Source organism: Protofrankia sp. BMG5.30, from assembly GCF_001983005.1.
GTDB classification, from domain to species: domain Bacteria; phylum Actinomycetota; class Actinomycetes; order Frankiales; family Frankiaceae; genus Protofrankia; species Protofrankia coriariae.
Genome location: NZ_MOME01000013.1, coordinates 1 through 57,671, shown reverse-complemented (window position 1 = coordinate 57,671; position 57,671 = coordinate 1). Strand labels below are relative to the sequence as shown.

Below are 57,671 nucleotides of genomic sequence, written 5' to 3'. Positions count from 1 at the left end.
GGACGCGTTGCTGGCGGCCGTCGATGACCGGCTGCACCAGCCCTATCGGCTGCCGTCCATGCCCGAGACCAGCGATCTGCTCGCCCGGCTGCGGGCGGCGGGGCTGGCGGCCGTCCTGTCGGGTTCCGGACCGACGGTGCTGGCACTGGCCGTCGACCAGGACCAGGCCGCCCTCGCGCGGACCTGCACCGGCAGCGATTTCAGCGTGTTCGACCTGCCCGTCGACCGAGACGGGGCGCGGGTCGAGCTCGTCGTCGGCTGACGGCGCCGCCGCTGCCTCCACCGCAGCCGGTGCCTGGCCGGCGGGCGGCGTCACGACCGGTGCCGCCGCGGCGGGGGGAATCCTCCACAGCTCCCCGGGCGGTAGGCGCGGGCGTGTCCGTTCCGCGCCCGGTGCGCCTGTCCGGCATGTCCCGTAAGTCCGGTGGACGCTCCTCGCGAGTACGACACGCTGGCTGAAATGACCCCGGCCCGGGTGGGAAACGGATGACTCCGAAGCAATACGTCGGCAAGGATGTTGCCCAGGTGACTGCGTCTGGATAGTCTGATGACTGCACCCGCTGCCGCCGCGGCGCGTGCTCGCCCGCCGGTGCCACCGGCTCCTCGTAGCCGGAACCTGGTACCGGACTTGGTGCCTCAGCCTCGTCATCGAAGCCTCGGCCAGCACCGGTCAAGTCCTCAGCGGGACAGACGAGTTCGCACGCGGTACTCAGCCGTTGGCGCCGTCATGGGCGCTCTAGCCTGCCCACCGGCGCTGAATATCGTTTCCATGTGGGATGCCCAGGCGAAGAAGGTCAACAAGTATCACCCGGCTCCCGTAAGCCGGTCCCTTCAGGGAAGGAACATCTTGAGCGACACCACCGACGTGCTGCCTGACAGCGCACGTGAGTCTGCGGGGTCACAGACACCGACGTCGTCCGTGGACACCGGCTCCACGCGACGCCGGCGCTCAGGCACCGGCCTTTCGGCCATGCTGCTACCGGAGTTGCAGGCCATGGCGACTTCGTTGGGTATCCAGGGCGTGGGACGTCTGCGAAAGGGGCAGCTCATCGCGGCGATCCAGAACGTGCAGGCTCCCAACAGCGCGGCCGGCGGCGAGGCCTCGGCCGTGACGTCGTCCGCCGCGGCTGTTCCCGCCGCGCAGCCGGAGCCGGCCGTGTCGGCGCTCGACACCGCGCCGGCCACCGGCGTCACCGGCGCGCCAGCAGCGGCCGCGAGCGCGACCGCGCCGACCGAGGCACCCACGCGTGGCCGCAGCCGCCGGGCCGCCTCCCGCGGGTCGGGCAGCCCGTCCGTCGCCCCGGCCGAGCAGGCGACCCTGACCGACGCCCTGGCCGGCCCAGGACAGGGCCAGCCCGCTGCCGTGACCGCCTCCGATGCGACGAGCGGCGCCGACAGCCCGCGGACCGCCGGCACGCTGGAAGCCGTCGTGGCACCGGCTACGGCCACGCCCGCCGCCGTGACGGACAGCGTGCCCACCAAATCACTACCCAGCGTGAAGGATGCGCCTGTGACCGCCGTGCCGGCGGAGACAGTGGTGGCTGAACCGGCCAGCCTTCCCCGCCCGTCGGAGAACGGCAACGGCCGGGCCCGCGAGGACAGACGTGACCGTCAGCAGCCCGATGGCGACCGTTCGTCAACTGAACGTCCCGCGTCCAGTGAGCGTCAGGGGCGCCAGCAGGGCGACCGCCCGGCGAACGACCGCCAGGGGCGTGGTTCTTCCGACCGCAGCCAGTCCGATCGCGGCCAGTCCGATCGCAGCCAGTCCGACCGTGGTTCTTCCGATCGCGGCCAGTCCGATCGGGGGCAGTCCGACCGCGGCCAGTCCGACCGGGGGCAGTCCGACCGTGGTTCTTCCGACCGTGGCCAGACCGAGCGGGCTCAGCCCGACCGGGGCGAGGCAGGCCGCGACGACGACTTCAGCGGGGGGAACCGGCGTAACCGGGGCCGCTTCCGGGAGCGTGGCCGTAACCGTGGCCGCCAGGGCGGCGGCTTCACCGAGTCGGAGCCGGTGGTCCGCGAGGACGACGTGCTCGTGCCGGTCGCCGGCATCCTCGACGTCCTCGACAACTACGCGTTCGTGCGTACCAGCGGTTACCTGACCGGCCCGACCGACGTCTACGTGAGCCTGGCCCAGGTCCGCCGGCACGGTCTGCGCCGCGGTGACGCGATCACCGGGGTGGTCCGGGCACCGCAGGAGGGCGAGCAGCGGCGGGACAAGTACAACGCGCTGGTCCGGCTGGACACGGTCAACGGCCTGGAGCCGGAGGAGGCGCGCAGYCGCCCCGAGTTCACCAAGCTCACCCCGCTCTACCCGCAGGAACGGCTGCGCCTGGAGACCGAGCCGCAGCTGCTGACGACCCGGGTCATCGACCTGGTGATGCCGCTCGGCAAGGGCCAGCGCGCGTTGATCGTCAGCCCRCCCAAGGCAGGCAAGACGATGGTGCTCCAGGCCATCGCRAACGCGATCACCACGAACAACCCGGAATGCCACCTGATGGTCGTTCTCGTCGACGAACGTCCCGAAGAGGTGACCGACATGCAGCGGTCGGTCAAGGGCKAGGTGATCGCCTCGACGTTCGACCGGCCGCCGTCCGACCACACCAGCGTTGCCGAACTGTCCATCGAGCGGGCCAAGAGGCTGGTGGAGCTGGGTGAGGACGTCGTCGTCCTGCTCGACTCGATCACCCGTCTCGGTCGGGCGTACAACCTGGCCGCGCCGGCGTCCGGCCGGATCCTGTCGGGTGGTGTGGACTCCACCGCGCTCTACCCGCCGAAGCGGTTCCTCGGCGCCGCCAGGAACATCGAGAACGGCGGCTCGTTGACCATCATCGCCACGGCGCTGGTGGAGACGGGCTCGACGATGGACACAGTGATCTTCGAGGAGTTCAAGGGCACCGGCAACGCCGAGCTCAAGCTCGACCGTAAGATCGCTGACAAGCGGGTCTTCCCCGCGATCGACGTCAACCCCTCCGGAACCCGTCGGGAGGAGATCCTCCTCGCGCCCGACGAGCTGGTGATCATGCACAAGCTGCGTCGGGTCCTGCACACCCTGGAGTCCCAGCAGGCGTTGGATCTTCTGCTGGACAGGTTGAAGCAGACGCGGACGAACTACGAGTTCCTGATGCAGATCGCGAAGACCACCCCGGGCCAGGACTGAGCTCAGAACGGGGGCCGAGCCKGGACCGATCGCCCAGGGTCCCCGCGACACCCCCGCGGGATGCCCGCCCCGAGGGCGCGCCCGGCTCTGGCAGACTGGAGCGTCGACACCCGGCACCGGTTCACGCCCTCGTTCAGGGGACAGGGCGACCCGGCGGCCATTTCGGGAAGAAGGATCATGAGGGCTGACATTCACCCGACGTACCACGAGACCACGGTTGTCTGTACCTGTGGCTCCACGTTCACTACCCGTAGCACCAAGTCGGACGCTGTGATCCACGCAGAGGTGTGCTCGCAGTGCCACCCGTTCTACACCGGCAAGCAGAAGATTCTTGACGTTGGTGGTCGGGTCGAGAAGTTCGAACGGCGTTTCGGTCGCCGCCGTCCCGGTGACAAGCCGGGCACGACGGCCAAATAGCACGCCGCGGCCAGACAACACGCCGCGGCCGGCCAGACAGCACGCGCCCGTGCCGTACCGGTGACGGCACGGGCGCACTCGTCCCGGCTGCGGCTCGTCCCGGCTGCGGCTCGGCCCGGCCGGGCCTACAGTTCGACGTTGGGAGCACCCGGGAACAGCGCCGTCCGGCTCGTGACGCCCGGCGCCGCCCGCTGATCGAACGTCCCAGGACCAGGAGACGCCCGAAATGACCACTCCGCTCGACGCTCTGCTCACCGAGCACGCCGAGCTGGAGAGCCGGCTCGCCGACCCGTCGGTGCACGCCGACCCGGCGCTGGCCCGCAGCCTCGGCCGCCGGTACGCGGAGCTGACCCCGGCCGTGGAGACCGCCCGCGAGCTGGACCGGGTGGCCGCGGATCTGGCGACGGCCCGCGAGTTCGCCGCCGAGGACACCTCGTTCCGCGCGGAGGTCGCGGAACTGGAGGCCGAACAGGAGACACTCCGTAACAGACTGCGCGCCCATCTGGTACCCACCGACCCGGACGACGCCCGGGACGCGATCCTGGAGATCAAGGCGGGCGCCGGCGGTGAGGAGTCGGCCCTGTTCGCCGGCGACCTGCTGCGGATGTACCTGCGCTACGCCGAACGCCGCGGCTGGCGAACCGAGATCCTCGACGCGAACCCCAGCGACCTCGGCGGCTACCGGGACGTGAGCGTGGCGGTGAAGGCCGGCCGAGGTGCCTCCGGGGGGGTCTTCGGGCGGCTGCGCTTCGAGGGCGGGGTCCACCGGGTGCAGCGGGTGCCGGTCACCGAGTCGGCCGGCCGCATCCACACCTCGGCGGCCGGCGTCCTGGTGCTGCCCGAGGCGGCGGAGGTCGAGGTCGACATCGACCCCAACGACCTGCGGATAGACGTGTACCGCTCCTCCGGCCCCGGTGGGCAGAGCGTGAACACGACGGACTCGGCGGTGCGGATCACCCACCTGCCCAGCGGGCTGGTGGTGTCCTGCCAGAACGAGAAGAGCCAGCTGCAGAACAAGGAGTCGGCCCTGCGCATCCTGCGGGCCCGGCTGCTGTCGGTGGCCCGCGAGCGGGCGCAGGCCGAGGCGTCGGCGGCGCGGGCGAGCCAGGTCCGCACGGTGGACCGCTCCGAACGCGTCCGTACCTACAACTTCGCCGAGAACCGGATCAGTGACCATAGGGTCGGTTACAAGGCGTACAACCTCGACCAGGTGCTCGACGGTGAGCTCGACGACGTCCTCAACGCGCTGATCGCGGCGGACCTCCAGACCAGGCTGTCGGTCGAGGTGGCGACGTGACCTCCGCCGCGGCCGGGCCGGACCGGACCGGCGTACGGGTACGGACACCCTCGGCGCACTCCCAGCACACTCCGGGTTGGCGCCCGGGCGCCGAGCCGGACCCGGACCTACGGGTCGAGATCGACTCGGCGGCCGCCGTGCTGTCCGCGGCCGGGGTGGCCAGCCCCCGGGCGGACGCGGAGCAGCTTGCCGCCCATGTCACCGGCGAGCCCCGCTGGCGGCTGGCGCTGGCGGGCGCGATGACCCCGGCCGAGCGGGACCTCCTCCACGGCCTGGTGGCCCGCCGGGCCGCCAGGGTGCCGCTGCAGCACCTGGTGGGCACGGTCGGGTTCCGCTATCTCACCCTGACCGTCGGCCCCGGTGTGTTCGTGCCCCGGCCGGAGACCGAGACGGTGGTCGGCTGGGCCATCGACACCGTCCGCGCGGCCGGGTGGGACAGGCCGGTCTGCGTGGACCTGTGCACCGGCTCCGGAGCGATCGCCCTCGCGCTCGCCGACGAACTGCCGGGGGCGCGGGTGTACGCCGTCGACAGCGACCCGGACGCGCTGCTGTGGGCGAAGCGTAATGTCGTACTCACCGGAAGAGCGATAGCCGTGCACCACGCCGACGTGGGGATCGACCTGTCCGGCGGCGCCGCGTCCCGGCACGGCGGTACGCCGGGCGCCGCGGGCGTGATGGCCGCCACCGAGGTGCTGGCTGATCTGCTCGGCCGGGTCGACCTGGTGGTGAGCAACCCGCCGTATCTGTGCGACGACGAACGGGACACGCTCGAGCCGGAGGTTGGCGATCACGACCCGCCGGCCGCCCTGTGGGGCGGGCCGGACGGCCTGGCCGGCGTGCGCGCCGTCGCGGCGGTGGCGGCCGACCTGCTCCGTGACGGTGGCCGGCTGGTGATCGAGCATGCCGACCGGCACGGCTCGGCGGCCCCTGCCCTGCTGCGGACGCACGGTCGCTGGGATGATGTCCACGACCACCAGGACCTGACCGGACGGGACCGGTTCGTCACGGCAACCTGCCGGCCCCGTGGTGGGCCGGGCCTGGCCCGGGGGGCAGCAGGGGCAGCAGGGGAGGAGCGGTGAGCAGACGCTACGACTGCACGGATTCCGAGGTACGGGTGGCCGGGCTCGAGGCGGCCACCCGCGCGGTCCGTCACGGTGGCCTGGTGGTGTTACCCACCGACACGCTGTACGGCATCGGGGCCGACGCCTTCGACCAGGTCGCGGTCCGGGCCCTGCTGACGGCCAAGGGCCGTGGGCCGGAGATGCCCGTACCCGTGCTGATCGGTTCGTGGCGCACCCTTGACGGCCTGGTGGAGCGGGTGACCGAGCAGGTCCGTGACCTGGTGCGGGCGTTCTGGCCGGGCGGGCTCACCCTGATCGTGCGGCACGCGCCGTCGCTGAGCTGGGATCTCGGCGACGCCCGGGGCACGGTCGCGGTACGGATGCCGCTGCACCCGGCGGCGATCGAACTGCTCGGCCGGACCGGCCCGATGGCGGTGTCCAGCGCCAACATCAGCGGCCGGCCGCCGGCGACCACGGCCGACGACGCGTTCGCCCAGCTCGGCGACTCCGTCGAGGTGTACCTGGACGGCGGGCCCTGCACGCTCGGCGTCGCCTCGACGATCGTCGACTGCACCGATGACGTCCCGCGGGTTCTGCGGGTCGGCGCCGTCGACCTGGCGGCGCTGCGCGCGATCGTCCCATCACTTCGGGTACCCGCCGCGGTGAACTGACGCAGCACAGTGAACTGACGCAGCAGGAGAGGCAGCTTATGAGCACCCCGTTCTGGGGCCCGGACTTCGACCAGCTCCACGCCGAGGATCCCGAGATCGCTGGTGTCCTCCTGGACGAACTGGACCGGCTGCGAGGCGGGCTCCAGCTCATCGCCAGCGAGAACTTCACCTCACCGGCGGTGCTGGCGGCCCTCGGGTCGACGTTGTCGAACAAGTACGCCGAGGGATATCCCGGCCGCCGGTACTACGGCGGATGCCAGGTCGTGGACCGTGCGGAGGAGATCGGCATCGCCCGGGCGAAGGAGCTCTTCGGCGCCGAGCACGCCAACCTGCAGCCGCACTCGGGGGCGCAGGCCAACTTCGCGGTGTACGCGGCGCTGCTGGTGCCCGGTGACACGGTGTTGGCGATGTCCCTCCCACACGGCGGCCACCTCACCCACGGTAGTCGGGTCAACTTCAGCGGCAAGTGGTTCAACGTCGCCGCGTACGGGGTGCGCGAGGACACCGAGCTGATCGACTACGACGAGGTGCGCGACCTCGCCCGTCAGCACCAGCCCAAAATGATCATCTGTGGCGCCACCGCCTACCCGAGGCTGATCGACTTCGCCGCCTTCCGGTCGATCGCGGACGAGGTCGGGGCCTGGCTGATGGTGGACGCCGCCCACTTCATCGGCCTGGTCGCGGGCCGGGCCATCCCGAGCCCGGTGCCCTACGCCGACGTCGTCAGCTTCACCACCCACAAGGTGCTGCGCGGCCCGCGGGGCGGGATGATCCTCTGCCGGGAGGAGCTCGCCCAGCGCATCGACAAGGCGGTCTTCCCCTTCAGCCAGGGCGGCCCGCTCATGCACGCGGTCGCGGCCAAGGCGGTCGCCCTGCGGGAGGCCGCCACCCCCGCCTACCAGGACTACGCCCAGCAGGTGATCCGCAACGCCCAGGCGCTCGCGGACGCGCTCGCCGCCGAAGGGGTGCGCCCGGTCGCCGGCGGGACTGACACCCACCTCGCCCTGCTCGACCTGCGCGCGCTCGGGGTCACCGGCAAGGAGGCGGAGGCTCGCTGCGACGCCGCCCGCATCACCCTGAACAAGAACGCGATCCCGTACGACCCGCAGCCCCCCGCGGTCTCCTCCGGGATCCGGGTGGGTACGCCGGCGGTGACCACCCAGGGTATGAAGGAGGGCGAGATGAAGGACATCGCCGCGCTCATCGCCCGCGTCGTCAGTGACCCCGACGCGGCCGCCGACGTGGCTGCCAGCGTCGCCGCCCTGACAGTCCGACACCCCGCCTACCCCCGGTGACCGTACTCGCGGTGGCCGCACCCACGGTGACACGACCGACGCGCCCGGAGGCGGGCGCGTCGGTGTCGGCGTCGGTGTCGGCAAGCGGTGGACGCCCCAAGAAGCGGGTGCGTTAGAAGATTGCGGGAGTATCTGCTCGTCTTCGCGGTGTCGGCGGCGATCACGTTCCTGTGCACGCCGGTCGCACGGTGTTTCGCGGTCCGGGTCGGCGCGGTCGCCGGTGTCCGGGACCGTGACGTCCATGCGGTCCCGACGCCACGGCTGGGCGGCCTGGCCATGCTCGCCGGGCTGGCAGCCGGGCTGCTCGTCGCCGACCAGCTCCCGTTCCTCTCCGCGGTCTCCGAGGACTGGGCCGAGCCGCACGCGGTGCTGATCGCCGGCGCGCTGATCTGCCTGCTCGGCGTCGTGGACGACCGGTGGCCGCTGGACGCGGTGACAAAGCTCGCGGGCCAGGTCGTGGCCGCCGGGGTGATGGTGCTGCTGGGCATCCAGTGGTCCTTCGCGGTGAACCCGGACAGCGACACGACCTTCAGCCTCGGGCCGGAGACGGCCGTGCCGCTGTCGATCCTCGCCACGGTGATCCTGGTCAACGCCATGAACTTCATCGACGGGCTGGACGGTCTGGCCGCCGGGGTCGCGGCCATCGCGGCGGGCTCCACGTTCTACTTCGCCTACGAGGTCGCCGTTATCAACCACTTCTCCCGGGCCGCGCCGGCCGCGCTGCTGGCCGCCGTCACCGCCGGTGTGTGCGTCGGCTTCCTGCCGCACAACTTCAACCCGGCGAGGCTGTTCATGGGGGACTCCGGCTCGATGCTGGTCGGCCTGCTCTCCGCCGCATCCATGATCTCGGTGACGGGCCAGGTGGCCTATGGCGGATATGCTGGGCCGTCCCGGTCCCTGCCGTCCCTGATCCCGTTGGCCATCCCGTTGGCGGTGCTCGCCGTGCCCTTCATCGACCTGGGGCTGGCGGTGGTCCGCCGGACCAGAGCCGGCCGCTCCCCGTTCRCCCCGGACAAGATGCACCTGCACCACCGGATGCTGGAAATCGGGAAATCCCACGTCCGGGCCGTGCTCATCATGTACTTCTGGGCGGCGCTGCTTGGTTTCGGCGGGGTCGCCGCGTCCTTTTCCCGGCAGCCGCTGCCGATCCTCGCCGGTGTTGTGGGTCTTGGTCTCGCGGGGCTGCTGGTGTTGTTGCTGGCCGGTCAACGATCCGTGCGGCGCGCATGATCACCGCTGCTGGGCGGACGGTCAGAGCCGGTCTGCTGGTGCTCGCCGCCGTCGCGGTCCCGGCACTGCCGATCGCCGGCTTCGCCCGTGGCGCGAACGGACTCGCCGCCGTCGCCGCCGGTCTCGTTCTCGTCGCGTTGTTCTTCACGGCGAGCAAGCTCGCGGTGAGCGTTGTCGCCCGCCGGATGCGGGCGATGGTGCTGCCCGCGGCGCTGGGCACCTATCTGATGAAGACCATTATTCTGGGTGTTCTGCTGGTGACCCTGGAGGGCTCCGACAGCGTCGACCTGATCGCCTTCTCCTGGGCCGTCCTGGTGGGTGTTCTCGGCTGGGTCGGTGCCGAGCTGTGGGTGGCCACCCACACCCGGGTCCCGTTCTACGATCCGGACGCCTTCCGCGCGCGGGGCGACTCCCCACGTGACACCCTGAACACGTGAGCGACGCCGAACGCACCCCCGGGGACGCTGGAAACAGCCCCGGTACGGGTGGTGGGCCGCGTCGCCCGTACCGGCCCGGCCTGATCTCCGGCGAGATGTGGAGCGCGTTCGGCACGCTGCTCGCCGGTACCGGCTTCTGGGGGCTGGTCGGCTACGGGATCGACCGTGTCACCGGGATCGGCACGGTCTTCCTGCCGGTGGGCGTTGTCGTCGGGATGGGGGCCGCGCTCTATCTTGTGATCTACCGGGCGATGCGGCGCCAGTGACCCGGGCCGGTGGTCCGCGGCCCGGCGGTGCCGATGCGGATGGTTCCCGGGTGTACACCGATCATGATCGATAGTCTTTTGGCCCGTTGGGCAGGCGCGGACTGTTGCTTCGTGTGATCGCATGGTCTCGAAGCGTCTATCCTGGGGCAACGGCAGGAAACTTTCGGGTGCCGTTTGTGTGAACGGGCGAGTGAGCAACCTCTGCTCGGCCCGGACTTGATGCCGATGGCGCCGGGGTGTGGATAGTATCGCCAGTACCGAGTGTCGGCTCGCTGACATCCGGTGTGAGTCGTATCTCTTGGTGGTCTTGCCAGTTCATGATCATAGGGTATCGATAGATGGTYATGCCTGGCGGCCGGCTGTGTCCGGTGATCGTCATGTCTGGTATGCCAGGTGCACGAGTGGGATGCGGCCTGCGCCGGGTATGGCTGTTCGCTTGGACCAGATAGGGTGAGTCCACACCGCCGCCGGTACGGCTGCGTCTCTTTTCCGCTGGTGAGAGTATATTTTGATCATGGAGGTGTACGTCGTGCCGGTCCCCCCGGTCCTCGCGGACGAGGGCTTCCACGGCCCGACCAAGGAGGTGTTCCAGACACCCCACTGGTTCGACGTCGAGCTCGGACCGGTCGACTTCTACCTGAACAAGGCGACCGCCCTGGGGATCTTCGCCGCGCTCGTCGTCGGTGTGGTCTTCTGGCTGGGTTTCCGGCGCGCGACGGTTGTGCCACGCGGGGTGCAGAACGTCTGTGAGTCCATCTACGACTTCATCGACACCTCGATCGCCCGGGACGTCATCGGAGAGCAGGGCCGGAAGTACACGCCCTACCTGGTGGTGCTGTTCACCTTCGTACTGGTCTCCAACGTGCTTGCGATCATCCCCGGCGCACAGTTCCCGCCGACCTCGCGGATAGCGATTCCGATCGTTCTCTCCGCCATCACCTACGTGCTGTTCAACCACGCCGGGATCAAGGCTGTCGGCGCCCGCGCGTATTTCGGCCACATGGTCAATCCGGCGCCGACGGCGCCCTTCCCCGTCAAGCTGCTGCTCGGGCCGATCGAGCTTCTGTCGACTCTGATCGTGCGTCCGTTCACGCTGGCGGTCCGGTTGTTCGCGAACATGTTCGCCGGCCACATCCTGTTGCTGGTGTTCTCGCTCGGCGCGGACTACCTGCTGCCGAAGCCGCCCTTCGTCTTCGGTGTCGCCTCGTTGCTCATGACGATCGTGCTGACCGGTTTCGAGCTCGTCATCGACTTCTTGCAGGCGTACATCATCACTATTCTCACGGCCGCCTTCATCGGCGGCGCGCTTGAGGAGCACGGGGACGAGCACGACAGCTCGCACTCGGTCGACCAGGTGCCCGCCGTCAGCGGCGCATCCGCCGCGGCACACGCATAAGGTTCGGACACCCCGATCAGCACCGCGGCAGGTCGCGGTGCCCGACTGGAAAAGGAATAATGACATGGCAGACACCTCTTTGGTGCTTGCTGCTGCCGACCAGGTGAGCGGCTCTCTCGGCGCGGTGGCCTACGGCCTCGCGGCCATCGGGCCCGGCATCGGTATCGGTCTTATCTTCGGGCTCGGCGTACAGGCCATCGCCCGGCAGCCAGAAGCTGAGCAGGTCGCTTTCCGATACATGATCATCGGCTTCGCGCTCGCGGAAGCACTGGCCCTGATCGGTTTCGTCGTCCCGTTCGTCTTCCCCTAGGCCGGGGGAGACACCGTGGCTATCTCGACACTGCTGCTCGCGGCCGAGGAGGGTGGTGGGCACTCGGACGAAAACGTCCTTGTCCCGCCGGTGAGCGAGCTGCTCATCGGTATCCTGGCCTTCGGTCTGCTGGTGGCCTTCTTCTTCTGGAAGGTCTACCCGCAGATCAGACGGACGTACGCCGAGCGCAGCGACCGTATCGAGGGCAACCTGGCACGCGCCGAGCGCACCCAGCGAGAGGCCGAGGACCTGCTCGTCTCCTACCGCCGGCAGCTCGCCGAGGCCCAGGACGAGGCGGGGCGCATCCGTCAGGACGCCCGTGAACAGGGGCAACAGATTCTCGACTCGCTACGCGCGCAGGCCGGCGAAGAGGTTGCCGAGATCAAGGCCCGTGGCGAGGCTCAGCTGGCCGCCGAGCGGGCCCAGGTCGTCGCCCAGATCCGGCGCGAGATTGGCGAGATCGCGCTCGAACTCGCTACCAAGATCGTCGGTCACGAGCTGCAGCGGGACGACCGCCAGCGGCAGCTCATCGACGACTTCATCGCCGGGCTGGACCGTCCGGCGGAGGGCACGACGGTCCCGGCGCCGGCCGGCCCGGGGGGCTGAGGCGTGGACGGATCCAGCCGTCGTTCACTGGCGGTGGCGCGGGATCGGCTCGACGAGCTGACCGCGCTCCCGCCGCCGGGTACCACGACCCCGAGGCCTGCCGCCAACCTCGCCCGGCTCGCGGACGACCTCGACGGGGTGGTGGACCTGCTCGACCGCGAGCTGGTCGTCCGCCGCGCGCTGACCGATCCGGGCATGCCCGGATCGGCCCGTTCCGAGCTCGCGGCCAGGCTGTTCGGCTCAAAGATCTCGCCAACGGCACTGGAGATCGTGCAGGTCGCGGTCACCGGGCGCTGGGCTCGGCCGCTGGACCTCCAGCAGGCGTTGGCCGAGCTCGCCGTCGAGGTCCTGCTCGCGCAGGCGCAGCGCAACAACGTCCTCGACGACGTCGAGGACGAGCTGTTCAGGTTCGGCCGGCTGCTCAACCGGACACCGGAGCTGTCGCTGGCCCTGAGTGCCCCGGCCGCCCCGGTGTCGGCCAAGCAGGCGCTGGTGGCCAGGTTGCTGGACGGCAAGGCCCACCCCGTAACCGTTCGGCTCGTCCAGCGTGCGGTTACCGAACGTTACCACGGTGACCTCGAGCGCCGGCTCGAACAGCTCACCACGATCGCCGCGGCCCGGCGCAACCGTCTGGTCGCGGTGGTGCTGAGCGCCGTCCCACTCGCGGGCGACCAGATCTACCGGCTGCGGACGGCGATCAGCCGTTATTTTGGCCGTGATGTGCAGCTCCAGGTGGACGTCGACCCCGCTGTGCTCGGGGGCGTCGTCGTGCGGGTCGGTGACGAGGTGGTCGATGRCAGTGTCCTGCGCCGCCTCACCGACGCACGCCGGCGACTGCTGCGGTAGGGCGCTCCCGTGGACATCCAGATCTCGCCGCCCGATCTGCGGGACGTGCCCGCACCATCTGCTGAAGGACCAAAGCGATGACTGAGCTCTCCATCCGACCGGAGGAAATCCGCGCCGCCCTCCGGGACTACGTCGACTCCTACCAGGCATCCGCCGGAGAGCGCGAGGAGGTCGGCCGGGTCGTCGTCGCGGGCGACGGCATCGCGCGGGTCGAGGGTCTGCCGCACGCCATGACCAACGAGCTGCTGGAGTTCCACGGCGGGGTGCTCGGCCTCGCGCTCAACCTGGACGTGGGCGAGATCGGCTGCGTTCTGCTGGGTGAGTCCGAGCACATCGAGGAGGGGCAGGAGGTCCGCCGCACCGGCGAGATCCTCTCCGTCCCGGTCGGGGACGGCTTCCTCGGCCGGGTCGTCGACCCCCTCGGCCGCCCGATCGACGGCCTCGGGGAGATCGTCTCGACCGAGAGCCGGGCCCTTGAGCTGCAGGCGCCCACGGTCGTGCAGCGCCAGCCGGTCAAGGAGCCGTTGCAGACCGGCATCAAGGCCATCGACGCGATGACCGCCATCGGGCGTGGCCAGCGCCAGCTCATCATCGGCGACCGGCAGACCGGCAAGAGCTCGGTCGCCCTCGACACGATCATCAACCAGCGCGAGAACTGGGCGACCGGGGATCCGAAGCTCCAGGTCAAGTGCGTCTATGTGGCGATCGGCCAGAAGAAGTCGACGATCCGGGACGTTCTGAACACCCTGGAGGAGACCGGCGCGCTGGCCTACACGACCATTGTCGCCGCTCCCGCCGACCAGCCGGCCGGTTTCAAGTACCTCGCGCCCTACACCGGTTCCGCGATCGGCCAGCACTGGATGTACAACGGCCAGCACGGCCTGATCGTCTTCGACGACCTGTCCAAGCAGGCCGAGGCCTACCGGGCCATCTCGCTGCTGCTGCGTCGCCCGCCGGGCCGTGAGGCCTACCCCGGCGACGTCTTCTACCTGCACTCCCGGCTGCTCGAGCGCTGCGCGAAGCTCTCGAACGAGCTCGGTGGCGGGTCGCTGACCGGTCTGCCGATCATCGAGACCAAGGGCAACGACATCTCCGCCTACATCCCGACGAACGTCATCTCCATCACCGACGGGCAGATCTTCCTCGAGACCGACCTGTTCAACCAGGGTGTCCGGCCGGCCATCAACGTCGGTACCTCGGTTTCCCGGGTCGGTGGCAGCGCCCAGGTCAAGGCGATGAAGTCCGTCGCCGGCCGGCTGCGTCTCGACCTTGCCCAGTACCGCGAGCTGGAGGCGTTCTCGGCGTTCGGCTCCGACCTGGACAAGGCGTCGCGCGCCCAGCTCGACCGGGGCGCGCGCCTGGTCGAGCTGCTCAAGCAGCCGCAGTTCCAGCCGTTCTCGGTCGAGCGCGAGGTCGTCTCGATCTGGGCGGGGACGACCGGCCACCTCGACGAGGTGCAGATCGGCGACATCCGCCGGTTCGAAAGCGAGTTCCTCGAGTTCGTCGAGCGGACCCAGCCGGGGCTGTTCAAGACGATCCGCGAGACCGGCAAGCTCGACGACGACACCCTCGCCGCGCTCGAGCATCTGATCGCGAAGTTCAAGACCGAGTTCGCGCTCTCCGGCGGTCAGCCCCTGATCAACGAGCCGGTGCCCGACACCCTGGACCCCGCCGAGGTGGAGCAGGAGTCCATCAAGGTGCACCAGCCGAAGCCGCGGGACGAGGACTAAGCCATGGCCGGTCAGCTCCGCGAATACCGGCGCCGCATCCGGTCGGTACAGTCGACCAAGAAGATCACTCGGGCGATGGAGCTCATCGCGGCGTCCCGGATCGTCAAGGCCAAGGCAAGGGTGGCCGCGTCCCGGCCGTACGCCGACGAGATCACCCGGGTGATCTCCGCGGTCGCGTCGCAGACCACGGTCCGCCACCCCCTGACGACCGAGCACCCCGAGGCTCGCCGCGCGGCGGTTCTCGTGATCACCAGCGATCGTGGTCTCGCTGGCGGCTACAACGCCAACGTGCTGCGTCGCACCGGTGAGCTGCTGGAACTGCTGCGCGCCGAGGGCAAGGAACCGGTCCTGTACGCGGTCGGCCGCAAGGCCGTCACCTACTACCGGTTCCGCGGCAGGGAGCTGGCCGGGGAGTTCACCGGCTTCTCCGAGCAGCCCGGTTACGACAACGCCAAGGAAGTCGCCGACGCGCTCATCGCGCGGTTCGTCGAGTCGAGTGAGGCCGCTGGCGTGGACGAGATCCACCTGGTTTTCACCGAGTACGTGAACACGCTGACGCAACGGCCGGTTGCCCACCGCATCCTTCCGCTGGTGCTGGAGAAGACCACCGAGCCCCCGCCCGGTGGCCCGCTCCCGCAGTACGAGTTCGAGCCGTCCGCCGAAGGTGTCCTGGACGCCCTGCTGCCGCGGTACGTCGAAAGCCGGCTGTACGCGTCCCTGCTGGAGTCCGCGGCATCCGAGTCGGCGGCGCGGCAGCGGGCGATGAAGTCCGCGACCGACAACGCGGGTGAGCTGATCAAGACCTACACCCGGCGGGCCAACGCGGCCCGTCAGGACGCGATCACGCAGGAGATATCGGAAATTGTCGGAGGCGCCAACGCACTCGCTCAGGCCTCCTAGGCTGGCTCAGGCAGGGCAGCGGAGCTGAAGGCGGTGCGATGCTGTTTGTCGCACTGCCGGAGGCTCAGACAGGGCAGCGGAGCTGAAGGCGGTGCGATGCTGTTTGTCGCACTGCTGGAGGCATAACGGAGCTGAAGGCGGCGCGGCCATGCCTCTTGCGTGGGCGGGTCCCGAGGGAAGCACCGGCATCGACGACCGTCATAACCAAGAAGATCAACCAGACCTGATGTTGCGGGCATCCACACGGAGTGGCCGGTGGCTTCAGGGCACAAGTGAAACTGCCCGAAGCCACCGGCATCCTTCAGGTAGCGGCCGGTGACTTCAGGGCACAAGTGAAACTGAGGACGCCATGACCGTCACCACCACCTCGCCCGCCGCGGCGGAGGGCAAGGCCCCTGGGAWCGGCCGGGTCGCCCGTGTAATCGGCCCGGTCGTCGATGTGGAGTTCGCGCCCGAGGAGATCCCCGAGATCTACCGCGCGCTGCGCGTCGACCGCACCATCAACGGACAGACCGCGACCCTCACCCTCGAGGTCGCGCAGCACATCGGTGAGAACACCGTACGGACGATCTCCATGCAGCAGACCGACGGTCTGGTCCGTGGGGCGCCCGTCCAGGACACCGGTTCGCCGATCACCGTCCCCGTCGGCAACRCCACCCGAGGGCACGTGTTCAACGTGCTCGGCGAGCCGCTGGACGTCCCCAGCGTCGACACCGACGTGCGCCGGTCGATCCACGCCACGGCGCCCGCCTTCGACCAGCTCGAGTCGAAGACAGAGATGTTCCCGACCGGGATCAAGGTCATCGACCTGCTGGCGCCCTACGTCCGCGGTGGGAAGATCGGCCTGTTCGGCGGCGCGGGCGTGGGCAAGACGGTCGTCATCCAGGAGATGATCAACCGTGTTGCCAAGCAGTTCAGCGGTGTCTCGGTGTTCGCCGGGGTCGGGGAGCGTACCCGTGAGGGCAACGACCTGTTCCTGGAGATGACCGAGGCCGGCGTCATCAACGACACCGCGCTGGTCTTCGGCCAGATGGACGAGCCACCCGGCACCCGGCTGCGGATCGCGCTCGCGGCGCTGACCATGGCGGAGTACTTCCGCGACGTCCAGAAGCAGGACGTGCTGCTGTTCATCGACAACATCTTCCGGTTCACCCAGGCCGGCTCGGAGGTCTCCACCCTGCTCGGACGGATGCCGAGCGCGGTGGGCTACCAGCCGACGCTGGCCGACGAGATGGGCGTCCTGCAGGAGCGGATCACCTCGACGCGTGGCCACTCGATCACCTCGCTCCAGGCGATCTACGTCCCCGCGGACGACATCACCGACCCGGCGCCGCACACCACCTTCACCCACCTCGACGCCACCACGGTGCTCTCGCGGGCTATCTCCGACCTGGGGATCTACCCCGCCGTCGACCCGCTGGACTCCAGCTCCCGCATCCTCGACGCCCGCTACCTCGGGCAGGAGCACTACGACGTCGCCCGCGAGGTGCAGCGCATCCTGCAGCGCTACAAGGACCTGCAGGACATCATCGCCATTCTCGGTATCGACGAGCTGTCCGAGGAGGACAAGATTCTCGTCAACCGGGCGCGGCGCATCCAGCGCTTCCTGTCGCAGCCGTTCTTCGTCGCCGAGCAGTTCACCGGTATCCCGGRCACCTTCGTCCCGCTCGAAGAGACGATCAAGTCCTTCAAGAAACTGACCGAAGGCGACTACGACCACCTCCCCGAACAGGCGTTCTTCATGTGCGGCGGTATCGAGGACGCCGAGAAGAAGGCCAAGGAACTCCTCTAACGCGAACGTTGTGATGTGACGGCAGGAAGGACGGCAGCGCGATGCCGATACGGGTGGCGATCGTCTCGCCGGAGCGGGAGGTGTGGTCAGGGGATGCCGACATGGTCATCGCTCGGACCACGGAGGGTGAGATCGGGGTGCTGCCCAGGCACGTCCCGTTGCTCGGGGTTCTCGTCCAGGGCGGTGAGGTGCGGATCAAGATCGGTAACGAGACCCTGACCGTCGCGGTGGACGGCGGTTTTCTGTCCGTGACCGACCAGGGCGTGAGCATCCTCGCCGAGCACGCGACCCTGTCGACCCCCACCACCTGACCCGGACCAGCGGCACCGAGAAGGCCGGTGGTAACGCGGAGAACCACAACCGCGTCACCACCGGCCTTTGTTGCGTTGTCAGCTGTTGGGTTGTCAGCGGCCCGCGCCGGGCTGCCAGAGGACGTCGCCGCCGGGGTTGGCGACACGGGAGAGGATGAACAGCAGATCCGAAAGCCGGTTGAGATAGCGGACGGGCAGGGGGCTGGTGCGGTCCGGATCGTCTTCCAGCAGCGCCCAGGCCGAGCGTTCCGCGCGGCGGGCCACCGTCCGCGAGACATGCAGCAGGGCGGCGCCGGGTGAACCGCCCGGCAGGATGAACGAGTTCAGCTTGGGCAGACGCTCGTTGTACCGGTCGCAGGCTTCCTCAAGGCGGTCGATGTAGGCCTGGCTCACCCGCAGCGGGGGGAACGACGGGTTGTCCACGATCGGTGTGCACAGGTCGGCGCCGAGGTCGAAGAGGTCGTTCTGCACCTGGGCAAGTAACGCCCGAACGTCCTCGCTGAGGGCGCCGAGGGCCAGCGCCACACCGATGGTGGCGTTCGTCTCGTCCACGTCCGCGTACGCGGCCAGCCGCGGGTCGGTCTTGCGGACTCGGGAGGTGTCGCCGAGCGCGGTCGTACCGTCGTCCCCGGTCCGCGTGTAGATCCGGGTCAGGTGGATGGCCATGTCGCCACACTGTAGGCGCTCCACCGGTTCTCACGCGCGCGAGTTCCTGTGATCGCGGGCTTGCCGGCCGGCCCGCGTTTCGGCGCTGGTGCCGCCAGGTGGGGTGGCCCCGGCGGCCACCCGGGTCCCGTGTCGGTACTTGAGCGGATTTTTCTCGGTGGCAAAAACTTCCCGCACCGGAATGGCGGTCACGGGATTTTCGCGGTGGGCCGAGGCGGACGGGGCTTTTCTCGCGAGTCGGCCGGTTGGCCCTGCTGGGGACGGGCGGAGCGGGCCGGCCGGGTGCCGATCCGGCCTTGCCGTGCCGGTGGGCCGACCCCGGACAGYGGCCGACAAGGCCCTACCATCGACTTCCGTGGAACGGTTCGTCGCCACGGGCGGCTGTCAGCTGGTCGGCGGGGTGGATGTCCCGGGAGCGAAGAACTCCGTGCTCAAGCTGATGGCCGCGAGCCTGCTGGCGTGCGGCCGCACGACTCTTCGCTCGGTACCCGACATTCTTGACGTGAACGTCATGGCCGACGTCCTGCGCGCGCTCGGGGCGAGCGTCGAGCGGGACGTCGCCGAGAGCTCACTGTCGATCGACGTGCCGGAGCGGCCCGCCGCCGCGGCCGACAGCGATCTCGTCCGGCGGATCCGGGCGTCGGTGGTGGTGCTCGGGCCGCTGGTCGCCCGGTRCGGCGAGGCACGGGTGGCGCTTCCCGGTGGGGACGCCATCGGCGCGCGCGCGCTCGACATGCACGTCAGCGGGCTGGCCAAGCTCGGCGCCATGGTGGACGTCGAGTCCGGGATCCTGGTGGCCCGTTCATCCGGCCGTCTGCAGGGGGCGTCGATCTGGCTGGACTTCCCCAGCGTCGGCGCCACCGAGAACCTGCTGATGGCCGGGGTGCTCGCCAAGGGCACCACGGTGATCGACAACGCCGCCCGGGAGCCTGAGATCGCCGATCTGTGCGCGATGCTGGTCTCCATGGGCGCGCGTCTCGACGGCGCGGGCACGTCCACGCTGGTCATCGAAGGGGTCGACGAGCTGCGGCCGACCACGCACGACACCGTCGCGGACCGGATCGTCGCCGGCACGTTCGCCATCGGCGCGCTCATGACCGGCGGCGACGTGCTGGTCCGGGGCGGCCGCGCCGACCATCTGGAGATCGTGCTCGACAAGCTGACGACGGCCGGCGCCACCGTGGACACCCGGCCGGACGGCTTCCGGGTCCGCGCGGAGCGCCCGCCGCGTTCGATCGACGTGGTGACCCTGCCCTACCCGGGCTTCCCGACGGATCTCCTGCCGCAGACCATTGCCCTGGAGGCGGTCAGCGAGGGCGTCTCCCTGATCACCGAGAACGTCTTCGACAGCCGCTTCGTGTTCTGCCGTGAGCTGAGCAAGCTCGGCGCGGACCTGCGCACCGACGGCCACCATGTCGTGGTGCGCCGCAGCGACCGCCTGGTCGGTACGCACGTGGCGGCCTCGGACGTGCGGGCGGGGGCCGGGCTCGTGCTGGCCGGCCTGGTGGCCGAGGGGATCACCAGCGTCAGCGAGGTCCATCACATCGACCGTGGCTACGCTGCCTTTGCCGAGCAGCTGCGCCTGCTCGGCGCGGACATCCGGCGGGAGCCACGCGATGGGCCGGACGCGCGGCGGGACGATCGCTGAGCGGGCCGGCCGTCGAGCAGGCTGGCCCGGGCCCAGCGGGCACGGGCGTGGACCGGACACGGGGGCGGACGCGGGCCCGGCTGTTGTCAGGCCCGGTCCTGTCCGTCAGGCCCAGTCCCGTTCCGTGCCAGCCACCACCGCGCGGGCCCGCATGGAGTCCTCGGGAAACACCATGACGTGCCAGGCGGCGGTGTGGTGACGCCGTAGCTTCCCGTCGGCGTTCACCTGGATCGGGCCGAGTGCGGCCGTGCCCGAGGTTGACCGGATCCCGTGCTGGCGCAGGAGCTGGCGCAGCCGGTCCGCCTCCGATGATGTGCGCAGCGTGGCCACAGGTACCAGCATGCCGAAGTCGGCATGCTGGAAGGGGGCGTCCGGGTTGCCGCGCGTCCGGGTCGGTGTGAAGACCCATCTGCACACCGCCACGAGTACGGCGGTGGCGGCGACGGCGATGGCCGGACCGATCGTGTAGTGCAGGCTGTTCAGTGGCACCGTCACCTCCCGGCTGTCCGGGCCGGCGGGCCGGACGGCCTTCATCGTCTCAGCGCCGCCGGCCGCGCGCAGGCGTTCGCGCGTGGGTCGCGTCGCAGTCGTAAGCGTAATCTTGGGTAAACATAGCGTTATAGTTGTTCGTATTGCGTGTTTATATTCCTGTCAAGTTGCGGTACTTCCGTGCGTGACAATCCTGCCGCTGTACACATCAGCCCATCTGAACGGCCACTCTGCGACCATGGATACTGGCATTACAGATGAGGCGTCACACGCTTCGCCGCTGGCGCGACACGAATCGAAACGGAGGGTATGGAAACCGTCGGCCGAGATACACGGCCGGCCACGTCCGACAACCTCTGATCGCCGGGCATGCCCTGGCCGGCCTTCAGGTGACACGAACGCAGCTTCGCCCGTGTCGCCGGAAGGAAGGCCCTGGGTGCTTGCGGATGCCCGACCGGTCAGGGCGTGGATCAGGGGGGACGGGGGGACGGGAGGCCTGATGGGCAAGAACGTGACGTTTCGTAACGACGGCGGCAGGGAGTTGCAGACTGTGCGCCTGCACGGCCGGGTCGACGTGCGGACGRTCGGTGATCTGCGGCTGCGCCTGCACACCGCGATCGACTGCGGCCGGGGGCGGCTGCGGGTGAACGTGGCCGGTCTGGAGCTCGCCGACCAGGCGGCGCTCGGCGTGCTGCTCGGTGGGGTGCGGCGGGCCCGGCGTTCCGGGCGGTCGATGGTGCTCGTGGACGTACCCGACGATCTGGGCAGGCTGCTGTCGGCGAACCGTCTCGGACGTTTCCTCCAGGTCGAGGACGCCGACCTGTTCCATGTCGGTCATGCCTGATCCGCGGTAACCGGCCGCTACGCGGCGACCGGCCGGCACGCCGGATCGGCCGGTGTGGTGGGCTGTGGCCGACCAGCGTGGACGGCGGTGCCCCGGTGCCGGGGCGTGGCCGTGCACCATGGGATGATGGAGCCGGCCGGGGAGGAACATGCTCGACGTCGATGCGCAGCGGCTGAACCCAGCGGATGGTCCCGCGTACCGCGCAGGCGGTGGCCAGCCCACCGACCCGCGCCGCCCGCTGGTCATCGCGGGCGCGTTCGCCGCCGCGATCGGTCTGGGAGTGGCCATCGGCCTGGCCACGGCACCGACGAAGACACCCGCCCCCCGGCCGGCGCCCACCGTCGCGCCCCCGGCTGAGGTGCAGCCGCCGCTGGAACCGTCCGCCTGGGAGGGCAGCCGCCAGCCGGGCGCGGCCCACCAGATGCGGGTGCGGCCGGTGGACAGGCGGGCCTTCAGCGCGAGCCTCGCGTACGCCCTGCGGGAGGGCGGCACCGCGGGGGTGGCCACTGACGAYGTCGTCATACCGCAGGGAAAGCTCTTCTACGGGGCTGTCGAGGGCGTCGACAGCGCCGCCGACGAGTACTGGGCCGTGGGCCTCGCGCAGGTCGCGGGCGTCACCCCGGCCCCGCCGAACCCGCAGGTGTGGAAGCGGGCGGGCAACGGCCCGTGGCAGCGGATCGCGCAGGGTCCCGGCGCCTGCGACGGCCTGCCCACCGGCCTGTTCACCGTGTGGCAGGGCCGCCCTCCGCTCTGTTCGGGCGGCTGACGACCCGCGCCGGTACGCTTCTGGACGTCCGACAATCCCTTCGGGAACGGGTGCGGCGATGGCGGATGCGGCACGGCAGGACCTCACCGAGCAGGCTCGTCCCCAGCGGGACCGGCCGTGGATCATCCGAACCTACGCGGGGCACTCCAGCCCGGCCGAGACCAACGCCCTCTACCGCCGGAACCTGGCCAAGGGGCAGACCGGGCTCTCGGTCGCCTTCGACCTGCCGACCCAGACCGGCTACGACCCCGACCATGAGCTCGCCCGCGGCGAGGTCGRCAAGGTCGGCGTGCCGATCGCCCACGTCGGCGACATGCGCGCGCTGTTCCACGACATTCCGCTGGGCCAGATGAACACCTCGATGACGATCAACGCGACGGCCATGTGGCTGCTCGCGCTCTACCAGGTCGTCGCGCAGGAGCAGGGCGCGGACGTGGCCGCACTCGTCGGCACCACCCAGAACGACATCATCAAGGAGTACCTCTCCCGCGGGACGTACGTGTTCCCGCCGGCGCCGTCGCTGCGGCTGATCACAGACATGATCGCCTACACGGTGACCGAGATCCCCAAGTGGAATCCGATCAACATTTGCAGCTACCACCTGCAGGAGGCGGGCGCCACCCCCGTCCAGGAGATCGCCTACTCGATGTGCACGGCCATCGCCGTGCTCGACGCCGTGGTCGCCTCCGGGCAGGTGCCGGCGGAACGCACCGGCGAGGTGTGCGCCCGGATCTCCTTCTTCGTCAACGCCGGCGTCCGCTTCGTCGAGGAGCTGTGCAAGATGCGGGCGTTCACGCGGCTGTGGGACACCCTGCTGCGGACCCGCTACGGCGTCGAGGACCCGCGGCACCGGCGGTTCCGCTACGGCGTCCAGGTCAACTCCCTCGGCCTGACCGAGGCGCAGCCGGAGAACAACGTCATCCGGATCGTGCTGGAAGCCCTCGGGGTGACGCTGTCGAAGGACGCCCGCTGCCGGGCGCTGCAACTGCCGGCCTGGAACGAGGCGCTCGGCCTGCCCCGGCCCTGGGACCAGCAGTGGTCCCTGCGCATCCAGCAGATCCTCGCCCACGAGACCGACCTGCTGGAGTACCCCGACCTGTTCGAGGGCTCCGTCGTCGTGGAGCGCCGGGTGGCCGACCTCGCCGAGGCCGCCCAGGCCGAGATCGACCGGGTGCAGGCCATGGGAGGCGCGGTCGCCGCGGTCGAAAGCGGCTACATGAAGTCCGAGCTCGTCCGTTCGCACGCGACCCGCCGGGTGCGCATCGAGTCGGGCGAGGACGTGGTGGTGGGCGTCAACGCCTTCACCACCACCGAGCCGAACCCGCTGCTCGCCGACCTGACCACGGCCATCCAGACGGTGGACCCGGCCGTGGAGGAGGCCGCCCGCACCGACATCGCGACATGGCGGGCCGGCCGCGACGCGCGTGCCGTCGACGAAGCCCTCCAGAACCTGCGGGACACGGCGAAGACCGACGCGAACCTGATGCCGGCCACCCTCGCCTGCGCCCGTGTGGGCGTCACCACCGGCGAGTGGGCCGGTGCCCTGCGGGAGGTGTTCGGCGAGTACCGGGCCCCCACCGGGGTGTCCGCCGCGTCCTCGGTGCACGCGGGCGGCCGGCAGCTCACCGACGTGCGGGAACGGGTCGTGGCGACCGGGAAGGAGCTTGGCCGCCGGCTGAAGTTCCTCGTCGGCAAACCCGGCCTGGACGGRCACTCCAACGGCGCCGAACAGATCGCCGTGCGCGCCCGGGACGCCGGTTTCGAAGTGGTCTACCAGGGCATYCGGCTCACGCCCGCGCAGATCGTCGCCGCCGCCGTGGAGGAGGACGTCCACGTCGTGGGCCTGTCGGTGCTCTCCGGCTCGCACATGGAACTGGTGCCGCTGGTACTCGACGGGCTGCGCGCGGCCGGCGTCGGGGAGGTACCCGTGGTCGTCGGCGGCATCATCCCGCCGGCGGACGCCGAGCGGCTGAAGGCCCTCGGCGTCGCCGAGGTGTACACGCCGAAGGACTACGGCCTCACCGAGATCATGGACAGCGTGGTCGACGTCATCCGGGCCGCTGGCGGCCTGGACCGACCACAGCCCACCAGCTGACCCGGTTGGACTCCGAGACGCTGACTTCGCGGAGAGTAGTCGTCGCGGAAAGTGACTGATGCCTGGTGAGAGCCTCAAAGGCCTGGTGAGAGATGTTTCGCCGGCCCGGGACCGATGTGCGAGGTGGCCGGCGGGCGCGTAGCGTGCCCAAGATGGTCCCCGACACTCCGTCCCTGGACGACGCGGTGGCCCTGGCCACCCGAGCCCATACCGGCCAGCTTGACAAGATCGGCGAGGAGTACATCGGCCATCCGCTGCGGGTCATGCGGGTGGTTGCCGCCATCGCGGACGGCGCCGGGGTCGACCACGAGTACGCGCAGATGGCGGCGGTGCTCCACGACGTCGTCGAGGACTCCGCGATCACCTTGGACGATCTGGTCGCGCTCGGTTACCCGCCTGCGGTCGTGGCGGCGGTCGACGCGCTCAGCCACCGCCCGGGGGAGCCGGTGGAGGACTACCTCGCCCGGGTCGCCGCCGACGATCTCGCCGTCGCCGTGAAGCGGGCGGACATGGCCGACAACGGTGACCCGACGCGGCTGATCAGGCTGCCCGCGGAGCGGGCGGACCGTTACCGGCAGCGTTACGCCGACCGGATGCGCCTGCTCGACGACCTTGTCGCCGCCCGGCGGGCCGCTGGGAAGGCCGCCGGAGCCGGGGAAGCCGCTGCGGCAGCCGACGCGGACGCCCACCGGAAGCCCGCCGAAGAAGCCGGGGAAGTCAGCGGAACCGAGGGCGTCGGCGGAACCGAGGGCGTCGGCGGAGGAGACGCCCAGCGGGCCGGCGGAAGGGCGGCCGCGCGGGGGAGCGGCCCGCCGGTCGCGTCCACCCCCTGACGCTAGGCGGCCGGCGATGCCCACCCGCCCGGACGCCTCCCGAGACGGTGCCCCACAGGACAGCGCTCCACAGAGTGGCGCTTCGCCGGGCGGTGTTCCGCGGGACAGTGCTTCACCGGGCGGCGCTTCGCAGAGTGGCGCTTCGCCGGGCGGTGTTCCGCGGTGCGGTGCCCCACGGGACAGTGCCTCACAGAGCGGCGCCCCGCAGGGCAGCGCCCCGCGGAACACTGCCCCGCGGAACAGCGCGCCATGGGAGGACGTCCCGCTGGAGGATGCTCCGGAGCCGCGGGCCAGGCGTCTGGACCGGAACTGGAGCGAACTGCTTCAGGAGATCCGGGTGGCGCAGACCGGTGTGCAGATCCTCTTCGCCTTCCTGCTGACCCTCCCCTTCACCCAGCGCTGGGACCAGGTCACCGACTTCCAGCGGGCGCTCTACCTGGCCACGCTGCTGGTGGTCGCCGCCGCGTCCGCGCTGCTGATCGGCCCGGTGGCCTACCACCGGATCATGTTCCGCCGGGGTGCCCGCGCCCGGCTGGTCGCCGCGGCCAACACCATGGCGCTGGCCGGACTGGCCATGCTGGGCGTGGGGATCAACGGCGCCGTCCTGCTCGTCGTCGACGTGCTGATGGGCCCGCTCGCCACCGTCCTGATCTGCTCGGCGACCGCGGCGTTCTTCGTTGCGTTGTGGTGGGCGCTGCCGCAACTGACCCGCTGGGAGCTGACAGCCATCCACGAGGACGCCCAGGATTCGCGACCACCCGCCCCCGGTGCACCCGCCCCCGGCGCACCCGACGCCGGACCGCCCCACCCTGGCCCGCCCGGGGCCGGCACGCGGTAAGGTGCGCAACCGTGCGTCTTGTGATAGCGCGGTGCAGCGTCGACTATGTGGGCCGACTGACGGCACACCTGCCCAGCGCCGTCCGCCTGCTGCTGGTGAAGGCGGACGGATCGGTGTCCATCCACGCGGACGGGCGGGCCTACAAGCCGCTGAACTGGATGAGCCCGCCATGTGCGATAGCCGAGGCGGACGGTGTCTGGCGGGTGACCAACCGCGCGGACGAGCAGCTCGTCATCACCCTTGAAGAGATCATGCATGACTCCTCGCACGATCTCGGCGTGGATCCCGGCCTGCAGAAGGACGGCGTCGAGGCGCACCTGCAGGTCCTGCTTGCCGATCGGCCGGACGCGATCCAGGAGGGCCTCACTCTGGTGCGCCGCGAGTACGAGACCGGCATCGGCCCGGTCGACCTGCTCTGCCGGGATCCCGACGGCGCCAGCGTCGCGGTCGAGGTGAAACGCAAAGGCGAGATCGATGGCGTCGAACAGCTCACCCGCTATCTCGCCCGGCTGCAGGACGATCCTTTCCTGCCGCACCCGGTACGCGGCATCCTGGTAGCCCAGTCGATCACCCCACAGGCCCGCCTGCTCGCCGCGGACCGCGGCCTGACCTGCGTCACCGTCGACTACGACGCCCTGCGCGGCCTGGCCCCCGCAATCCCCACCCTGTTCTGACAATGACTGATGGCCGTGAGTCGGGCGTCGGGCAGGGCACAGCGGCGGAAACGTCCCGCAGTGAACGGACCGATCTCCCGGTGGTATGTCTCGGCACCGTCATTACGAGCGAGGACGTCCGCGCCATGGACGACGACGGCCCGGCCGAATATGGTCACCTGGCCGCCCGATTTCAGGAACGAAATCCGTAGAAGTAGGCTCCTCGTTCGCCGCCCACGGCCAGGCCGTGACCGTCGGGAGTCCAGACGCAGGCGTGCAGGCGCCCATCGGCCCGCATCATGGTGACGGCGTCTCCGGAGGCTCCGTCCAAGATTAGTATGTCCCCGTCGTGGCCGGCGGTGGCGAGCCGGGTGCTGTCCGGGGAGATCGCCAACGCGGTCACCTGCCCGGTGTGGCCGATGGGGGTGCCGATGCGGCCGGCGGCTCGGTTCCAGATCCCTATGCTCCCGTCGTCGCTGCCGGTGGCGAGCCAGGTGCCGTCCGGGGCGATCGTCATCGCGGTCACGTTGCCGGTGTGGCCGGTGAGGGTGGTGATGACGCGGCTGGTGGCTGGATCCCAGATCCGGATGACCCCGTCGTGGCTGCCGGTGGCGAGCCAGGCCCCGTCTGGCGCGATCGCCAGCATGGTCGTCCAGCGGGTGCGGCTGGTACGGCTGGTACGGGGGGCGCGGCGGGTACGGGTGGGGACGGGGTTGCCGGTGGCCAGGTTCCAGATCCGCGCCGTCCCATCCTCACCGCTAGTAGCGATCAAGCTGTTGTCCGGTGCGATCGCCAGCATGGTCACCCGCCCGGTATGGCCGATGAGAGTGGCGGTGCACAGGCCGGTGACCCGGTCCCAGAGCCGTACCTCCCCGTCGAGGCTGCCGGTGGCGAGCCAGGTGCCGTCCGGTGCGATCGCTACCGCGGTCACCCAGCCGGTGCCGCCCGTGAGGACAGCGGTGGGATGGCCGGTGGCCCGGTCCAGGATCGCCACTGTCCCAAGGCTGTCGCCCACGACGAGCCAGGTGCCGTCCGGGGCGATCGCCGTCACCTGCGCACCCGTGCTGAGGGTGGCGGTGAGGCGGCCGGTGGCCCGGTCCCGGAGTCGCACCGCCCCGCTGTAGTGGATGGCTGCGAGCCAGGTGCCGTCCGGGGCGATCGTCACCGYGGTTACGTCGCCGGCCGGGCTGGTACGGCTGGTGAGGGTGGCGGCGGCCGGGTCCCAGATCCGTACCGTCCCGTCCCCGAAGCTGCCGGCGGTGGCGAGCCAGCTGCCGTCCGGGGCGATCGCCAGCTTGGTCGCCGCGGCGGTGTGGCCGGTGAGGGTGCCGGTGGCGCGGCCGGTGGCCGGGTCCCAGATCCGTACCGTTCCTTCGTCGTAGCTGCCGGTGGTGGCGAGCCAGGTGCCGTCCGGCGTGATCGCCAGCGCGGTCACCTCGTGGGTGTGGCCGGTCAGGGTGTGCAGAAGGGCGGAGGATGCCGGATCCCAGATCCGGACCGTTCTGTCGTCGCTGCCGCTGGCGAGCCAGCTGCCGTCCGGGGCGATGGCTAACGTGATTACCCAGGCGGTGTGGCCGGTGAGGGTGGCGGTGGCGCGGCCAGTGGCCGAGTCCCAGATGCGTATGGTCCCGTCATGACTGCTGGTGGCGAGCCAGGTGCCGTCCGGTGTGATGGCCAGTGCGGTTATCCAGGCGGTGTGGCCGGTCAGGGTGTGCAGGAGGGTGGCGGTGGCCGAGTCCCAGATGCGTATGGTTCCGTCGTGACTGCCGGTAGCGAGCCATCTGCTGTCTGGTGCGATGGCCAGCGCGGTCGCCGCGTCGGTCTGATCGGTGATCGTGTGCAGGAGGGTGGCGGTGATCGGGTCCCAGATGCATATGGTCCCATCGTTACCGACGGCGGCGAGCCAGGTGCCGTCCGGTGCGATGGCCAGCTCGAGTACTGAACCGGTGCGGCTGGCGAGAGTGCTGGTGAGAGTCCCGGTGGTCGGGTTCCAGATGTGTACGGTCCCATCCCGGCTACCGGTGGCGAGCCAGGTGCCGTCCGGTGCGATGGCCAGCACGGTCACCTGACTGGTGAGGGTGGTTGTGATGCGGCCGGTACTCCGGTCCCAGATCCGTACCGTTGCGTCATCATAGCTGCCGGTGGCGAGCCAGGTGCCGTCCGGTGCGATGGCCAGCGCGGTCACCCGGCCGGTGTGGCCGGCGAGAGGGCGCAGGATGGCGGGATCGGGGATGTCCGGCGGCGTCCAGCGGTTGAGCAGTGCTGGCTGGCCGGACCGGCCTTGTCGGACGGTGACCTGGTCATGCCAGTGGGCGAGTGGCTCGATGCGGCTGTACAGGATCGCGGACAGTGCGTGGGTGGGCTGCGTTGGTCCGAGGAGGTGTGCGGTGCGGGCGAGGTCACGGGCCCGTTCCGCGGCGGTCGGGGTGGGGATACGGGAGAGGTCCCGCCAGGGGGATGTGGGCCCGCGTTGGCACAGCCGGGTCTCGACCCAGCGGAGGTCGCTGGCGAGGGCTTCGRCCTGGTCGGTGCGGCCCGCGGCGAGCAGGTGGTCGATGGCATGGTCCAGCAGGTATCCGTCGGTCAGCTTCCACCATGCGGCCGGCGGTCGCGGTGCCGAGGGCGCGAGCGGTTCGGCTGCCGGCAGGCCGGCCTCGACCGCGTCCACCAGCGCCTCGTTGAGAGCGGTCAGGCGGGCGGGGCCGAGTTCGCCGCGCAGATAGTCGCGGATGACGTCGTGCAGGGTCACGCTGCCCCCTGCCTCGTGTTTCAGGGTGAGCAGGGACAGGCTGTCCAGCTTCAGGCACAGGGCCCGTGACTGTCTCTCGGTGTATGCGCCCGTCGCCTCCCACAGCCGGGCCACGAGGGTCACCGGGACGGTCTCGTTCGCGGCGAAGATCCCCAGTTCGACGAACCGGTCCCTGCCGTCCGCGAGCAGCAGCCGGGCCGCGGCCTCCACGGTCGCCCGCACGGCCTTGCCACGCTCGTTGGGATCATTAAGTTTGTTGGCGTCATCAGGATCTGGTGGTGTCAGTGGATCGTCCACCGCCGCTGGTCCCTGCGCCCGCAGTTGCCGTAGCGTCTCCTCGGCGACCGCGGTGGCATCGGCGCCCGTGTCCACCTGATCCTTGATTATTCCGTTGGTCAGGTGCAGCAGCAGGGGCCAGCGTCCGGTTGTCGCCAGCAGATCCCACGTCAGGACCTCTGGCAGGCGCGGTAATCTCCACGTCAGTACCTGACGGGCCTCTGCGTGAGACATCCTGTCGACCAGAACCGGTGGCGCGCCGGAGCCGGTTGGGAGAATGGTGGGGACGCGTGTGGTGACCAGCCGCACGCACCGACTGCCGCCCCGAAGGAACGGGTCAAGCTGTTCCCGTTCYCAGATGTCGTCGAGAACAAGCAGAATACGGGGGCGCTGGTCCAGGAGCCCGCCCAGACGGGCCCCTGCCAGCTCCGGGTCGTCAAAGGTGGTGGTGTCTCCTGTGATCAGATGAATGACCTGGTTGACCTTTGAGGCGATGCTGGCCCGGCTCCGCTCATCGCKGCCCATGGTGACGAAGTAGACTCGATTTTTGAAGTGCTTCCGCACCTTTTTGTCGGCGCACACGACTTTGGCCAGTGTCGTCTTCCCGAAGCCGCCCGCGCCGGTCAGCACCGTGGTGATTCCTACCGTGCCGCCCTGCCGCGAGCACACCGCGGCGACGACCGACGCGACTTCCGTACGCCTGATCACCCATTCGGGCACGCTCGGCGGTGCCGGCGGCGAATCGTCCGCCCCCGCCGGCGGACGATTCTGTATCCGTTCCAGTAGCAGAGTCGCCGCCGCGCCCAGCACGGCCAGAATGAGAACCGACCACCAGGGGTGTCGACGCAGGAGGTCCAGCGGGCCTGGAAAGCGGTCTTCCGATGAGGCTGGACCGGCAGCCAGCCCGCCGAGAACGGCTGCGGCGCCTGCCGTGACCGCCAGCGTGACGATTACGACCCGGCGTAGCGCCCCTGCCCCCACCCGCGGCCCCTGTCCCGCTCGCAATCCGTCGTTATTGATGAAATCGCGTCCGATCTGGTTCGATTGACGAATTTTATATCAGATATCCACTGTCCGTCGTACGTGGAGGGCGTCGTACGTGGGTGGCGTGTCGCGTGGGTTGTTCGGCTCCAGCTCGACGGAAAAGGCTCGCCTTTCGGGTCGGGTTTGTGTGGGGAGCGGGTCCGGCCGAGTGCTACCGGACATCGACCATGCTCATTCGAGACAGTCCGCGTCGGCGGTGAACAGGCGCGGCGCCGAAGGATGCGCTGGCGGCCCACGCTGCCCGTGGCCGATGATCATCTCGCTGGCGGTGGGTACTGGCCGATCGGACTGTCCGGTGCCGGCGGGTCGCCGGATACTATTAGTCATGGCTGCGGCCCATGACTATGAGGACATGCACCATTTGGTGGACCGCCTCACCCTCAGCCAGGTGYGGCGGTTGCGGCTGCTCGTCACGCAGGACGAGGAACTCTCCCGGGTTGTCGAGGAAGCCGGTGGACGGCCCGCGGTCGAGACGCCCTCCGAAGACGTCGTTCCGGCGGGGCTGCTGGCCCTGACCGGCAGCATCCGTGGCCCGGCGGATCTAGCCGAGCGGCATGACGATTACATCCGCGAGCGTATGCGGTTGCGTTTCGKCGATTCGGTGTGATTGCGACCGTACTCGATACCGGTATCATCTTTCGCTCGGTTCGGTTGACGCCTCCGTGATTGCCATCGCGGAGCGTTTCCGTGTGGGCCGGGTCGCCACTGTCGACCGTCGGCACTTCAGCGTCGTCAGACCGAATCATGTTCCCGCGCTGACGTTACTGCCATAGTGCTTCGCCATCGACGTCCGGCTGTCCGATTATCTGTTGATTGTTCCTTTTTTGGTCGATGCGACGTGAAGTGGCGGTTGTGGGGCCGCGCGTCGAAGATCTGGGAAGTATCCGCGCGTCGCTGGTGGGCACAACGACGACAGCGACGACGAGAGGGGCGGTCCGGGATGGCTGGGGACTTCACGAGGGTCGGCGTGGTGGGGCTCGGCACCATGGGCGCGGGAATCGCCGAGGTGCTGGCGCGCGCCGGTATCGAGGTGGTGGGCGTCGAACACGGCGACAGGGCGCTGGCACGGGGGCTCGGCCGGATCCGCCACTCGACCGACCGGGCGGTCGACGGCGGCAAACTGACCGGAGCCGACCGGGACGCGCTGTTCGCCCGGATCCACGCCGGCACCGACCTGTCGGCGGTGGCGGACTGCCGGCTGGTCATCGAGGCGGTGCCCGAGCGGCTTGAGGACAAGCAGGCGGTCCTCGCCGACCTGGACGCGCTGTGCCCGTCCGGGACCATCATCGCGACGAACACCAGCTCGCTGTCCATCACCGAACTGGCCACCGGGACGTCCCGGTCGTCCCGGGTCGTCGGCACCCACTGGTTCAACCCGGCGCCGGTCATGGGGCTGGTCGAGATCGTCCGTACGGTCGTCACCGACGCCACCGTGCTGGCGGACGTCGAAGCCCTCGTCACGAAGGTCGGCAAGACCGCGGTGATCGCCGCGGACCGGGCCGGTTTCATCGTCGACGCCCTGCTGTTCGGCTACCTCAACAGCGCTGTGGGGATGCTGGAGGCGCACTACGCCACCCGTGAGGACATCGACGCGGCCATGCGCCTGGGCTGCGGGCATCCGATCGGCCCGCTCGCGCTGCTCGACCTGATCGGGCTCGACTCGGCCTACGAGATCCTGGACTCGATCCACCGCACCTCCCACGACCACCTGCACGCTCCGGCGCCGCTGCTGCGGCAGCTGGTCGCGGCCGGGATGCTCGGTCGCAAGACCGGGCGTGGCTTCTACACCTACGCCGCCCCCGACACGTCCGAGATCGTCGACGTGGTGCCGACGGCCGGTACCACGGCTGGCACCGTGACCGGTGCCACGCCCCGGCCGGTGCGCACGGCGGGCATCGTCGGCAGCGGGACGATGGCCGCCGGGATCGTCGAGGTCTGCGCCCGGTACGGCTACGACGTGGTGTTCCACGCCCGCGGCGAGGAGAAGGTCGCCGCTGTCCGCAAGAAGCTGGAAAGCTCGCTCGAGCGGGGCGTCGAGAAGGGGAGGATCTCCCTGGACGACCGGGCCGCCGCCCTGTCCCGGGTGCGGGGCAGCACCGACCTGGCCGCCCTCRCCGGCTGCGACCTCGTCATCGAGGCGGTCGTGGAGGACCTCGCGGTCAAACGTGCCCTGTTCGCGGCCCTCGACGCGGTGGTGCGCCCCGGGGCGGTGCTGGCGACGACCACGTCGTCCCTGCCGGTGATCGAGTGCGCGGCCGCCACCGCCCGCCCGCGGGACGTGGTGGGGATGCACTGGTTCAACCCGGCACAGGTGATGCGGCTGGTGGAGATCGTGCCCACCGTCCTGACCGCGGACGACGTCACCGCCACGGCCTTCGAGGTGGCGCGGGCGGTGGGCAAGCGTCCGGTGCGCTGTGGCGACCGGGCCGGTTTCATCGTCAACGCCCTGCTGTTCCCCTACCTCAACGACGCGGTGAAGATGCTGGCGGACCACTACGCGGACATCGACGCCATCGACACGGCGATGACGGTTGGCTGCGGGCATCCGATGGGGCCGTTCGCGCTCGTCGACGTCGTTGGCCTGGATGTGACGCTTGCCATCCAGCGCGCTCTGTACCAGGAGTTCCGGGAGCCTGGCCACGCTCCGGCTCCGCTGCTCGAACACCTTGTCAGAGCGGGTTATCTCGGCCGCAAGACCCGCCGCGGGTTCCGGATTCACTGATCAGGCATGCCGGTCGTTGGGCGGCTGGGGTGTCGGCACCGTCGCCTACGATGGCGCCGTACGGCGTGATTCGTCACCGACACGCCGGCCCCCGCTGCCGCACCCGGAGGATGCCGCGATGATCCCGCTGGACAAGGATGCCGCCCGGGAGCTGGGCCGCGAGATCGTGACGTTCGTGCCCGACTGCGTGGTGATGCTCAGGAAGGTCCTGGCCGATCCGCGAGTCTCCCAGTCGGCCAAGCTGGAGGCGGCCGGGGCGCTGGCGTATCTGCTGTCCCCGAAGAACCGACTGACGAACCTGATCCCGGTGGTGGGCCAGCTCGACGATGTCGCGATCGTGGCCTTCGCGTTCCGCCGGCTGGAGATCGGCGCGGGTGAGGCCGTGCTGCGGGAGCACTGGCGCGGCAGCGACCGGGCCTTCCAGCTTCTGCTGGGTGCCTCCGCGGCCCTGTCGTCGCCGCGGGGGGTGATCCGTAAGGCGAAGCTGGTGAAGACGATCGCCACGTCGACCGCCAACCGGATCGGCGTTTCCCGGGGTCACACGGCGGGTGGTGCGGACCCACATCGGGTCATCGAAGGTGAGGTCGTCGACCGGACGTCGGCGACGCGCCCACAATGACCCGGAGCCGGTCCCGACGGGCGCGAGCGCAGGGGCGGGCACAGACGCCGCGGGCACCCGTGATCGTCGGATCCGAGACGACCGAACAGCATCCGGACGGCGACTGGGTCGTCCGCCGGGTCAGCGGCGCGGCCGCGTGGAAGCGCTACCGCTGTCCCGGATGTGAGCAGGAGATAGTCCCGGCCACCCCGCACGTGGTGTGTTGGCCTGACGAGCAGGTCGCTGACCGCAGGCACTGGCACACGATCTGCTGGACCCACCGCGGCCGCCGGAATCCGCCGGGCCGGTCGCGGCCGGGCGGCTGATCCGGCCCGGCTCGCGATCCCGGTCCGCATACGGCCGGCGGGCCCGTGCCTCCAGGGCAGGGGCCGGGTCAGGAGCGGACGGCCGTGGGCCGTTCGGCGTCCGCCGGCTCCGGATCCACGCTGGGATCCACGCTGAGGTCCAGGGGGGCCATCGCCGCGGCCAGCCGGTCGCGCAACTGACCGAGCTGGGCGGTCACCTGGTCGCGTTGCCGACCGAGGTCGGCCAGCCGACGCCGCGAGTCGTTCTCGGCCGTTTCGGCTGCCTCACGGGCGTCGGCGACGATCCGCTCCGCCTGCGCCTCCGCGGTAGCGATGGTCTCCTGAGCCTTTGTCTCGGCCTCCCGGACCGTTCGTTCGCGGGTGCGCTGCGCGTCGGCGTGGGTCTGCTGGGCCTCCTCCAGCGCGACCTCGGCTTCCCGGGTCCGTTCGGCGCGGACGAGGGCGGCCTCTTCCTCGGCAAGCTGGAGGATCTTGGTGATCCGCTCGCCGAACTCCTCCCAGGCCGGCCGGTTGGCGGCCAGATCATCACGCAGCGCGGCGGCCTCGGTGGCGGCCTCCGAAGCCGCGGCCTCGGCCGCGGCCCGATGCGACTCGGCTTCCCGCAACTGTTCGACAAGCCAGTTGACGTGCGCTCTGACCTGATGCGGGTCGTAGCCGCGACGAACCAGATCGAACTCCGGCGAGGCATCCCCACCGCCGGACATCGGGATGAGATCGGTTTGTTCGGTCATGGGACATCAGCGTGCCAGACCACTGTCATGGTTGACCTCCTCGGGGCCGGTGAACCGACGTACATCGAGTCTCCCGGAAAGTGCGCCGATCGCCAGGTTTGTGCTCGAGAAACCCGGCGTTGCGGGTACCCGGCATCCAATACCCCTACACCCCGCGGAAGCGGTTGATCTGGGTGAGGTGACGTTCGCGTGTCGCCTGGTCGCGGACGCCGAGGCCTTCCGCGGGAGCGAGGCAGAGCACCCCGACCTTGCCCTGGTGGAGGTTGCGGTGGACGTCGTAGGCGGCCTGCCCGGTCTCGGTCAGCGGATRCACCCGGGAGAGGGTCGGATGGATCAGGCCCTTGGCGATCAGCCGGTTGGCCTCCCAGGCCTCGCGGTAGTTCGCGAAATGCGATCCGATCACGCGCTTGAGGTTCATCCACAGGTAGCGGTTGTCGTAGGAGTGCATGTAGCCGCTGGTGGAGGCGCAGGTCACGATCGTCCCGCCGCGCCGGGCGACGTAGACGGAGGCGCCGAAGGTCTCCCGTCCGGGATGCTCGAAGACGATGTCGGGGTCCTCGCCGCCGGTGAGCTCCCGGATCTTCCGGCCGAACCGCTGCCATTCCTTCGGGTCCTGGTTGTGTTCGTCCTTCCAGAACCGRTAGCCCTCCGCGGCCCGGTCGATCACCAGCTCGGCACCCATCCGGCGGACGATCTCGGCCTTGTGAGCGGAGGAGACGACACAGACCGGGATCGCGCCGCCGCCCAGTGCCATCTGCGTGGCATAGGAGCCGAGTCCGCCGCTGGCACCCCAGATCAGCACCACGTCGCCCTGCTTCATGTTCGCGCCGTTGCGCGACACCAGCTGGCGGTAGGCGGTGGAGTTCACCAGCCCGGGGGCGGCGGCCTCCTCCCAGGTCAGATGCGCGGGTTTCGGCATGAGCTGGTTCGCCTTGACCAGGGCGAGCTCGGCCAGCCCCCCGAAGTTGGTCTCGAAGCCCCAGATGCGCTGCTCCGGGTCGAGCATCGTGTCGTCGTGGCCCTCGGGACGCTCCAGCTCGACCGACAGGCAGTGGGCCACCACCTCGTCGCCGGGCGCCCAGGCGTGCACCCCGGGGCCGGCGCGCAGGACGACTCCGGCGAGGTCGGAGCYGACCACGTGGTATGGCAGGTCGTGGCGTTTGCCGAGCGGGGAGACCCGGCCGTAGCGCTCCAGGAAGCCGAACGTCGGGAGCGGTTCGAAGATCGACGTCCACACGGTGTTGTAGTTGATCGCGGAGGCCATGACCGCGACCAGCGCCTCGCCCGGGCCGAGCTCGGGAGTGGCGACCTCGTCGACGTACAGGGCACGTCGGGGGTCCTTCTCCTGGGAGGTGAGTCCGGCGAAGATGTTGACGTCCGCCTTGCGGACCACCGCCGCCCGGTAGCGCTCGGGTATGCGAAGGTCCGCGAACTCCTTCCGGGGGGTGTCACCGGCAAGAATCGCCTCAGCAATTTCCTTCACGATCGACCTCCCATGCGTCATGTGTGACGTGGGCCAAGATGCTACCGGCGGGTATGCCTAGTAGTCGTCCAGTTAGGGGTGTGCGTAGGGGCCGGAAGCGATACAACGTGAGGTGAGAGCAACCATTGGGGGTGGGAGCGCGTCTGATCTGTTGTGACCGCGCCCATGACAGTCGTGGAGGGGTGGCGGCCCGTRCCTGCGCGGAGCGACGCCGCCCGTAGCGAGGTCGCACGGGACGCCGACGCCGCTCTCACCGTTTTGTACTCGGAACATTACCGGTCGCTTGTCCGTCTCGCCGCTCTCCTGCTCGACGATCTCGGCCTGTGCGAGGAGGTCGTCCAGGACGCCTACATCCGTGTGCACGCGGCCTGGGGCCGTCTGCAGGACCGCGAGAAAGCGCTCGCCTACCTGCGGCAGACCGTCGTCAACCTCGCGCGTTCGACGCTGCGGCGCCGGCTGGTGGYCATCAAGCACGCGCCCAAGCCGATGCCGCACGCGGCCAGCGCGGAGGAGGGCGCCTACGCCCTGGTCGAGCGGGCCGCCGTCGTGCAGGCCCTGCGCGAGCTGCCGCGCCGCCAGCGGGAGGCGGTGGTCCTGCGCTACTATGCCGATCTTTCCGAGGCGGACACCGCGGCGGTCATGCGCTGCAGCGTCGGATCGGTGAAGGCGTACACGTCCCGCGGGCTGGCCGCGCTGGGTAGCAAGCTGGAGGGCCTGCGGTGACCGGGCTCGAACCTGACGAGCTACGCCGGCGCCTTGCCGAGGCGGTCGAACCACTGCAGGCGTCGCCGGACGCGTACGCGCGGATCCGTGCCGGGGCGCTGCGCCGGCGCCGGATGCGGGTGCCGGCTGCGGCCTTCGGCGGGCTGGCGCTGGCGGGTGTGATCGGTGTCGCCTACGTGGTGAGCGAGCCCCGCGACTCCACCACCCTGGTCGAACCGGCCGCGCCGCCGTTGACGCAGACGGCCGGCGCGACGGCCGCACGCACCCCGACCTCGTCGGCCGCCCACGGCGGCGGCGGAGGCGGCCCGGTCCGCGGGACCATCACCGCGCAGCCCTCGTCGCTGTCCACCTCGCCGGTCACGGAAATCAGCCCGCTGCCGTCCTCGAGCGCGACGGCCGGGCGGCCCAGCGTCTCGCCCAGCAACGTCAACTCCCCGCCCCTGCCGCAGCCGGTGTCCCGGCCGGCGAAAAAGGGCGATGTCGACGGCGACGGCACGGACGACACGACGCAACTGTCCGGCAACACCCTCGTGGTCACGCTCAGCCGGTTCGGGCCGGCCACGCTGGCGCTGTCGGAGGTGGTGTCGCCGCCGACCATCTCGATCATCGACATCGACGCCGACGGCTACGGTGAGCTAATCGTCCAGACCGCTGGTAACGCCGACACCAGGACGTTCACCGTGATCAAACTGATCGCGGCCAGACAGCTACGGCAGGTGAGCGGGCCGCCACTGCCGCTGTCGGCAGGTCTCTCGGGCACCCACGGTGACGGCTTCACCTGCGACGGCCCAACACCCGGGACCGTGGTCGTCGCCGGCGGCAACGCTACCGGCAATGCCGCCAGCGACCGGACGTACTCGGTCACGTACACGACGTGGCGTCTGTCCGGCGAGAGCTTCCAGACGGTCGGCTCACCCACGTCCTCAACGGTGGACCTGAACACGACCGCGTCGCCCTTCACCGCCGGCTGCGGGGTTTAGCCCCGGATTTCCGCTTTGCGGAAATCCGGGGACCCCTACCCTCTGGGGTTGGTCGTCGAGGGTGCTTTCCGGATCATCTGGTGATGATCCGGAAAGGTAAGGATCTTGGGGTGTGTTCGCTTTGCGGAAATCCGGGGACGGTGGCGGCGGGAAAAATGTGGGCGGTGGTGGTGGGCGAAAAAGGATGTGGATCCGGTGCTGTCCGAACAGCGGCGGATCCACATCCTTCAGGCCCTTCCGGGGTATTTTGTTCCGTGAGGGTCGTTGTCGGTGGTTCTCGGATCACTCGGCCGTCGTTTTCGGGATTTTCGGTCATCTGGTGACGGCTGACACCAGTGATGGTCGACAACGGGAGCTGCGGCGCTGGTCGGCGGGAGGCCGCCGGGGAAGGGCCCGCGAGATCCGCTGGTCGGGGCCATCATCTGGAGTCGCMAGTTCGCCGGTCGGGGCCACCAGGTGAGGCCACCGGCTGGCCGGTGTGGGGGATCAGCGTCTGGTGGCCTGGACCAGTTCGGTGAGGACGCCGCCGGTGTCCTTCGGGTGTAGGAAGGCGATACTGGCGCCCATGGAGCCGTGCCGGGGTCGTTTGTCGACCAGTCGGACCCCCGTGGCGCCGATCGAGGCCAGCGCATTCTCGACATCGTCGACGCCGTAGCCGATGTGATGGACTCCCTCGCCGTTGCGGGCGAGGAACTTGCCGACCGGCGAGTCCGGTCGGATCGGCTCCAGCAGCTGTACGTAGGAGCTGCCCGCGGGGCCGTCGGCGACGAACAGCATGGCTTCACGCACCCCCTGTTCCTCGTTGATCTCCTGGGACGCTACCGTGAGGCCGAACGTCGTCTCATACCAGGAGATGGACTTCTCCAGGTCACGGACGGCGATGCCGACATGGTCGATTCTGGTGAACATCGCGATCTCTGTCTCTCTTTCGTGGTCGTTGCGGCTGCCAGGATTTTCATGATCATTATGATTACCGTGATCGTCGCGGTGGCGTGGAGGAAGGAGATGTGGGGAGCGCGGAAGTCTCGCCGACATGCCGGCCCATCCTCCTGGGATCGTTCCGGGATGCTGCCACACCTGACCGCCACCGGCGCGGATACGCGGGTTGCCCCTGCTGGCCCGGCATGTTGGTCATGATCACGTTATGGTTACCAAAGACGCTGTCGTACCTGCGGGAGGCCCACTCATGCCTGGTTCCGTCATCGTGGCCGGCGCGCGGACGCCGATCGGCAAACTGTCCGGTTCGCTGAAGAACTTCTCCGCCGTCGAGCTGGGTGGGTTCGCGATCAAAGCCGCGTTGTCACGGGCCGGGATCAGTGGCGACCAGGTCGATTACGTGATCGTTGGGCATGTGATCCAGGCGGGTCAGGGCCAGATCACCTCCCGGCAGGCGGCGGCCAGGGGCGGAATCCCGCTGAGCGTTCCCGCGCTCACCGTGAACAAGGTCTGCCTTTCCGGCCTGGACGCGATCGCRCTGGCCGACACCTACATCGCCAGCGGCGAGTTCGACATCGTCGTCGCCGGTGGGATGGAGTCGATGACACACGGCCCGCACCTGTTGCGGTCCCTGCGCGCGGGCGTCCGCTACGGCAGCGCCGAGCTGGTGGACGCAACCGCATACGACGCTCTGACCTGCGCGTTCGACCAGGTGGCGATGGGGGAGGGCACCGAGCGGGGCAACTCGGTGCGGGGTATCGGCCGGGCCGAACAGGACGAGTTCTCCGCCCGGTCGCACCAGCGTGCCGCCGCCGCGATCAAGAACGGCCTGTTCGACGAGGAGATCGTCCCGGTCGAGGTGCCGCAGCGTCGCGGCGACCCGATACTGATCAGCCAGGACGAGGGCGTTCGCGGTGAGACCACCGCCGACTCGCTGGCGAAGCTGCGTCCCGCCTTCGCCGCCGACGGCACGATCACGGCCGGTTCGGCGTCGCAGATCTCCGACGGCGCCGCGGCCGTCGTGGTCACCAGCCGGGCCAAGGCGGCCGAGCTCGGCCTGCCGGTGCTCGCCGAGGTCGGCCACCACGGTTTCGTCGCTGGTCCGGACCCGTCCCTGCACTCCCAGCCGTCGAACGCGATCCTGGCGGCGCTGCGCAAGGAGGGGCTGACCCCGGCGGACGTGGACCTCTACGAGATCAACGAGGCGTTCGCCGCGGTGGGCATCCAGTCCATGCGCGACCTTGGTATCGGCCCGGACGTCACCAACGTCAACGGGGGCGCGATAGCGCTCGGGCACCCGGTCGGCATGTCCGGTACCCGGATCGCCCTCACGCTCGCCTACGAGCTGCGTCGCCGGGGCGGCGGTATCGGTGCCGCCGGCCTGTGCGGCGGCGGTGGCCAGGGCGACGCGCTCGTGCTGCGCGTCCCGGCGTGAGCTCGACCCCGGTGGCGCTCCCGGCGCCCGGGCCGGTCCGGACGCGCTCCGCAGCCCCGGCCGACCTGGTGGACGCCGCCGTCGCCGGCTCCCCACGGGCGCTCGCCCGGCTGATCTCCCTGGTGGAGGACGCCTCCCCGCAGCTGCGGGAGATCATGGCACTGCTGGCGCCACGCGCCGGGCGGGCGCAGGTGATCGGCCTCACCGGTTCCCCCGGGGTGGGCAAGTCGACCTCGACGTCCGCTCTTGTCGGCGCGTTCCGCGCCCGTGGCCTGCGGGTCGGGGTCCTGGCCATCGACCCGTCGTCCCCGTTCAGCGGCGGCGCGCTGCTCGGGGACCGGGTGCGCATGCAGCAGCACGCCACCGACCCCGGCGTCTACATCCGCTCGCTGGYCTCCCGCGGGCATCTCGGTGGCCTGTCCTGGGCGACCCCGCAGGCGCTGCGCGTGCTGGACGCGGCCGGCTTCGACGTGGTGCTCGTCGAGACGGTGGGGGTGGGCCAGGCCGAGGTCGACATCGCCTCGCTGGCCGACACCACGCTGGTACTGCTGGCGCCGGGGATGGGCGACGGCGTCCAGGCGGCCAAGGCCGGCATCCTGGAGATCGCCGACGTGTTCGTGGTCAACAAGGCCGACCGGGACGGCGCGGAGCACACCTACCGGGAGCTCAAACACATGATCGCCCTGGCCGGGCCGGTCAGCGACCAGCGGTGGCAGCCGCCGGTGGTCAGGACCGTCGCCTCCCGTGCGGAGGGCGTCGACGAGATCGTGGACGCGATCGCCGAACACCGCGCGTGGATGCTCCGGCAGGGTGTGCTGGACGCCCGCCGGCGTCGGCGGGCCGCCGACGAGATCGAACAGATCGCCCTCACCGAGCTGCGGGCCCGCATGGGCGGCCTGCGGGACGCGACCCTGCTGGACGCGCTCGCGGGCGAGGTCGTCGCGGGCACGCTCGACCCCTACACGGCCGCCGAGCGCGTGATCGCCGATGTGACCGGCAGCGGGGCGACCAGCGGCGGGACAGCCGGTACCGGAGCGATCATCGGCTGATTCGGCTGATTCGGCTGATTCGGCTGATTCGGCCGGTTCCCGCCGGGCCGGGTGCCGGGCCGGCGCTACTGGTGCGCGGCCTGGTGCCGTCCGCCGTTGCGCACCGCCAGGTGGCCGGCCGCCGCGATCACCGCGTTGACGTCGAGGGGCGCTCCGACGACACCTACCGCGCCGGCCTGCCGCAGCTTGGTCAGATCCCGCGGGTCGTCGTCCGTGGTGAGGACGACAGCGGGGACCTGCCCGGCGGTGGCGTCCGCCGCGAGCACCCGCAGCAGTTCCTCGACCGGCGCGTCGGGCAGGATCCGGTCCAGCAGCACCAGCGCCGGCCGGGAGCGCCGCACGGCGTCCAGCGCGAGGGCGGCGCGCGGGACGCAGACCGTGTCCGCTCCCAGCGAGCTGCGCAGCACGTGGGTGACCATCGCCCGGGTCGCCGGGTCACCGCTGACGTGCACGACCCGCAGGCGGCTGTCGACCGGCTCCGTCCCCGGCTCTGATCCCGCCGACGGCCGGTCCGTGACGGCCGGCACCGGCGCGAACCCGTCATCGTCGTCCGGGTCGCCGTAGGCGTCGTCGAAACGGACGTCGATGGTGTCCAGGACCACGGCGAACACGCTGCCCACCCGGTAGCGGCTGGCCGCGGTGAGAACGCCGCCCATGGCCGTGACCAGGGCGTGGGACAGCGCCAGCCCCAGCCCACTACCCTCGACGCCGCTCCGTTCGGCTCCGAGCCGTTCAAACGGCCGGAACAGCCTGTTCATGGCCTCTGGGGGCAGGCCGTTGCCGTCGTCCTCGACCTCGATCCGCACCCGGCCCCCGGTGACGGGCACGATCCCGACGCGGACGGTGCCGCCCTCACGGCCGTACTTCAGGGCGTTGCCGACCAGGTTGAGCAGGACCTGCCACAGCCGCCGCCGGTCGGCGTCGGCGACCAGGGGTTCGGCCGGTGAGATGACCCGCCGGATCCCGCGTTGTGCGGCCAGCGGCTCGACCAGCTCGACGACGCCCTGGACGATCTCCAGGACGTTGACGGGCCCCTTGTTGATGTCCCCACGCCCGGCCCGCAGCCGGGCGAGGTCGAGCACGTCGTCGATGAGGGCCTGCATGTGCCGGCCACCGGTGATGATCCGTTCGACGTCGTCGTGCAGCTCCGGCGCCAGCGGCTCGAGCTCCAGCAGCTGGGCGAAGCCGAGGACCGCGTTGAGGGGGGTGCGCAGCTCGTGGCCGAGCCGCGCGACGAACTCGTCCTTCGCCCGGGACTCCCGTTCGGCCGCCTCCCGGGCCCGGACGTCCTCGGTGTCCTGGGCTGCGATCACGAAGCCGCCGTCGGGATCGGCCCGTACCGACAGCAGATAGGGCGCCGGGTTGCCCGCGGTGTCGACGAGATCGACGGTTCCGCGCCACTGGCCGGTACGGCTGAGCGCCCGGGGCACGACATCGCGCAGCCGGACCCGCGAGGACGGCTCCACCACGTCGATCAGGTCCCGTAGATGGATCGTCCCGGCCAGTCGTTCACCGAGAAAGGTCCTCGCGGCCGCGCCCGCGTCGAGGACGCGGCCATCCGCGCCGACGAGTACGACCAGGCTTGTCAGCGCGTCGAGGAGGGTCCGTGGAACCACCTATGCCTCGTCGTCCCGTGCCTCGTCATCCCGGTCATTGCGCATCGTCCACTCCACGGCGGGCAATAGTAGGGCGTGCCGTCGAAGAGCGTTGTCCCGGGTTTGGTCGAGTGTCCGTTTATGCCGTCCCAGGGATGGAACCTGCACAGAAGGTAGCATCCGGCGGCTGGTCGTCGCCAATGCTGGCACACTCACCAATCCCGGCAGGCTCGCCGATACCGGCACGAAGGTGGTGGCAGCCATGGTAGATCTTGAACCATGCTCGTAGCGTTCAGCGTGACCCCGATCGGCACCGGCGAGGACGTCGGCGACCTGGTCGCCGAGGCGGTGCGGGTGGTCCGCGCCAGCGGCCTGCCCAACGAGACGTCGGCGATGTTCACGACGGTCGAGGGGGAGTGGGACGAGGTCATCGACGTCGTGCGCCGGGCGGTCGAGGCCGTGGCCGCGAGGTCCGGACGGGTGAGCCTGGTACTCAAGGCCGACATCCGCCAGGGGGCCACCGACGCGATACACGCCAAGGTCGCCTCGATCGAACGGCGCCTGGCCCAGGAATGACCCAACAGTGACCGCTGCCCGGCCAGGTGGGCCAACCTGGCCGGGTTGGACGGATTTTGTCTGGTCCGTGATGGCTGCCGAGCTGGTTGTGGGCTGGTCGGAGGCGCGATGCTGACCGGCCGTGGGCGCCCGGTACACCGAGGCGCTGTCCGGTTTCGCTGCTCGGATGCAACGATGGAGTCATGCCACGGAGGTCACCCATGTCGTCCGGGCCCCGATCGTCAGGACCAGGGCCCGCCAGATCGCGAAACGCCTCGCCCTCAGATCCACGGCTTTCTGACGAACTCGCCGGCCTCCGCTTCGCCGGCGCGGTCCCGCTCGACCCCAAGCCCGCGCCCACCCGGCCGGCGGCCACCGCCGCGGGTGCGGCGCGAACCGCCCAGGCGGGCCCGGGCGCCCCGGCGCAGCCCGTCGTCGTGGACGTCAGYGAGGCCACGTTCGCCACGGAGGTCCTGCAGCGGTCCATGCAGGTCCCGGTGGTGGTCGACTTCTGGGCCAGCTGGTGCGGCCCGTGCAAGCAGCTCAGCCCCATCCTCGAGCGGCTGGCGGAAGCCGACGGCGGACGCTGGGTCCTCGCCAAGATCGATGTGGACGCGAACCCGCAGCTCGCCCAGGCCGCGGCCGTCCAGGGCATTCCCGCGGTCAAGGCGATCATCGGTGGGCGGATCATCGGTGAGTTCACCGGCGCCCTGCCCGAACGCGAGGTGCGGGCCTGGCTCGACCAGCTGCTCGCGCTCGTCGACGAGGCCACCGACGGCCTGCCCGGCGGGCCGGACGCGGCCGCAGCCGACCCGCACCATGCCGCCGCGCAGGAGGCGCTCGCCCGCGGTGACCTCGACGCCRCCGCGGCGGCCTACCGCGCACGGCTCGCCGAGGCCCCCGGTGACCAGGACGCGGTGCTGGGGCTCTCCCGCGTCGATCTCTTCCAGCGGGTGGCGACGATCGACGCGACCGCGTTGCGCGCCCGGCTGGCGGCCGACCCCGACGACGTCGAGGCGGCCATCATGCTGGCCGACGTCCTGGTCGCCAAGGGCGAGATCGAGACGGGCCTGACCCGGCTGGTCGGCGTCGTCCGGCGGACCACCGGCGACGAGCGGGAACGCGTCCGGGCCCACCTTGTCGGCCTGTTCCAGGCGCTGGGGGACGGCGAGCCGGCGGTCGCCCCGGCCCGCCGAGCCCTCGCCGCCGCCCTGTTCTAGGCATTTTCCGGCGTTCTGGTCCCGGCGTTCCGGGCGTTTTCCATCTGGGTTCCATCTGGTCGAGCGCCCCTCACCGGCCCGGCGAGCCTCGCCGGGCCGGCAGCACGGGGCGTCCGGCCGGCTGGTCGGTCCCGGTCGACCTGTTTCCAGCTGGCCCGTGCCCGTCAGCTGGTCAGTTCTGGGCGGCGCCCTCGTAGCACAGCCACAGGGTGCTCAGGGCGGGCAGGGTGAGCGTCACCGACGCCGGCTGGTTGTGGCGGGTGGCCTCCACGGCGAGCACGGAACCCAGGTTCCCCAGCCCGCTGCCGGCGTACTCGGTGGCGTCGGTGTTGATGAGCTCACGCCAGCGGCCGGCGAACGGCAGTCCGAGCTGGTAGCCGGTGTGGGGGACGCCGGAGAAGTTGGTGACGCAGGCGAGTACCCGCCCGCTCGTCGCGGTACTGGCGGCCGGGCCGCCAGCCGGGCCGCCAGCCGGGTCGGCCGTGGGGTCGGCGGCCCACCGCAGGAACGAGAACACGTTGTTCTCGGCGTCGTTCGCGTCGATCCAGGAGAACCCCTCCGGGGAGATGTCCCGTTCCCAGAGGGCGGGGGTGGCCCGGTAGGCCCCGTTGAGGTCCTTCAGCAGCGTGGCCACACCCCGGTGGTCCGGGTCGTCCAGGTGCCACCAGTCCAGCGACCGGGCCTCGGACCACTCGGCCTCCTGGGCGAACTCCCCGCCCATGAACAGCAGCTGCTTGCCCGGGTGCGCCCACATGTAGCCGTAGAGTGCGCGCAGGTTGGCCAGCTGCTGCCAGCGGTCACCGGGCATCTTGCGCAGCAGCGAGCCCTTCYCGTGCACCACCTCGTCGTGGCTGAGCGGGAGGACGAAGTTCTCCGAGTACGCGTACATCATGGAGAAGGTCATCTGGTGGTGGTGGTACACGCGGAACACCGGCGCCCGGGAGAGGTAGTCGAGCGTGTCGTGCATCCAGCCCATGTTCCACTTGAAACCGAAGCCCAGACCCCCCAGATGTGTCGGGCGGGTCACCCCCGGCCAGGCCGTCGACTCCTCGGCGATCATCATCACGCCCGGGACGCGCCGGTAGACCGTGGCGTTGGTCTCCTGCAGGAACGACACCGCGTCCAGGTTCTCCCGGCCACCGTGGATGTTGGGGATCCACTCGCCCTCGGCCCTGGAGTAGTCCAGGTAGAGCATGGAGGCGACGGCGTCCACCCGCAGCCCGTCGATGTGGAACTCCTCGAACCAGTACACCGCGTTCGCGACCAGGAAGTTGCGCACCTCGGGACGCCCGAAGTCGAACACGTACGTCCCCCAGTCGGGCTGTTCGCCGCGGCGGGGGTCGGGGTGCTCGTACAGCGGGGTGCCGTCGAAGCGGCCCAGCGCCCAGACGTCCCGGGGGAAGTGCGCCGGCACCCAGTCGACGATCACACCGATGCCGGCCTGGTGGAGCTGGTCGACGAGGTAGCGGAAGTCGTCGGGGTCGCCGAACCGCGATGTCGGGGCGTAGTAGGCCGACACCTGGTAGCCCCACGAACCACCGAAGGGATGCTCGGCCACGGGCAGCAGTTCGACGTGGGTGAAGCCCATCTCCCGCACGTGGGCGACGAGCTCGGTGGCGAGCTGGCGGTACGACAACCCTCGACGCCAGGAACCCAGATGCACCTCGTAGACCGAGATCGGCATGGCGTGCCACGCGGTGCGCCTGCGCCGCGCCAGCCACGCTTCGTCACTCCAGGTGTAGTCGGACTCGAAGACGACGCTCGCCGTGGCCGGCGGGTTCTCGGTGTGCAGCGCGAGCGGGTCGGCCTTCTGCCGCCAGACACCGTCGAAGCCGAGGATCTCGTACTTGTACCGGCAGCCGGCGCCGATGCCGGGTACGAACAGCTCCCAGACGCCGGTCGCTCCCAGCGAGCGCATCGGGTAGGCCCGGCCGTCCCAGAAGTCGAAGTCGCCGACCACCCGCACCCCGCGGGCGTTCGGCGCCCACAMGGCGAAACCGACCCCGCTGACCTCGGCGGTGCCGGTGCTGTCCGGGTAGCGGCGCACCCGTGCGCCGAGTGCCTTCCACAGCTGTTCGTGGCGGCCCTCACCGATGAGGTGCAGGTCCATCTCCCCGAGGGTGGGCAGGTGGCGGTAGGGGTCGTCGACGACGTGCGTGGCGTCGCAGTACTGGACCTCCAGCCGGTAGCCGGGAACGGCGCCGGTCGGCAGCGCCACGGCGAACACCCCGGCCGTGTGCAGCCGGGTGCACTCGAACCGCTCGTTCTCGGTGATGACGACCACGCCCACCGCGTCCGGCCGCAGGGCCCGCACGATCGTCCAGTCGCCGTGGGGATGGGCGCCGAGGATGTGATGCGGATCGTGGTGCGAGCCGTTCACCAGCCGCTCAAGTTCGGCGGTGTCGACGAGCAGGGACGGGGGGGACGACGCCGGGGCGTCCTGGCCGCCGGCGTCCCGCTCCGCCCCGCTCTGCCCGGTCGTGCCCCGTTCCGCCCTGTCGTGCTGGGCCGCGGTGTGCTCGCCGCGGTCACGTCCGCCGTCCCGGTAGGCCGTTTCGGGATATCCGCCGCCCTCGGAATACCTGGTGTCATACCTGGCGTCGTCATACCTGGTGTCGTCATATCCGGCGTCGTCGTGGTCGTTGCCCCGGCGGYCGCCGCCGTGTCCGGCCATGGCCATGGCCGGCAGCGGGGAACGGGCGAGCCCGGAGCTGGCGTCACTCGGAGGACCGCTGGCGTCGCGACGACAACTGCCTGGCTGGCCCTCGTCGACTCCACCTGCCGCGCCGTCAGGACCGATCATGGGCAACACGCCATCCTTAGAACGTAGTCATCAGTCCGTGGAGGTCAGCCGTTCGACCGAACCGAGYGGGATCGGCAGCCACGATGGGCGGTGACGGGCCTCGTAGACGACTTCGTACACAGCCTTGTCGAGCTCGAACGCTCGCAACAGGGCAGCTTCCTCGCGTGGGTCGTGCCCRCGGACGCTGGCGTACCCGGCGCAGAAGGCGTCACGGTTGCGAGTCGCCCATTCCTGCGCGCGATATCTGAGTCCGGACTCGTCCTCCCGTTCCACCAACAGCGACCGTTCCAACAACAACGACTGGGCTGCGTAGTCGAATGATCGGAGCATGCCGGCGACATCACGATGGACGGACTGTAGTGCTGTGCGTTCTGCCAGCGGACGTGCCGGTTCGCCCTCGAAGTCGAAGAGTACCCACCCCGAGTCGACCCGTAGCACCTGACCCAGATGGTAGTCGCCGTGCACGCGCTGCAGGGCGACCGGTGACGTCTGACGGGCGAGCTCGTCGTAGGCGGCGCGCAGYCCCGTCTCGAAGGCCCGCAACTGCTCGACGGCCCTGATCGCGGCGTCCAGCCGGCTGTGCATCCCGGTGGCCTGCGCCCGCAGGGTCTCGGCATCGCCGACAGCCGTGGGAAGCGTCTCGGCGATGATGCGGTGCACGTCCGCGGTGGCCGCGCCCAGCCGCTCGGACTCGGCCGCGAAGTCGCCGCCGACCTCGTCGGCGTGCAGGTCCGCCTCCGCGTAGAGGTCCCGGACGCTGGCGAGGGCGAGCCGCCAGCCTTCGGTGCCGCTGCGGAGGAACTCCTGCATGAACGCGAACGTGGTGCGCTGGCCGTCGAGAACACCGTCCAGCCAGGCCAGCGGCCGGGCCACGCTGGGGCTGCCCGCGTCGGCGAGCGCGCGGGTCATCTCCAGATCCGGGTTCGTCCCCGGCCACAGCCGCCGGAAGACCTTCAGGATGTAGGCGTCGCCGTACACGACCGAGGTGTTGGACTGCTCCGCGCCGATCACATGGGCGGGGAAGAGCTCCAACTCCTCCAGCGTGTACGGCACGAGCCCGTCGTGGGCCGTCCGGCCACGGATGAACGCCAGCAGGGCGGCGCTGCCGTCCGGATCGTGCAGCCCGTCGTAGATCAGCCCGTCGGCGGACTTGCCGACGAAGAAGGCCTCGTGCCCGTAGGGCGCGTCCGGCCGCACCACCAGGGGTATCTGGTAGTGGTCGGCCAGCCCGCCGTCGGCATAGCGGACCTCGACGACGAAGTGGTGCAGCAGGTCGGACAGCCGCACGTTGCGGACGACACGCAGGCCGGCCCAGGGCCGGCCCTTGCCGGCGAACCAGCGCTGCCGCGGCAGCCAGGAGGTCAGGAGGGCGACCAGATCAGAATTGCCGCCCACCATCGTCGACCTCCTCGCGCGCCACCATCTGGCGACCATCCTCGGACGTGTACGCCCTACCCTGCCGTATGTCTGACCGGTCGGTACGTCCCGGCCCGTCAGGAGCCCAGTTCCCCCGCCCGAGTGAGCGCGAACCAGTAGTGTCCGTGTCCGGCCAGGGTCAACAGGTACGGCAGTTCCCCGATCGGCGGGAAGCGCACCCCGCCGAGCAGTTCGACCGGCACCATTCCGGTGAACCTGCGGAGGTCGAGCTCCACCGGCTGGGCGAAACGTGACAGGTTGGCCACGCAGAGCACCCGGTCGTCGCCGAACTCCCGGACAAAGGCGAAAACGGACGGATTGGACGCCGGGAACTCCTCGAAACTGCCGAGGCCGAAGACCGGATGCCGCTTACGCACCTCGATCATCCGCCGGGTCCAGGCCAGAAAGGACGTCGGCATCCGCTGCCCGGCCTCGACGTTCAGCGCCTGGTACCCGTACACCGGATCCATGATGGGTGGCAGGTAGAGCCGGGCCGGATCGCTCGTGGAAAAACCGGCATTGCGGTCCGGGGACCACTGCATCGGCGTCCGCACACCGTCCCGGTCACCCAGGTAGATGTTGTCACCCATGCCGATCTCATCGCCGTAGTAGATCACCGGTGAACCGGGCAGCGAGAGCAGCAGCGCGGTGAAGAGCTCCATCTGGTCACGGCTGTTCTCCAGCAGCGGGGCGAGGCGTCGGCGTATCCCGATGTTCGCCTTCATGCGCGGGTCCTTCGCGTACTCGGCGTACATGTAGTCGCGTTCCTCGTCGGTGACCATCTCCAGGGTCAGTTCGTCGTGGTTGCGCAGGAAGATGCCCCACTGGCAGTTCGGCGGGATCGCCGGTGTCTGCGCCAGGATCTCCGAGATGGGGTAACGGGACTCCCGGCGGACAGCCATGAAGATCCGTGGCATCAACGGGAAATGGAACGCCATATGACACTCGTCGTCGTCGCCGAAGTACTGGACGACGTCGGACGGCCACTGGTTCGCCTCGGCCAGCAGCACCCGGTCGGCGTATTTCGCGTCGAACTCCTTGCGGATTCGACGCAGATATTCGTGGGTCTCCGGCAGGTTCTCGCCGTTGGTTTCCTCCCGTACGTAGAGGTACGGGACGGCGTCCAGCCGGAATCCGTCGATACCGAGGTCCAGCCAGAAGCGCAGCACCTCGATCATGGCTTCCTGGACGTCCGGATTATCATAGTTGAGGTCGGGCTGGTGGGAGAAGAAACGGTGCCAGTAGTACTGGCCGCGCACCGGGTCCCAGGTCCAGTTCGACTTCTCCGTGTCGACGAAGATGATCCGGGCGTCGAGGAACTTCTGGTCCGTGTCCGACCACACGTAGAAGTCGCCGTATGGGCCGTCCGGGTCGCTGCGGGAGGCCAGGAACCACGGGTGCTGGTCGGAGGTGTGGTTCATGACCAGGTCCGCGATGATCCGGATGCCTCGGCGGTGGGCCTCGTCCACCAGGTTGACGAAGTCCCCGAGGTCGCCGAACTCCGGAAGAATCTGGAAGTAGTCGGAGATGTCGTACCCGCCGTCCCGCAGCGGTGATTCGTAGATCGGCAGCAGCCACAGGCAGTCGACCCCGAGCCAGCTCAGGTAGTCGAGTTTGCCGGTGAGCCCGCGCAGGTCGCCCGTGCCGTCGCCGTTGGAGTCGGCAAAGCCGCGGATGAGGACCTCGTAGAAGACCGCCCGCTTGAACCACAGCGGGTCGCGGGACAGTTCGTCGGCCGACGGTGGCCTGGCGTCGCCGGCCGACGGCCCGCTTTCGGTGCTCCTGCTTTCGGTGCTCCTGGTGTCCCCGGCGCCTCTGGCTCCCTCGGCGCCCCTGTCGTCCTCGGTGGTTCCGGTGTCCCTGGCACTCATGCCCTGCGCCGGACGTCGAGGATGTGAGCTGGTTCCGTCACCGGGTCCAGCCGGACGTAATTCTCTTGCCCCCACGTGTAGTCAGCCCCGCTGATCTCGTCGTGAACGTCGAATGTCTCCCGCCACTCGAGACCGAGGGCGGGCATGTCGAGACGGACGGTCGTCTCCCGGGTGTTGTGCGGATCCAGGTTGACGACGACCAGGATGCAGTCGTCGCCCGCTGCCCCCCCGGAGCGCTTGGAGAAGACGAGGAAATCGTCGCCATCGGCATGGTGAAAACGAAGGTTGCGCAGCCAGTGCAGCGCCGGATGTTCCCTGCGTATCCGGTTCAGCCTGGCAAGATATGGTGCGAGCGAGCGTCCGGCGTTTTCAGCGCCGGCCCAGTCCCGTGGTCGGTACTGGTATTTCTCGGAGTCCAGGTACTCCTCGCTGCCGGCTCGTACGGGAGCGTTCTCGAACAGCTCGTAACCCGCGTAGACTCCCCACGACGGCGACATCATCGATGCCAGCACCGCGCGAATCCTGAATGCCGCCTCACCGCCCTCCTGCAGGTAGCCGGGCAGAATGTCGGGGGTGTTGACGAAGAAGTTGGGACGCATGTAGTGTGCGGTTTCGAGCAGCTCCCGGCCGTATGWCTCCAGCTCCGACTTCGTGTTGMGCCAGGTGAAATAGGTGTATGACTGGGTGAAACCGACCTGCGCCAGCGCCCGCATCATGGGCGGCCGGGTGAACGCCTCGGACAGGAAGAGCACGTCCGGCTCGACCGACTTCACCTCGGCGATGAGCCACTCCCAGAACTGGACCGGCTTGGTGTGGGGATTGTCGACCCGGAATATCCGTACCCCGTGCGAGGTCCAGTACCTGACCACGCGCAGCACCTCGTGGTAGAGCCCGACCGGGTCGCTGTCGAAGTTGAGCGGGTAGATGTCCTGGTACTTCTTCGGCGGGTTCTCCGCGTACGCGATGGAGCCGTCGCTGCGCACGGTGAACCATTCCGGGTGGACCTTGGCCCAYGGGTGGTCGGGCGCGCACTGCAGGGCCAGGTCGAGGGCGATCTCCATGCCCAGGGCACGGGCCCTGGCGACGAAGTCGTYGAAGTCGTCGATCGTCCCCAGGTCCGGGTGGACGGCGTCATGGCCGCCGGCGTCACTGCCGATCGCCCACGGCGAGCCCGGGTCGTCGGGGCCCGTGACCAGGGTGTTGTTCGGGCCCTTGCGGTTGACCTCGCCGATGGGGTGGATCGGCGGCAGGTAGACCACGTCGAAACCCATCGCGGCGACGGCGGGCAACCGCTCGGCCGCGGTCGCGAACGTGCCCGACCGCGGCGGGTGCAGGCTCGCTCCCTCGGAACGGGGAAAGAACTCGTACCAGCTTCCGAACAGGGCCCGGGGCCGGTCCACCCAGATCCGGTACAGGGGCGAGCGGGTGATGAGCTCCCGCAGCGGGCACCGGGTGAGCAGGTCGACCAGCGCCGGGTCGCACGCCGCCGCGATCCGCGCGCGCGGATCCGTCAGTGTGTCGTCGCGCAGGACGTCGACGGCGTGCCGGACCGCCGCCCGCCGGCCTTCGGGGATCCCGGGCAGGGCGCGCAGCAGGAGCCGGGCGCCGTCCTCGAAGTCCACCGACAGTTCGTCCGTGCTCTGGCCGGCGGCCGTCTTGACCTCGGCAGCGTGCCGCCAGGTGGCCACCGGGTCGGCCCACGCCTCGACGCGGAAGCCCCACAGGCCCTCCGAATCGACCCGGACCTCGGCTTCGTAACGATCGGTGCCCGCTGTGACCTGCCGCATCCGGGTGAACGGGTTCCCGCGACCGTCCGGACCTGACAGTGCCACGTTGGCACCGATCAGATCATGCCCGTCACGGAATACCGTCGCGGCGACGGTGAGGGTCTCACCCTCGACTGCCCGCGACGGCCACTGCCCACAGGATACGGCGGGGCTGACGTCAGAGATGACAACCCGGCCTATGGAACGTCCGATCATCGCCGCGACCTTATCCAGGTGAACCACCCCTTGATAGTCGGCCTCTCCTGTACCGATTGGTGGCGCCCCAACGTGAACAGCGTGGGACCACCAGGTGGGGACGTGTTGGGGATACGGAGGTACTCCGCCGGGGGAGGGGGATGTCGGCATCGGATCGAAGTCTCCACGTTGATGCGCGTTCGCGGCCGGACCCGGTGCCGGGCGCGTGCTGGTCCGTCATCGGTCCCGCTCCGGGATACCCGGGCCCGCCGGGCTCACGCGGGTGGGGCGCCACCTGCTCGGCGCGCTTCGCCGACGCCCGCCCGCACACGCCGCGCCGGCGGTCGCCAGCTGCCCCGGGGGGCCGTCCCGGACGGGCCCGCGCGTGCGTCCGGGAACCCTGGAGAGGTCCCGTTCGTCCCGCAGAACACAGGCCCCATAACCCCACGTCGCCGTGGGCATGCGTGATCGAGTCCAGTAGGCTGCGTCGCGTTCGGTGCGGGGGGCGGCCAGGGCCCCGAAATACAGCAACAGCCCCGATCGCAATGACAGCAGGAGGAGCAAGTGGGAGTCAGCCTCAGTAAGGGCGGAAACGTTTCGCTGACCAAGGAGGCACCCGGTCTGACCAACATCGTCGTCGGTCTCGGCTGGGATGTCCGCAGCACGACCGGTGCTGATTTCGATCTTGATGCGAGCGCGATTGCCCTCAGATCCGATGGCAAGGTCCTCTCGGACAGCCACTTCGTCTTCTTCAACAATCTCAAGAGCCCGGACGGCGCCATCGAGCATCAGGGCGACAACCTCACCGGTGAGGGAGAAGGTGACGATGAAGCGATCAACGTGAGCCTCGCCAGTCTGCCCGCGGAGGTCGACAAGGTGGTGTTTCCGGTTTCGATCTATGACGCGGATGCACGCCAGCAGAACTTCGGTCAGGTCCGCAATGCGTTCATCAGGATCGTGAACGGGGTGGGGAGCGCCGAGATCGCGCGTTACGATCTCACCGAGGACGCCTCCACCGAAACTGCGATGGTCTTCGGTGAAGTGTACCGGCACGGCGCCGAGTGGAAGTTCCGGGCTGTCGGCCAGGGTTATGCGTCCGGGCTTGCCGGAATCGCCCGGGACTACGGAGTCAATGTCTGATCCCTCCGCGTCGACGCCCGGCCGTCGTGGCTGGCCGGCCCGGGCCGGGTGAAGCGGACCGGGAGCGCCGGTGCCACCGCGCCCGGTGAGCCGCGGGCGGGTCGTTGGATGCCTGGTGACGGCCCGCGCCCGGTGCCGGACGCCGATGGTCCCGGTTTGACCGTTACCCGGTGGTGTCGGCCCGGCCGGTTACGATGCCCGGGGTCGCGGTCTACGGCCGGGTGGCCCCCGCAGTTGCGCGGGCGTGGTCAGGGCATGGTTACGACCTGGGCCGCGCCCGCTCCGGGTCGACGTGCGGTTGATGTGATGCCTCGATGCTCCGGACCGGGGTCGAGGCGCGGTGGGTGGTGCTCCCGGTGCCGCGCCAGACCCGGTCCGGAGGAAGGTTGCCTGTCCTCGTGCATGCACTGCGAATTTTTGGTTGGTCGCTGGCGATCACCGTGGCCGGTGTCGCGCTGGCCGGTGTGCTCGGCGGCCCGAAGACGGCCGCAATCGTCGCCATCCTGGCCGTGCTGGAGATAAGCCTGTCGTTCGACAACGCGGTCATCAACGCCACGATCCTGCGCCGGATGAACGAGTTCTGGCAGCGGATATTCCTCACCGTCGGCATCCTGATCGCCGTATTCGGGATGCGCCTGGTGTTCCCGATCGTCATCGTCGCGCTCACCGCCCATCTCGGCCCCATCGAGGTCTTCGACCTCGCGTTGAACAACCCGGACGAGTACGCGGCCCGGCTGCACGACGCGCATCCGGCCATCGCCGCCTTCGGTGGCATCTTCCTCTTCATGATCTTCCTGGATTTCATGTTCGACCCCGAACGTGACGTCCAGTGGCTCCGCTGGATCGAGGAGCCGCTGCGCAGGGCGGGGCACCTCGACGTGCTGTCGGTCGTGGTCGGGCTCATCGCGCTGCTCATCGTCGCCGAGGCGTTCTCCGGTGACGCGATCCAGCAGGTGCTCACGGCCGGTGTCGCCGGTATCGCCACCTATCTGGGCGTGCGTGGTCTCGGTGAGTTCTTCGAGGCGCGTGGTGTGGGAGCCGACGACGATGACGCGGAGGAGGCCGAGAAGGACACCGGCGACGCCACCGCGGTGGTGCCCGCGGGAGCCGCGTCCGCGGCGGAGGCGACCGGCGGTAAAGGCGGTCCCAACGCGCTGGTCCTCGCGTCGGGAAAGGCCGCGTTCTTCCTGTTCCTGTATCTGGAGGTGCTGGACGCGTCGTTCTCCTTCGACGGCGTGGTAGGTGCTTTCGCGATCACGCAGGAGATCTTCGTCATCGCGGCCGGGCTCGGTATCGGCGCCATGTACATCCGGTCGATCACCGTCTACCTCGTCCGCAAGGGCACCCTGCAGGAGTACGTCTACCTGGAGCACGGAGCCCACTACGCCATCGGTGCGCTCGCGGTGATCCTCGCCATCAGCATCGAGACCGAGGTCCCGGAGATCATCACTGGTCTCGTCGGCGTCGGGTTCATCGGAGTTGCCCTGATCTCCTCCCTCCTGCGCCGGAACAAGGAGCGGGGTGCCGGTGCGGATGAGGGCGACGGCCCGGACGAACGGCAGCGTGAGATCGTTACTGCCCGTTCATGACAGTCGTGCGTCCATGGACAGCGCCGTCCATGGACGGTGGCGTTCAGGACAGCGAAGATCCTTGACCGTGTACGTRCCACCACCAGTACGTGCCACCACCACGGGGGGGTTCGCGGCGATCCGGCAACAGGCCGTCCGGCTTGCTGACACGACCACCACAAGGGAGCGGAACATGTCCATCGACTACACCAAGCGATCTACCGACTCATCCGCCGACTCGTCGTCCGGCTCATCCGCCGGCTCGCCGTCCGGCACGCCCGGGGTGTCGCTGAACAAGGTGACCCTGACCAAGAGCTCGCCCTCGGTCTCCCTGAGCAAGCAGGGTGGCGGCGGGCGGCTGCACGTCAACCTCAACTGGAACGCCCAGGGCGCGGCGGGTGCCGGCGGCCGGGGCGGCCTCCTCAAGCGGGTGCTGAGCGCCGGGCAGGGCGGGATCGACCTCGATCTGGCCAGCCTGTACGAGCTCGCCGACGGCCGTAAAGGGGTCGTGCAGGCGCTCGGTAACGCGTTCGGCTCCTTCGAGACACCCCCGTACGTCCAGCTCGACGCCGACGACCGTACCGGTGCCTCCACCGGTGGGGAGAACCTGTTCGTCAACCTCGCCCACGTCTCGGAGATCCGCCGTCTGCTGATCTTCGCTTTCATCTATTCCGGCGTCCCGAACTTCGACCAGGCCGGCGCGGTGGTGACCCTCACCCCGGCGCGGGGCGCGCCCATCGAGGTCCGGCTGGACGAGCGGGCCGGTAGCGCCCGGATGTGCGCGATCGCGCTGCTGACCAACCAGGGCGGCAACGACCTCATCGTGAACAGGGAGGTGCGCTATGTCGGCGGCCACCAGGAGCTTGACCGGGCCTTCGGCTGGGGTCTGAACTGGACTCCGGGACGTAAGTAGGCGCATATAGACAGCAAACGGTCAACAGGGCCGGGATCAGGGGGGCGAGGGGATGTGGCTGCGCGCGGCCGGGGAGTGGAAGCGGCGGTGACCCGGCCGGTGCCGGTACCGCCCGCGGACGGTGGGCCTGCTTCGACATCCCGACTACGGCACGGGTCGGTGGCCGATACGCCACATCCGGTGCCGCCGGGTGACAACGGCGACGAGGCAGACCCGGGGGAGATCGTGGCCGRCGCAGGAGAGGCCGGGGACGCCGGACGTGACGCCCCGCCGGCCGACCTCCCACCGGTGGAACCGGTCGTGACCGTCGTCGCAGAGCAGCCCCCGACACGGCCCCCCGCGGCTGGTGCCACCGGCAGGCCCGCTGGCGGGCAGGGCGTTGCCAGCGGGCCCGTCGACACCGTCACCGACAGCGCTGTCACCGATAGCGCTGTCACCGACGGCACTGTCGCCGATGCGACCGTCGCCGAGGAGAAGGCCGCGGCCGAGGACGAGGTTCCCGCCGACGAGAACGAGGTTCCCGCCGAGAACGCCGTCATCGACGGCAGCGCCGATGGTTCCGCGGCCGCCGCCGTCGCCGTCCGCCTGGACGACCTGGCCCGGCGGGTCGAGGAACTGGCCAGGCTCCGGCGTCACGACGCCGACCTGGTGGATCGCCTGCACGCCGAGAACACCCGGTTGCGGGCGGGCGAGCTGACCGAGGCGATGTCGCCGTTGCTGCGGGGCCTGATGCGGCTGCACGACCAGATGACGAGCCTGGGCGCGGACGACGGCCAGAGCGTCGCCGGTATCCTGCGTACGCAGTTGTTGCAGATCATGGATGTCGCCGTGGACGTCCGCCCGTACACCGCGGTCGTGGGCATGCCCTTCGATCCGGCCCGGCACGTCGGCGTACGCCGTATCGGTACGGACGACGCCAAGCGCGACCGGACGATCGCCCGAACCGTCAAACCCGGGTTCGTCCGTGGTGAGTCGATCGTGGTGCGTCCAGCCGAGGTGGAGGTCTTTCGGGCACACTAG

General features: G+C 69.9%; 50 protein-coding genes and 1 pseudogene (1 of these 51 running past the window's edge). 40 read left to right on the top strand and 11 right to left on the bottom strand.

Going from position 1 to position 57,671, the window contains the following annotated elements:
• The 18 genes from BL254_RS28230 to BL254_RS08210 form a co-directional block, all read left to right on the top strand.
• Positions 1-262, top strand: partial view of a homoserine kinase gene (locus BL254_RS28230; RefSeq protein WP_076842991.1) — the 3' portion only. It extends 1,022 nt beyond the left edge of the window; only the last 262 of its 1,284 coding nucleotides appear in the window; its start codon lies off the left edge, out of view; it ends in the stop codon at positions 260-262.
• Between the two features lie 585 nt (positions 263-847).
• Positions 848-3,160: a transcription termination factor Rho gene (rho, locus tag BL254_RS08290; protein WP_076842990.1), complete on the top strand. Its 2,313-nt coding sequence runs from the start codon at positions 848-850 to the stop codon at positions 3,158-3,160.
• Between the two features lie 177 nt (positions 3,161-3,337).
• Positions 3,338-3,577, top strand: coding sequence for a 50S ribosomal protein L31 (rpmE, locus tag BL254_RS08285; RefSeq protein WP_013875013.1), 240 nt, complete (start codon positions 3,338-3,340; stop codon positions 3,575-3,577).
• Positions 3,578-3,803: 226 nt separating this feature from the next.
• Positions 3,804-4,874 carry a peptide chain release factor 1 gene (gene prfA, locus BL254_RS08280; RefSeq protein WP_076842989.1) on the top strand — a complete coding sequence of 357 codons (1,071 nt, stop codon included), beginning with the start codon at positions 3,804-3,806 and terminating at the stop codon, positions 4,872-4,874.
• Complete coding sequence (gene prmC, locus BL254_RS08275) at positions 4,871-5,953, top strand: peptide chain release factor N(5)-glutamine methyltransferase (protein ID WP_076842988.1); 1,083 nt, start codon at positions 4,871-4,873, stop codon at positions 5,951-5,953. Before prfA ends, prmC begins: the two co-directional genes overlap by 4 nt.
• On the top strand, positions 5,950-6,606 hold the full coding sequence (locus tag BL254_RS08270) for an L-threonylcarbamoyladenylate synthase (RefSeq protein ID WP_076842987.1): 657 nt from the start codon (positions 5,950-5,952) through the stop codon (positions 6,604-6,606). The genes prmC and BL254_RS08270 overlap by 4 nt, the downstream gene beginning before the upstream one ends.
• Before the next feature lie 38 nt (positions 6,607-6,644).
• The gene (gene glyA, locus BL254_RS08265) at positions 6,645-7,901 is read left to right on the top strand and encodes a serine hydroxymethyltransferase (protein ID WP_047221629.1); all 1,257 of its coding nucleotides are present in this window, start codon (positions 6,645-6,647) and stop codon (positions 7,899-7,901) included.
• Positions 7,902-8,021: 120 nt separating this feature from the next.
• Complete coding sequence (locus BL254_RS08260) at positions 8,022-9,131, top strand: MraY family glycosyltransferase (protein ID WP_076842986.1); 1,110 nt, start codon at positions 8,022-8,024, stop codon at positions 9,129-9,131.
• Positions 9,128-9,568, top strand: coding sequence for a hypothetical protein (locus BL254_RS08255; protein WP_047221630.1), 441 nt, complete (start codon positions 9,128-9,130; stop codon positions 9,566-9,568). Before BL254_RS08260 ends, BL254_RS08255 begins: the two co-directional genes overlap by 4 nt.
• Complete coding sequence (locus tag BL254_RS08250) at positions 9,565-9,834, top strand: AtpZ/AtpI family protein (RefSeq protein ID WP_047221631.1); 270 nt, start codon at positions 9,565-9,567, stop codon at positions 9,832-9,834. The genes BL254_RS08255 and BL254_RS08250 overlap by 4 nt, the downstream gene beginning before the upstream one ends.
• 514 nt (positions 9,835-10,348) lie before the next feature.
• Positions 10,349-11,230 carry a F0F1 ATP synthase subunit A gene (gene atpB / locus BL254_RS08245; protein ID WP_047221632.1) on the top strand — a complete coding sequence of 294 codons (882 nt, stop codon included), beginning with the start codon at positions 10,349-10,351 and terminating at the stop codon, positions 11,228-11,230.
• A 64-nt stretch (positions 11,231-11,294) separates the two neighbouring features.
• Complete coding sequence (locus BL254_RS08240) at positions 11,295-11,540, top strand: ATP synthase subunit C (protein WP_013875004.1); 246 nt, start codon at positions 11,295-11,297, stop codon at positions 11,538-11,540.
• Positions 11,541-11,555: 15 nt separating this feature from the next.
• Positions 11,556-12,146: a F0F1 ATP synthase subunit B gene (locus tag BL254_RS08235; RefSeq protein ID WP_047221633.1), complete on the top strand. Its 591-nt coding sequence runs from the start codon at positions 11,556-11,558 to the stop codon at positions 12,144-12,146.
• 3 nt (positions 12,147-12,149) lie between these two features.
• Positions 12,150-12,992, top strand: a complete 843-nt coding sequence (locus BL254_RS08230) for a F0F1 ATP synthase subunit delta (RefSeq protein ID WP_076842985.1) — start codon at positions 12,150-12,152, stop codon at positions 12,990-12,992.
• 77 nt (positions 12,993-13,069) lie between these two features.
• Positions 13,070-14,722, top strand: a complete 1,653-nt coding sequence (atpA, locus tag BL254_RS08225) for a F0F1 ATP synthase subunit alpha (RefSeq protein ID WP_047221635.1) — start codon at positions 13,070-13,072, stop codon at positions 14,720-14,722.
• A gap of 3 nt (positions 14,723-14,725) precedes the next feature.
• On the top strand, positions 14,726-15,622 hold the full coding sequence (locus BL254_RS08220) for a F0F1 ATP synthase subunit gamma (protein ID WP_013875000.1): 897 nt from the start codon (positions 14,726-14,728) through the stop codon (positions 15,620-15,622).
• Positions 15,623-15,971: 349 nt separating this feature from the next.
• On the top strand, positions 15,972-17,414 hold the full coding sequence (gene atpD, locus BL254_RS08215) for a F0F1 ATP synthase subunit beta (RefSeq protein ID WP_076842984.1): 1,443 nt from the start codon (positions 15,972-15,974) through the stop codon (positions 17,412-17,414).
• Between the two features lie 41 nt (positions 17,415-17,455).
• Positions 17,456-17,725, top strand: coding sequence for a F0F1 ATP synthase subunit epsilon (locus BL254_RS08210; protein WP_047221636.1), 270 nt, complete (start codon positions 17,456-17,458; stop codon positions 17,723-17,725).
• 93 nt (positions 17,726-17,818) lie between these two features.
• Here the strand turns inward: BL254_RS08210 and BL254_RS08205 are convergent, their stop codons facing one another.
• On the bottom strand, positions 17,819-18,391 hold the full coding sequence (locus tag BL254_RS08205) for a cob(I)yrinic acid a,c-diamide adenosyltransferase (RefSeq protein WP_076842983.1): 573 nt from the start codon (positions 18,389-18,391) through the stop codon (positions 17,819-17,821).
• Between the two features lie 355 nt (positions 18,392-18,746).
• On the opposite strand from BL254_RS08205, the gene murA reads away from it, so the two are divergent.
• Entirely contained in the window at positions 18,747-20,039 is a 1,293-nt protein-coding gene (gene murA, locus BL254_RS08200; protein WP_076842982.1) for a UDP-N-acetylglucosamine 1-carboxyvinyltransferase, read from the top strand.
• Between the two features lie 105 nt (positions 20,040-20,144).
• Here the strand turns inward: murA and BL254_RS27630 are convergent, their stop codons facing one another.
• Complete coding sequence (locus tag BL254_RS27630; RefSeq protein WP_052914255.1) at positions 20,145-20,573, bottom strand: hypothetical protein; 429 nt, start codon at positions 20,571-20,573, stop codon at positions 20,145-20,147.
• Between the two features lie 454 nt (positions 20,574-21,027).
• Between BL254_RS27630 and BL254_RS08190 the strand changes: the two genes are divergently transcribed.
• The 7 genes from BL254_RS08190 to nucS all read left to right on the top strand — a co-directional run bounded on the left by BL254_RS08190 (position 21,028) and on the right by nucS (position 26,578).
• Positions 21,028-21,372, top strand: a complete 345-nt coding sequence (locus BL254_RS08190) for an STAS domain-containing protein (protein WP_076842981.1) — start codon at positions 21,028-21,030, stop codon at positions 21,370-21,372.
• A gap of 148 nt (positions 21,373-21,520) precedes the next feature.
• Positions 21,521-22,138 (top strand): hypothetical protein, encoded by a 618-nt coding sequence (locus tag BL254_RS08185; RefSeq protein WP_076842980.1) that lies wholly within the window; start codon positions 21,521-21,523, stop codon positions 22,136-22,138.
• Between the two features lie 58 nt (positions 22,139-22,196).
• Entirely contained in the window at positions 22,197-24,233 is a 2,037-nt protein-coding gene (locus tag BL254_RS08180; protein WP_076842979.1) for a protein meaA, read from the top strand.
• Positions 24,234-24,385: 152 nt separating this feature from the next.
• Positions 24,386-25,066: an HD domain-containing protein gene (locus BL254_RS08175; RefSeq protein WP_083730928.1), complete on the top strand. Its 681-nt coding sequence runs from the start codon at positions 24,386-24,388 to the stop codon at positions 25,064-25,066.
• 47 nt (positions 25,067-25,113) lie between these two features.
• Complete coding sequence (locus tag BL254_RS29310; protein ID WP_371390296.1) at positions 25,114-25,446, top strand: pentapeptide repeat-containing protein; 333 nt, start codon at positions 25,114-25,116, stop codon at positions 25,444-25,446.
• Entirely contained in the window at positions 25,332-25,904 is a 573-nt protein-coding gene (locus BL254_RS28955) for a DUF6328 family protein (RefSeq protein ID WP_047221711.1), read from the top strand. Before BL254_RS29310 ends, BL254_RS28955 begins: the two co-directional genes overlap by 115 nt.
• 11 nt (positions 25,905-25,915) lie before the next feature.
• A complete protein-coding gene (gene nucS, locus BL254_RS08165; protein WP_047221640.1) occupies positions 25,916-26,578 on the top strand; it encodes an endonuclease NucS in 663 nt (220 codons plus the stop codon).
• 172 nt (positions 26,579-26,750) lie between these two features.
• Here nucS and BL254_RS08155 read toward each other — a convergent pair whose 3' ends face one another.
• Positions 26,751-30,290, bottom strand: a complete 3,540-nt coding sequence (locus tag BL254_RS08155) for an NB-ARC domain-containing protein (protein ID WP_139342219.1) — start codon at positions 30,288-30,290, stop codon at positions 26,751-26,753.
• Positions 30,291-30,876: 586 nt separating this feature from the next.
• Between BL254_RS08155 and BL254_RS08150 the strand changes: the two genes are divergently transcribed.
• From BL254_RS08150 to BL254_RS08135, 4 genes and pseudogenes are all read left to right on the top strand, one after another.
• Positions 30,877-31,233 carry a hypothetical protein gene (locus BL254_RS08150; protein ID WP_217699249.1) on the top strand — a complete coding sequence of 119 codons (357 nt, stop codon included), beginning with the start codon at positions 30,877-30,879 and terminating at the stop codon, positions 31,231-31,233.
• A gap of 28 nt (positions 31,234-31,261) precedes the next feature.
• Positions 31,262-31,399: pseudogene (locus BL254_RS29305) on the top strand (VapC toxin family PIN domain ribonuclease); the annotation flags it as partial.
• A gap of 167 nt (positions 31,400-31,566) precedes the next feature.
• Entirely contained in the window at positions 31,567-33,348 is a 1,782-nt protein-coding gene (locus BL254_RS08140) for a 3-hydroxyacyl-CoA dehydrogenase family protein (RefSeq protein WP_076842976.1), read from the top strand.
• Between the two features lie 118 nt (positions 33,349-33,466).
• Positions 33,467-33,967 (top strand): YkvA family protein, encoded by a 501-nt coding sequence (locus tag BL254_RS08135; protein ID WP_047221713.1) that lies wholly within the window; start codon positions 33,467-33,469, stop codon positions 33,965-33,967.
• Positions 33,968-34,340: 373 nt separating this feature from the next.
• On the opposite strand, the gene BL254_RS08125 is transcribed toward BL254_RS08135, so the two are convergent.
• Positions 34,341-35,003 (bottom strand): sugar-binding protein, encoded by a 663-nt coding sequence (locus BL254_RS08125; RefSeq protein ID WP_076842975.1) that lies wholly within the window; start codon positions 35,001-35,003, stop codon positions 34,341-34,343.
• Positions 35,004-35,148: 145 nt separating this feature from the next.
• Positions 35,149-36,486, bottom strand: a complete 1,338-nt coding sequence (ccrA, locus tag BL254_RS08120) for a crotonyl-CoA carboxylase/reductase (RefSeq protein WP_076842974.1) — start codon at positions 36,484-36,486, stop codon at positions 35,149-35,151.
• A 165-nt stretch (positions 36,487-36,651) separates the two neighbouring features.
• Between ccrA and BL254_RS08115 the strand changes: the two genes are divergently transcribed.
• Both BL254_RS08115 and BL254_RS08110 read left to right on the top strand, forming a co-directional pair.
• Positions 36,652-37,209 carry a SigE family RNA polymerase sigma factor gene (locus BL254_RS08115; protein ID WP_076842973.1) on the top strand — a complete coding sequence of 186 codons (558 nt, stop codon included), beginning with the start codon at positions 36,652-36,654 and terminating at the stop codon, positions 37,207-37,209.
• A complete protein-coding gene (locus tag BL254_RS08110) occupies positions 37,206-38,189 on the top strand; it encodes a hypothetical protein (RefSeq protein WP_076842972.1) in 984 nt (327 codons plus the stop codon). Before BL254_RS08115 ends, BL254_RS08110 begins: the two co-directional genes overlap by 4 nt.
• Positions 38,190-38,675: 486 nt before the next feature.
• Here BL254_RS08110 and mce read toward each other — a convergent pair whose 3' ends face one another.
• Positions 38,676-39,098 carry a methylmalonyl-CoA epimerase gene (mce, locus tag BL254_RS08105; RefSeq protein ID WP_047221648.1) on the bottom strand — a complete coding sequence of 141 codons (423 nt, stop codon included), beginning with the start codon at positions 39,096-39,098 and terminating at the stop codon, positions 38,676-38,678.
• Between the two features lie 277 nt (positions 39,099-39,375).
• On the opposite strand from mce, the gene BL254_RS08100 reads away from it, so the two are divergent.
• Both BL254_RS08100 and meaB read left to right on the top strand, forming a co-directional pair.
• Complete coding sequence (locus BL254_RS08100; protein WP_047221649.1) at positions 39,376-40,560, top strand: acetyl-CoA C-acetyltransferase; 1,185 nt, start codon at positions 39,376-39,378, stop codon at positions 40,558-40,560.
• 11 nt (positions 40,561-40,571) lie between these two features.
• Positions 40,572-41,609, top strand: coding sequence for a methylmalonyl Co-A mutase-associated GTPase MeaB (gene meaB, locus BL254_RS08095; RefSeq protein WP_076843056.1), 1,038 nt, complete (start codon positions 40,572-40,574; stop codon positions 41,607-41,609).
• A gap of 65 nt (positions 41,610-41,674) precedes the next feature.
• On the opposite strand, the gene BL254_RS08090 is transcribed toward meaB, so the two are convergent.
• Positions 41,675-43,225, bottom strand: a complete 1,551-nt coding sequence (locus BL254_RS08090) for a hybrid sensor histidine kinase/response regulator (protein ID WP_047221650.1) — start codon at positions 43,223-43,225, stop codon at positions 41,675-41,677.
• 258 nt (positions 43,226-43,483) lie between these two features.
• Here BL254_RS08090 and BL254_RS08085 point away from each other — a divergent pair, with 258 nt between their 5' ends.
• Both BL254_RS08085 and BL254_RS08080 read left to right on the top strand, forming a co-directional pair.
• A complete protein-coding gene (locus BL254_RS08085; protein ID WP_047221651.1) occupies positions 43,484-43,780 on the top strand; it encodes an MTH1187 family thiamine-binding protein in 297 nt (98 codons plus the stop codon).
• Positions 43,781-43,980: 200 nt separating this feature from the next.
• A complete protein-coding gene (locus BL254_RS08080) occupies positions 43,981-44,979 on the top strand; it encodes a tetratricopeptide repeat protein (RefSeq protein WP_076842971.1) in 999 nt (332 codons plus the stop codon).
• 172 nt (positions 44,980-45,151) lie between these two features.
• Here BL254_RS08080 and glgB read toward each other — a convergent pair whose 3' ends face one another.
• The 4 genes from glgB to BL254_RS08060 form a co-directional block, all read right to left on the bottom strand.
• Positions 45,152-47,782 carry a 1,4-alpha-glucan branching protein GlgB gene (glgB, locus tag BL254_RS08075; protein ID WP_254857910.1) on the bottom strand — a complete coding sequence of 877 codons (2,631 nt, stop codon included), beginning with the start codon at positions 47,780-47,782 and terminating at the stop codon, positions 45,152-45,154.
• A gap of 30 nt (positions 47,783-47,812) precedes the next feature.
• Complete coding sequence (locus BL254_RS08070; RefSeq protein ID WP_047221652.1) at positions 47,813-49,180, bottom strand: maltokinase N-terminal cap-like domain-containing protein; 1,368 nt, start codon at positions 49,178-49,180, stop codon at positions 47,813-47,815.
• Between the two features lie 95 nt (positions 49,181-49,275).
• Entirely contained in the window at positions 49,276-51,069 is a 1,794-nt protein-coding gene (gene treS, locus BL254_RS08065) for a maltose alpha-D-glucosyltransferase (protein WP_076842970.1), read from the bottom strand.
• Positions 51,066-53,051, bottom strand: a complete 1,986-nt coding sequence (locus tag BL254_RS08060; protein ID WP_076843054.1) for an alpha-1,4-glucan--maltose-1-phosphate maltosyltransferase — start codon at positions 53,049-53,051, stop codon at positions 51,066-51,068. The genes treS and BL254_RS08060 overlap by 4 nt, the downstream gene beginning before the upstream one ends.
• Before the next feature lie 543 nt (positions 53,052-53,594).
• On the opposite strand from BL254_RS08060, the gene BL254_RS08055 reads away from it, so the two are divergent.
• From BL254_RS08055 to grpE, 4 genes are all read left to right on the top strand, one after another.
• Positions 53,595-54,170, top strand: a complete 576-nt coding sequence (locus BL254_RS08055; protein ID WP_047221654.1) for a TerD family protein — start codon at positions 53,595-53,597, stop codon at positions 54,168-54,170.
• Between the two features lie 398 nt (positions 54,171-54,568).
• Positions 54,569-55,759 (top strand): DUF475 domain-containing protein, encoded by a 1,191-nt coding sequence (locus BL254_RS08050; RefSeq protein ID WP_047221718.1) that lies wholly within the window; start codon positions 54,569-54,571, stop codon positions 55,757-55,759.
• 172 nt (positions 55,760-55,931) lie between these two features.
• The gene (locus BL254_RS08045) at positions 55,932-56,651 is read left to right on the top strand and encodes a Tellurium resistance (RefSeq protein WP_047221719.1); all 720 of its coding nucleotides are present in this window, start codon (positions 55,932-55,934) and stop codon (positions 56,649-56,651) included.
• A gap of 159 nt (positions 56,652-56,810) precedes the next feature.
• Positions 56,811-57,671, top strand: coding sequence for a nucleotide exchange factor GrpE (gene grpE / locus BL254_RS26915; protein WP_254857908.1), 861 nt, complete (start codon positions 56,811-56,813; stop codon positions 57,669-57,671).

Coding starts and splice junctions, on each gene's coding strand:
- BL254_RS08240 (WP_013875004.1), top strand. CDS start 11,295: ATGGCAGACACCTCTTTGGTGCTTGCTGCTGCCGACCAGGTGAGCGGC.
- BL254_RS08085 (WP_047221651.1), top strand. CDS start 43,484: ATGCTCGTAGCGTTCAGCGTGACCCCGATCGGCACCGGCGAGGACGTC.
- BL254_RS08210 (WP_047221636.1), top strand. CDS start 17,456: ATGCCGATACGGGTGGCGATCGTCTCGCCGGAGCGGGAGGTGTGGTCA.
- glyA (WP_047221629.1), top strand. CDS start 6,645: ATGAGCACCCCGTTCTGGGGCCCGGACTTCGACCAGCTCCACGCCGAG.
- rpmE (WP_013875013.1), top strand. CDS start 3,338: ATGAGGGCTGACATTCACCCGACGTACCACGAGACCACGGTTGTCTGT.
- BL254_RS08135 (WP_047221713.1), top strand. CDS start 33,467: ATGATCCCGCTGGACAAGGATGCCGCCCGGGAGCTGGGCCGCGAGATC.
- BL254_RS08175 (WP_083730928.1), top strand. CDS start 24,386: ATGGTCCCCGACACTCCGTCCCTGGACGACGCGGTGGCCCTGGCCACC.
- treS (WP_076842970.1), bottom strand. CDS start 51,069: ATGAGTGCCAGGGACACCGGAACCACCGAGGACGACAGGGGCGCCGAG.
- atpB (WP_047221632.1), top strand. CDS start 10,349: ATGGAGGTGTACGTCGTGCCGGTCCCCCCGGTCCTCGCGGACGAGGGC.
- prfA (WP_076842989.1), top strand. CDS start 3,804: ATGACCACTCCGCTCGACGCTCTGCTCACCGAGCACGCCGAGCTGGAG.
- atpA (WP_047221635.1), top strand. CDS start 13,070: ATGACTGAGCTCTCCATCCGACCGGAGGAAATCCGCGCCGCCCTCCGG.
- BL254_RS27630 (WP_052914255.1), bottom strand. CDS start 20,573: ATGAAGGCCGTCCGGCCCGCCGGCCCGGACAGCCGGGAGGTGACGGTG.
- mce (WP_047221648.1), bottom strand. CDS start 39,098: ATGTTCACCAGAATCGACCATGTCGGCATCGCCGTCCGTGACCTGGAG.
- BL254_RS08205 (WP_076842983.1), bottom strand. CDS start 18,391: ATGGCCATCCACCTGACCCGGATCTACACGCGGACCGGGGACGACGGT.
- BL254_RS08255 (WP_047221630.1), top strand. CDS start 9,128: ATGATCACCGCTGCTGGGCGGACGGTCAGAGCCGGTCTGCTGGTGCTC.
- BL254_RS08220 (WP_013875000.1), top strand. CDS start 14,726: ATGGCCGGTCAGCTCCGCGAATACCGGCGCCGCATCCGGTCGGTACAG.
- BL254_RS08045 (WP_047221719.1), top strand. CDS start 55,932: ATGTCCATCGACTACACCAAGCGATCTACCGACTCATCCGCCGACTCG.
- BL254_RS08125 (WP_076842975.1), bottom strand. CDS start 35,003: ATGACCGAACAAACCGATCTCATCCCGATGTCCGGCGGTGGGGATGCC.